The sequence below is a fragment of the Cereibacter ovatus genome, from assembly GCF_900207575.1.
GTDB classification, from domain to species: domain Bacteria; phylum Pseudomonadota; class Alphaproteobacteria; order Rhodobacterales; family Rhodobacteraceae; genus Cereibacter_A; species Cereibacter_A ovatus.
This window is the reverse complement of sequence record NZ_OAOQ01000012.1, coordinates 1-55,746: the sequence shown is the minus strand read 5'-3', so window position 1 is coordinate 55,746 and position 55,746 is coordinate 1. Positions and strand designations below refer to the sequence as shown.

Genomic DNA, 55,746 nt, shown 5'->3' with positions numbered 1-55,746 from the left:
CAGGGGCCGCGACCCACGAGGTCACGATGCGGAACACGGGCGCCGATGGCGCGATGGTATTCGAACCCGCCTTCGTGGCCGCCCAGCCGGGCGACACCATCACCTTCGTCGCCACCGACAAGGGTCACAACGCCGAGACGATCAAGGGGATGCATCCCGAAGCGGCCGAGCCGTTCAAGGGCAAGATGGGCAAGGATATCTCGGTCACGCTGACCGAAGAGGGGCTTTATGGCGTGAAATGTGCGCCGCATTTCTCGATGGGGATGGTGGCGCTGATCCAGGTTGGCCAGCCGGTCAACCGCGCCGAGATCGAAGCCGCGCCGATGAAGGGTCAAGCGAAACAGCGATTCGCTCCGCTGTTGGCGCAGGTCGCCGACTAAGGCGACCACGGGGCGCGCGGCGTGGGGGCGTCGCGCGTCCTGTCTGTTCTGCGGTCGGCCACCCTGAACGGGCTTTTCCGAGGGCCCGGCTTCGGCCATGATCCAGCGCAAGGCATCCGAGTTGCCCTGACAAGGAGAGGCCCGATGACCCATCCCCCGATCCTCGGCACGCTTGAGGCGGCACTTTATGCTGACGACCTTGACGCGGCCCGGCAGTTCTATGGCGACCTGATCGGCCTGCCGCTGATCGCCGAGGCCGCCGGCCGGCACATCTTCTTTCGGGTGGGCGAGGGGGTGCTGTTGATCTTCAACCCCGCCGCAACCGAAAAGCCGCCCGGCAATGCCGCGCTGCCGGTGCCACCGCATGGCGCCCGCGGGCCGGGGCACTACTGCCTTTCGGTGCCGCCCGAGGCGCTGGACCTGTGGCGCCACCGTCTGGAACAGGCCGGCGTCGCCATCGAGGCGGATTTCCATTGGCCGAACGGGGCGCGCTCGATCTATGTTCGCGACCCGGCCGGCAATTCGATCGAACTTGCGGACCCCGCGATCTGGGTCTGATCCGTCACGGCGCCGAAGGACGCGGGTTCGCCCTCGGCGGGCCATGAATTTCACGAAGCGCGAATGACCGGCCTAACGCGTGCGGCGCAGATAGACGTAATAGGCGCCCTCGCCGCCGTGTTTCAGATGCGCCACCGCCACCTGAAGCACCGCAGAGCCGAGAGGCGGCAGCCGAAGCCAGTGCGGCACCTGATGGCGCAGCACGCCCTGCCGCTGCGGGATCGGGCCGTGATCCTCGGGTCGTCGGCTGCCCTTGCCGGTGATGACCAGCACCAGCCGCAAGCCATCGGCATGGGCGTTCAGGATGAAGCGGATCAGTTCGGGATGCGCCTCGGTCAGGGTCATGCCGTGCAGGTCGATCCGGGCTTCGGGCGCCAGCTTGCCGCGTGACATCCGGGCGAAGTTCCTGGCATCCATCCGAACCGGCTGCGCGGCCAGATGGTCGCGCAAGGACGGCACCAGATCATGCACGGGCGCGTGGCGGACCTTTTCGCCCACCGAGAAATGCGGGAAAGCAGGGGCCGCGGGGATCGGGGGCAGGGCCGGTTCATCCTTCGGCAGATGGGTCCGAACCCGCTTCGGGTGCATCGGCTGTGCCGTGCGGGCGACGGCCTGCCACAACTCCTCTTCATCAGGGCGCAGGGTGCGGCGGCGGGCCATCGGATCAGTTCTCGGGCAGCATCGCGAAGGCGCGCTCGATGGGCAAAAGCACCATCATCCGGCCGCCGTCCTTCACGTCGCCCGCCAGATCGCCGGCGCGGCTTCCGGTGCCGTAATAGATGTCGGCGCGTTGCATCCCCTTGATCGCGCCGCCGGTATCCTGCGCCACGAACAGCCGGCGCAGCGGCAGGCGGCCGTCCTTCTCGACCCAGACCGGCGCACCCAGCGGGGTATAGACCGGATCAACCGCCACCGTCCGCAGCGGCGTGATCGACCGGCCCATGGCGCCGATCGGCCCCTTGTCGGCGGCCAGCGTCGGGATCTTGCGGAAGAACACATAGGACGGGTTCAGGCCCAGCATGGCCTGACCCTGACCGGGATTGCGGCGCACCCAGTCGCGGATCGACTGGGCCGAGGCGTCCTCAAGCCGCATCAGACCGCGCTTGACCAGTTCCCGGCCGACGCTGACGTAAGGGTGACCGTTCTTGGCGGCATAACCCACACGGATCACCTTGCCATCAGGCATCCTGATCCGGCCAGAGCCTTGAACCTGAAGGAAGAACACCTCGACCGGGTCATCAAGCCACGCAATTTCCAGCCCGCGGCCGTCCAGAAGCCCGGCGTCGATCTCGGCCCGGGTGCGCCAGATGGTGCCATCTTGCAATTCGGGCGGCCGGGCGTAGATCGGCCACCGAAACCGGCCGGTGCGCACGGGCGAGCCTTCCAGTTCCGGCTCGTAATAGCCGGTGAACAAGGCGGGCGGATCGCCAATCTGAACCGGCTTGAAGAACAGTTCGAAAAATTCCCTCGCGGCGGCGGGGTCGGGGCTCGCCTCGGCGGCGAAGCGGCACAGGGGCGCCCATTCCGGACCCTCCAGCCGGTCACAGGTCTGGCGGAACACCGCCAGCGCCTCGGCGTGGTCGTCGTCGGTCCAGCCGTCCAGCGACTCGAAATCCAGCACCTGCGCGGACACGCCAGCGCCGGCCGCGGTCACGGCCGACACCACAAGCGCGCAAAGCAGGGCACGCATCACTCTCCGGTGGCGACGAGTTGCCAGTTCGGGTCGTCCACGCCCATCCGGCGCTCGAACGTCCAGATGTCGCGCTGGCGCTTGACCTCGGTCGGGCTGCCTTCGATCACCTGACCTTCGCGGTTGCGCACAACCGAGGTCAGCTCGCCCACGAAGCGGACGGCGATCTGCGCCAGACGGCTGTCGCGGTCATAGCTGGCTTCGTGGATCTCGATCTCGCGCAGACCGATGAAATTCGCCTCGACCGAAAGGCCCTCGGCCTCACGGGCCTGCACGGCTTCTTCGAAGCTTTCAAACACTTCGGCGGCAAGGAACGGGCGGATCTGGTCCAGATCGCCTTTTTCGAACGCCATCACGATCATTTCATAGGCGCCTCGGGCACCCTGAAGGAACTCTGAGACCGAAAATCCCGGCTCGGCCATCTTCATCGCAGCCAATGACTTGGCCGACGGGCTTCCTTCGGTGACATGATCGATGATGTCACGGTCGGGGCCGCCTTCGATGACCTCGAACTCGCGCCGCGGACGGGGGCGCGGATCTTCAAGGGGCACGGGCGGCTTCTCGAAACCTTCGCGCGTGCCAAGCACGCTTTTCAGCTTGATGATCAGGAAGACGGCGATCCCGGCCAGCACCAGCAGTTGGATCAGGGACGAACTCATTTTTAACCTCGGTCGGGGGGCGTCGGGGAAGTCCCGCGGCATCTCGGGGTTGGTATCGGTGACAGTTCTTCCCTATGTAGGGGAGGGGCGGGTCGAAGTCTACCTGCTGGCCCGAACTTTGCCCTTCAATGCTTTGCCTTGGGGTCGCGGCAGGCCCATGAACCCCCGCGGGCGCGCCATCCGTTCAAGTGAACGCGAGCGAACGAAAATTCACAAACGCAAGCGGGTGATCCGGACACCACCGTGCCCACAGGATGGATGGTGACTGTCCAACACCCAGGCTGGGCGGCCGGGGCCCCGCACTCACTCCAGCCGCGCCATCGCCCAGCGGGCCGCATCCGCCACGGCAGGGTCCGGATCCTCCCTCAATGCCGCGGCAACCGGGCGCAAACCTGCCTCGCCCGAGTTGCCAATCGCATAGAGAACATTCCGCACGAACCGATCCCGCCCGATCCGCTTGATCGGGCTTCCGGCGAACTGCACGCGGAATGCTGCATCATCCAGCCCGGCCAATGCCGCAAGCGGCGGCGCCCCCACCCGCACAGCATAGCCGATCTCGCGTGCATCGACCGCAAACTTGTTCCACGGACAAGCTGCAAGACAATCGTCGCAGCCATAAATCCGATTGCCCAGCAGCCCACGCAACGCCTCGTCAACCGGCCCGCGATGCTCGATTGTCAGATAAGAGATGCAGCGGCGCGCATCCAACTGGAACGGCGCAGGAAAGGCCCCCGTCGGACAGGCATCCAGACAGGCCCGGCACGACCCGCACCGCTCGCGCCCGGCCCGGTCCCTTGGCAGATCCAGCGTGGTGAAAAGCGCCCCCAGAAAGAACCAGTTGCCCAACTCCCGGCTCAACAGGTTGGTGTGCTTGCCCTGCCAGCCAAGCCCTGCCGCCTGCGCAAGCGGCTTCTCCATCACCGGTGCGGTATCCACGAACACCTTGATCTCACACCCCGCCTCGGCCACCAACCAGCGCCCCAGCCGCTTCAGCCGCCGCTTCACCAGATCGTGATAGTCCTTGCCCTGAGCATAAACGCTGATCGCGCCCCGATCGCGCTGCGTCAGAACCGCCCGCGGATCGGCCTCTGGCGTGTAAACCTCTGCCAACATGACCACCGACCGCGCGTCCGGCCAAAGCGCCGCAGCACTTCCACGCCACGCTTCGCGGTCCTCCATCCAGAGCATCTGGCCATGCCGGCCGGCGTCCAGAAAGGCGCGCAATCGCCCCGCCGCCTCCGGCACAGCATCGGGGGCACAAATCCCCACGCCCGAGAATCCCTCCTCCAGCGCACGCGCCACAAGCCGCTGCTTCAGACCCTCCGGCCCTTTCATTCTGGCTCAAATATCCCACGGGGGGCACGGGGGGCGTGAAGCCCCCCGCCCCGGCTGGCGTCAGAAATCAAGATCGGCGTAATGCGCCGGCTGCGGAAATCCCGGCACCTGATCGGCCAGAAGCGGCCGGAACGCGGGCCGCGACTTGATCTTCGCATACCAGTCCTTCACCACCGCATGCCGGTTCCAGTCCACATCCGAAATGTAGTCAAGGCAGGACAGATGCGCCGCCGCCGTGAAATCTGCCAGCGTCATCACATCGCCCGCCAGCCACCGGCGCTGGTCCAGGAGCCAGGCCATGTAGTCGAGGTGATACTTGATCCGGTTCGACCCGAACTTCACGTTCTTCGAATCCGGATAGCCTTGCCCCATCAGCTTCTTGTTCACCCGCTCATACAGCAGCTTCGAGGTCACCTCGTCGTGGAACTTGTCGTCGAACCAGGCGCACAGCCGACGCACCTCATAGCGCGTATCCGCATCGCGCGGCATCAACGGCGGCTGCGGCACGGTTTCTTCCAGATGCTCGCAGATCGCCTGGCTTTCCGACAGAACGCGACCTTCCAGCCGCAACACCGGAACCTTTCCAGCCGGATTCCGGCGCAGAAAATCAGGCGAGGGGTCCCAATAGCGTTCCTCGACCAGTTCCACCTCGATCTTCTTCTCGGCAAGCGTCAGGCGGACCTTGCGGCAGAAGGGGGACAGCGGAACGTGATAAAGCCGGTTCATCGCAAAGGTCATCTTTCAGGGCCTGAAGCCTCCCCTCAATGCCGCGAAGGGCGGCCGGATGCAATCCCGCTGTGCCCGCCTATTCAAAGCACGCCGCGCGCCCATCCGCACGGATGGTATTCGCCCCATCCAGAATCGCGGCTGATCGTCGGCGCACCACCGGCCCCGGATTCGAGGCCGATCGCACCTTGGGGTCGGGCAGCACCGCCGCCAGCCGCGCGGCTTGCAGGGCGGTCAGTTTCGACGGCTCCACCCCGAAGTAATGGTCGGCCGCGGCGTGGATGCCGAACACGCCCTCGTCGAATTCCGCAATGTTCAGATAGACTTCCAGGATGCGACGTTTGGTCCAGACCAGTTCGACCATGGGCGTGATCACCGCTTCCAGCGCCTTTCGCGGCCAGCTTCGCCCTTGCCACAGATAGACATTCTTCACCACCTGCTGCGAAATTGTCGAGGCACCCCGGCCGCCACCGGCATCGATCGCAGAGCGGATCGCCTTCATGTCAAAGCCCCAGTGCAGGCAGAAATTCGCATCCTCGGCCGCCACGACCGAGCGCGCCATGACCGGGGCGATCTCGTCCCAGTCGGCCCAGTCGTGCTGAACGCTACCCAGCCGGACACTTTCGCGCAGCATGTAGGGGGTGGTGGGCGGGTTCACCAGACCGAAGAAAAGCACCAGAAGCACCAGAACCACCGCCAGCCAGCCCAGCCCGGTCAGCAGCCAGCGTCGCAGCAGGTGCAGAACGGGCAGGCGCGGGATCGGTTCCGGTTCCGGCGGCGGGGCGGGATCGGCCTTGCGGCGGGGGGACTTTCGCGCGGTCATGGCATCCGCCTAACCACGATCCGCCGGCGCGGGTCAAGCGCCGGCGGGCGGCGCCTCATTCGGCCGGGACCGCCTGCGCCTCGTCCGACAGCGGGAAGGGCAGGTGGACCAGCATCTCCTTCGGGCAGACCTGAAGGAAATTGGCCCGTTCGGTTTCCCAGTCCGCCAGGATGCGGGCAGCGTGACGGCTGCCGGTTTCCTTGGCGTGACGCTCGATCAGGTCTTTCAGCTGCGCTTCCCAGTGCGGGTGGCTGACCGCGCAGGTCACCAGCGTCTCAAGGTTGATGAAATCCTCGACCACGCCTTTCGGGTCGTAAAGATAGGCCATGCCACCCGTCATGCCGGCGCCGAAGTTCGCGCCGATCCGGCCAAGGATCACCGCAACGCCGCCGGTCATGTATTCGCAGCCGTTGGACCCGCAGCCTTCAACCACCACTTTCGCGCCCGAGTTGCGCACAGCGAACCGTTCGCCCGCACGGCCAGCGGCGAACAGGTAGCCGTCGGTCGCGCCGTAAAGCACGGTGTTGCCGATGATGGTGTTGTCGGCCGCGACCAGCGGGCTTTCCATCTGCGGACGCACCACGATGGTGCCGCCCGACAGGCCCTTGCCGACATAGTCGTTGGCATCGCCCGAGACCTCGATCTTCAGGCCGCGGGTGGCAAAGGCCCCCAGCGACTGCCCGCAGGATCCGGTCAGCTTCACCGTCAGGTGGTCGGGTTGCAGGTTGTTCCGCATCCCATACTTGCGCACGATATGCGACGAGGCCCGCGTGCCGATGGTGCGGTGGGTGTTCCGCACGGCATAGGACAGCTGCATCTTTTCGCCATCCTCGAAGAACCGGGCGCCGTCCTTGACGATTTCCGCATCCAGCGTGTCCGGCACCGCATTGCGCGGCTTCGAACGGTCGTAGGTGATGCGGTTCGCCCCGTCCACCGTGATCAGAAGCGGGTTCAGGTCCAGATCATCCAGATGCGCGGCGCCACGGCTGACCTGCACCAGCAGGTCGGCCCGGCCGATGATCTCATCCATCGACCGCGCCCCGATCGAGGCGAGGATCTCGCGCACCTCCTGCGCATAGAAGGTGATCAGGTTCACCACCTTGTCGGCCGAGCCGCTGAACTTGTCGCGCAGCGCCTTGTCCTGCGTGCAGACGCCCACCGGGCAGGTGTTCGACTGGCACTGACGCACCATGATGCAGCCCATCGCGATCAGCGCGGCGGTGCCGATGCCGTATTCCTCGGCGCCCATCATCGCGGCCATGACGATGTCGCGGCCCGTCCGCAGGCCGCCATCGGTGCGCAGCGTCACCCGCTCGCGCAGGTTGTTCATGGCCAGCACCTGATGCGCCTCGGTCAGGCCCATTTCCCACGGCAGACCTGCGTATTTGATCGAGGTGCCGGGGCTGGCCCCGGTGCCGCCGTTGTGCCCCGAGATCAGGATCACGTCGGCCTTGGCCTTGGCCACGCCCGCCGCGATCGTGCCCACGCCCGACGCCGCCACCAGTTTCACCGTGACCTTGGCGCGCGGGTTGATCTGCTTCAGGTCGTAGATCAGCTGCGCAAGGTCTTCGATCGAGTAGATGTCATGGTGCGGCGGCGGCGAGATCAGCGTCACGCCCGGCGTCGAGTGCCGCAGACGCGCGATCAGTTCGGTGACCTTCATGCCCGGAAGCTGGCCGCCCTCGCCCGGCTTGGCGCCTTGGGCCACCTTGATTTCCAGCTCTTCGCAGGCGTTCAGATATTCGGCGGTGACGCCGAAGCGCCCCGAAGCCACCTGCTTGATCTTGGCCGAGGGGTTGTCGCCGTTCGGTTCCGGCACGAAATGCGCCGGATCTTCACCGCCCTCGCCCGAATCCGACTTGGCGCCGATCCGGTTCATCGCGATGTTCAGCGTCTTGTGCGCCTCGGGCGACAGCGCGCCCAGCGACATGCCCGGCGTCACGAACCGCTTGCGGATCGAGGTGATGGATTCCACCTCTTCGATCGGCACGGGGCGGCCCAGCGTCTTGATGTCCAGAAGGTCGCGGATGTGGATCGGCGGGTTCGCCCGCATCGCGGCCGAGAACTGCTTCCAGATGTCATAGCTGGCCCGGTTGCAGGCCTGTTGCAGCATATGCATGGTCGAGGCTTCCCAGGCGTGCTTTTCGCCCGAGCGCCGCGCCTTGTAGAAGCCGCCGATGGGCAGCACGTCGGACCCGCCACGCCAGCCCTTGGCGTGGATCTGTTCCAGCTTGTGCTGGATGCCCGAGGTGCCGATGCCCGAGATCCGGCTTTGCATGCCGGGGAAATACTCGGCCACCATGGCGCGGGACAGGCCCACCGCCTCGAAGTTCAGACCGCCGCGATAGGACGAGATCACCGAGATCCCCATCTTCGACATGATCTTCAGCAGGCCCGCGTTGATCGCGTCGCGATAGCGGCGCATCGCTTCCAGCAGGCTGCCCTCCATCAGGCCGCGCTCGATCCGGTCGGCGATGGTGTCCTGCGCCAGATAGGCGTTGACCGTCGTCGCGCCCGAGCCGATCAGCACCGCGAAATAATGCGGGTCGATGCATTCGGCCGACCGCACGTTGACCGAGGTGAAGGTGCGCAGCCCCTTGCGCGTCAGCCAGGAATGGACGGCCGAGGTGGCCAGGATCATCGGCATCAGCACGCGGTCCGGCCCCTGGTTCTGGTCGGTCAGCACCAGATGCGCGGCCCCCGAACGGACGGCATCCTCGGCTTCGGCGCGGATGCGCTCCAGCCCCAGACGCAGCGCGTCAGGGTGCTGGCCGGCCGGGAAGGTGCAGTCAATGGTGGCCACGTCGGCGCCGAACTGCTGAAGCATCGTCTCGAATTCCGAATTCGCGACGAAGGGGCTTTCCAGAACGAGGATCTCGGTCTGGCTGGAATGTTCCTCCAGCACGTTCTTCAGGTTGCCGAACCGGGTCTTGAGGCTCATCACCCGGCTTTCGCGCAAGGAGTCGATCGGCGGGTTCGTGACCTGGCTGAAGTTCTGCCGGAAGAAGTGGCTGAGCGGCCGATAGACCGAGGACAGCACCGCGGGCGGCGTGTCGTCGCCCATCGAGGCGATCATTTCCTTGCCGTCCTCGGCCATCGGCACCAGAACCTGTTCGATTTCCTCGATCGTGAAGCCCGCCGCGATCTGGCGCAGGCGCAGTTCCTTGGCGTCGTAAAGGCGCTGTTCCGGCACGTCCTTCAGCAGCGCGTTCAGATCGACGACTTTTTCGATCCAGTCACCGAACGGCTGCGAGGCCGCCAGCGTGTCCTTCAGTTCCGCGTCGCGGTAAAGCTTGCCCTCGGCCATGTCGACGGCGATCAGCTGCCCCGGCCCAAGCGCGCCCTTTTCGCGCACGCTCATTTCATCCACCGGCACCATGCCCGCTTCCGAGCCCGCGATCAGCAGCCCGTCGCCGGTCACGACATAACGCATCGGACGCAGGCCGTTGCGGTCCAGCCCGCCGCAGACCCAGCGGCCGTCGGTCATGGCCAGCGCGGCCGGGCCGTCCCACGGCTCCATCACGGCGTTGCAATAGGCATACATGTCCGCCCAGGCCTTCGGCATGTCGGTCGTGGTCTTGGACCAGGCTTCCGGCACCATCATGGTCTTGACCATGGGCGCCGACCGGCCCGAGCGCACCATCACTTCGAACACCGCATCGAGCGCGCCCGAGTCGGACGAGCCCTGCGGTATGATCGGCTTGATATCCTCGGCCGCGCCGCCAAAGGCGGCGGAAGCCATGCGGATCTCGTGGCTTTTCATCCAGTTGACGTTGCCCTTCAGCGTGTTGATCTCGCCGTTGTGGGCAAGCATGCGGAAGGGCTGGGCCAGCCACCACTGCGGGAAGGTGTTGGTGGAATAACGCTGGTGATAAATCGCGAAGGCGCTTTCGAACCGCTCGTCCATCAGGTCGGGGTAGAAGGTCGCGACCTGCTCGGCCAGCATCATGCCCTTGTAGATGATCGACCGGCACGACAGCGAGCAGAGGTAAAGCCCCTGGATCGACGAGGCCGCGGCCGCCTTCTCGATCCGGCGGCGGATGACATACAGTTCACGCTCGAACTGTTCCTCGTCGATGTCCTTTTCGCAGCGGATCAGGATCTGTTCGATCTCGGGGCGGGTGGCGTTGGCCTTCTCGCCCAGAACCGAGGTGTCCACCGGAACATGACGCCAGCCATAGATATAATGGCCCATCCGCAGCACTTCGGTTTCCAGGATCGTACGGCAGCGTTCCTGCGCCGACAGGTCGTTGCGGGGCAGGAACACCTGACCCACGGCCACCAGCTTGTTCATGTCGGGCTCGTGCCCGGTGCGGCGGATCTGGTCATAGAAGAAGCGGACCGGGATCTGGACGTGGATGCCCGCGCCGTCGCCGGTCTTGCCGTCGGCATCCACCGCGCCGCGGTGCCACACCGCCTTCAGTGCCGAGATGCCGTTTTCCACCACCTTGCGCGACGGCTTGCCGGAAATCGAGACCACAAGGCCCACGCCGCAGGACGAATGCTCGTCCTCGTCGCGGTAAAGCCCGTTCTCGGCCAGCCAGGCCCGTTTGGCTTCTTCGGCTTTCACCCAGGCTTCATCATAGGTCGTCATGGCTTACTCCTCTGGGCTGGCGGGAAGCGGCGCAGCGGCGTTGGCTTCCGTCATCTGGTGGGCCGGACCGGCTTCGGACGTCCGGTCTGGATCGGTGTGGGGGGCGGCAAGGCCCGGTCTGCGATCAGCGCACATGGCTTGCCCTTTCAAGCCGATGGATCGCGGGGGCCTGCGACAGGATCGCGTCACAGTCAAATATCGGCTCGGTCGCAAGAAAGCCGGGTTCGCCGGGAAACACGAAGCTGACCGGGCTGCCATCGATGGCAAGTTCGTTGCCGTCGCCGGCGTCCCAGCGGCTGGGGCCGGCGAAGAACAGCCGCCAGTCGGGGTGGATGTATTCATTGCCATGCGCCCGGCGCAGCACCGTGCCGCTGGCATCGCGTTCGGTGAATTCGAACCGGGTCTGTTTCAGGGCGATGCCGTCGATGGTGACGGTCTGCCCGGTCAGCCGGTCAAAGCCGGTGACGCGCGTGCGCTCGCCATTGTCGCGGGACAGGGCGAAATCGAAACTGTCCGCGCCGCCCAGCAGATCCGAGAACGAGGCCGGGTCGGCCGGGTTCGGCTCCAGCATCTGTTTTACCGGCGGGAACATCTCGTAGCTTTCGATCCACTGCGCCTCGGCGTCGATCTTCGACGAGAAGAACAGGCCCTCCTGATCGAAATCAGACCGCCACTGTTCGCCCGGGCGGTCCTGTTCGCAGCGGTAGTGGTGCGACACCCGGCAGCCGCGCGATTGCACCGTCAGAAAGGCCGAACAGCCTTCGGGCGGGGCGAAGGTCTGCGCGAAACCGGGCGCGGTCAGCGCCAGACCTCCCGCAAGGATCGTCACCATGAGCTTCATGCCCTGCATCTCGTCGCCCGCCGCGTGGACTGTTTGTGCCATCCGTCTGCCCGTCGCGGGCAGACGAAGATCCGTGGGCTGGCTTACTCGGCCGCTGCGACGGCCGGTTGCGCCAGATAGTCGAGGATCGCCTCGGCGGCCTCGCGGCCATCGCGGATTGCCCAGACCACAAGGCTTGCGCCGCGCACGATGTCTCCCGCGGCATAGACGCCGGGCAGGCTGGTCGCATGGCTGCGGAAATCGGCCTTGATCGTGCCCCAGCGGGTCACTGTCAGATCCGGCACGCCCCACAGCGTCGGCAGATCCTCGGGTTCGAACCCCAGCGCCATGATCGCCAGTTCCGCCGGCTCGACATAGTCGGCGCCCTCGATCACTTCGGGCATCTGGCGGCCGGACGAGTCGGGCTCGCGCAGGCGCATCTTCTGCACAATCACGCCTTCGACCGCATCGCCGCCGGTAAAGCCGCGCGGCGCGGACAGCCAGACGAATTCAACGCCTTCTTCCTCGGCATTGGCCACCTCGCGCTGCGAGCCGGGCATGTTCGCCCGGTCGCGGCGGTAAAGGCACTTCACGCTTTGCGCGCCCTGCCGGATCGCCGTGCGCACACAGTCCATCGCCGTGTCGCCGCCGCCGATGACGACGACGCGCTTGCCGTTGGCATCCAGCCCTTCGTCATCGACATCATCGCCAAAGCCGCGCCGGTTCGAGGCGGTCAGATAGTCCAGCGCCTGCACCACGCCCTTGGCGCCCACGCCGGGGGCTGCAAGGTCGCGCTGCTTGTAGACGCCGGTCGCGATCAGCACCGCATCATGCTGGCCGCGGATCGCATCGAAAGAGATGTCCACGCCGACATTGCAGTTCATCACGAACTGCACGCCGGCCTGTTCCAGCTGTTCGACCCGGCGCAGGACCACGTCCTTTTCCAGCTTGAAGCCGGGGATGCCATAGGTCAGCAGGCCGCCCGCGCGATCGTAGCGGTCATAGACCGTGACCTGAAGTCCGGCCCGGCGCAGCATGTCGGCGGCGGCAAGACCGCCCGGCCCGGCGCCGATGATGCCCACCGATTCCGACCGCTCGACCGCAGGGCGGCCCGGCACGACCCAGCCGTTTTCCCATGCGGTGTCGGTGATGTATTTTTCCACCGCGCCGATGGTTACGGTGCCATGGCCCGATTGTTCGATCACGCAGTTGCCTTCGCACAGCCGGTCCTGCGGGCAGATGCGGCCGCAGATTTCGGGGAAGGTGTTGGTCGCCTGACTGATCTCGTAGGCTTCCTGAAGCCGGCCGGTTGCGGTCAGCCGCAGCCAGTCGGGGATGTTGTTGTGCAGCGGGCAGTGGCTTTGGCAGAACGGCACGCCGCACTGGCTGCACCGGCTGGCTTGCTCGGCGGCCTTCGAGGCGGCAAATTCGCGGTAGATCTCGTGGAAATCCTGCGCGCGAAGGGGCGCTGGGCGCTTCTCGGGGGTCTCTCTTGCCGTTTTCACGAACTGGAGCATCGGTTCTTTTGCCATGCGGAGCCCTCCCATCGAGCCGTCTGCGGGTCGGCACCTCTTACAGCAGGGGGGGGCGTGATAAAAGTCAGCAAAGCTGACCTAGTTGGGTGTTTATTTGCCGAACCGGGGCGCGGGTCCGGAAATTTTGTCACATAATGGTCAGCAGTGCTGACTTATCATGTCAAAATCCCAGCGCCAGCGCCACCATCGCGGCCACGCCCACGATGATTCGCCACCAGCCGAACAGCGCATAGCCGTGCCGGCTGACATAGCCGAGCAGCCATTTCACCACGAGAACCGCCGACAGGAAGGCCATGGCGAAGCCAATGGCGATCTCGGTCATGGCGCCGGTGTCCAGCACGTCGCGGTTCTTCCACAGGTCATAGGTGAAGGCCGCGCCCATCGTTGGCATCGACAGAAAGAACGAGAATTCGGCCGCCGCGCGCTTGCTGGCGCCCAGCATCAGCCCGCCGACGATGGTCGCCCCCGACCTGGAGACGCCGGGCACCATGGCAAGGCACTGGAACAGGCCGATCTTCAGCGCCACGCCCAGCGGCAGATCCATCGGGTCTTCATACCGCGGGTTTGGCGCAAGGCGGTCGACGAACAGCAGCACGATGCCGCCAAGGATCAGCATGGCCGCGATCAGCATTGGCGTCTCGAACAGCACCGCCTTGATGATCCCATGCGCGGCAACCCCCACCACGACCGCGGGAAGAAAGGCCACCAGCACCGCCATCAGAAACCGGAACGCGGCCGGATCGCGCGGCGCCGCGCGCACCAGCCCCACGAGTTTCGCGGAATAGACCGTCAGCACCGCCAGCACCGCACCAAGCTGGATCACCACCTCGAAGGTGCGGCCGGCGCTTTCAAAGCCAAGGAAATGCCCGGCCAGCAGCAGATGGCCGGTGGACGAGACCGGAATGAACTCGGTCAAGCCTTCGATCAGGCCCAGAAACAGGGCGACCACCAACGTCGGATCTGTCATGGTCGCGTCCGTTCCCTTGTCTTATGTCTTGCGCAGGTTCTTTGCCGAGGCCTTGATGGCGGAATACTGCCCCGAGGGGCGGAAACTCCAGAGGTATTCGGGCAGGACGGCCTCGATCGCGGTGGGCTGAATGCCCAGATCGGCCAGCCCCTTCGCCCCCGGCGTCACCACATTGTCGCGCGCAAGGTTCTTCACCTGATCCCGCGTCAGCGTGCCATTCGCCAAAAGGCCCAGCGTCAGCGTCTGCCCCAGATCCAGCGCGGTGGCCATCAGCTTTGCCACCCCGAGGGGCACATCCACGATCGTCTTGCGCCGCTCGATCACGCGCAGCAGCATCTGCATCAGCGCGCGGAAGCTTTCGACGTCCGGGCCGCCAAGCTCATATATGCCGGGCGCGGCGCGGCCGGTCACCCCCGCCACCGCCGCCTGCGCCACGTCATCGACAAAAACCGGCTGGAACTTCGTGTCGCCGCCCACCACCGGCAGGACCGGGCTAAGGCGGACCATGGCGGCAAAGCGGTTGAAGAACTGATCCTCGGGGCCGAAGATCACCGACGGCCGCAGGATCACTGCATGGGGGAAGGCGGCCAGCACCGCGGCCTCGCCTTCGCCCTTGGTGCGGGAATAGGCGCTGTCGGATGTTTCATCCGCGCCGATGGCCGACAGGTGAACCAGCGCGCCCACGCCTTCCTGTGCGGCGATGCGGGCGATGCGGCCGGCGCCTTCGGACTGGATGCTGGCAAAACGGTTCTTGCCGCTTTCGGCCAGGATGCCCACGCAGTTCACCACCGCGTCCGCCCCGTGCAGCGCCGCCCGAACCGAGTTGTCATCGCGAATGTTGCAGAACACCGGCTCGACCTGACCGACGACGCCATAGGGCTTCACGAACAGCGCCTCGTTCGGGCGGCGGACGGCCACGCGCACGCGCCAGCCTTCCTTTGCCATGCGCCTCGCGATGTAGCGACCGACGAAGCCCGAACCGCCAAAGATCGTTACCAGCTTGCTCATCTTCCGTCCCATCCCGGCCAACAAAGATCGCCTTTTCACATAGCTTTCAGGGGCCGGCACAACAAGTCGCAATGAAGCCTGCAAGTTTTTCGTGACAGGCTGTTGACACTGCCGAATCCCCTCTGTAAATCCCCCCTCACGACACCGGCCCAGGTGGCGGAATTGGTAGACGCGCACGGTTCAGGTCCGTGTGCCGCAAGGCGTGGAGGTTCGAGTCCTCTCCTGGGCACCATCGATCCTTCGTGCCAATTCGAAGGATCAGACAGTGACAATCCATCTGTATCGGAACGACCTGCCGGACGGGCTTGACCTTGGCCCGGTCGTTGCCATCGACACCGAGACGATGGGGCTTGATCCCCGCCGCGACCGCCTGTGCCTTGTCCAGCTTTCGTCCGGCAACGGGGATGCGCATCTGGTGCAGATCGCGCAGGGCCAGACCGCCGCGCCGAATCTGGAACGTCTGCTGACCGATCCCGGAGTTCTGAAGCTGTTCCATTTCGGCCGCTTCGATATTGCGGCGCTGAAACAGGCGTTGGGCGTGCGGACGGAACCCGTCTGGTGCACCAAGATCGCCTCACGGATGGTGCGGACCTTCACCGACCGCCACGGGCTGAAATATCTGCTTCTGGAACTGGTGGGCGTCGATGTGTCCAAGCAGCAGCAGACCTCTGACTGGGGCGCGGCCGAGTTGACCGAGGCGCAGAAGGATTACGCCGCATCCGACGTGCTGCATCTGCACCGGCTGAAGGCCGAGCTTGAGACCCGCCTGATTCGCGAGGGCCGGATGGATCTTGCGCAGCGGTGCTTCGATTTCCTGCCGACGCGGGCCGAACTTGACCTGATGGGCTGGGACGAACCCAATGACATCTTCCACCACTGATTTCCTGACCACCGCCCGCCGCGTCATCGCAACCGAGACGCAGGCGCTGGCCATGCTGGGCGACAGCCTGGATGACAGTTTCGCCGCCGCCGTCACCACGATCCTGAACGCCCGCGGCCGGGTCATCGTCTCGGGCATGGGCAAGTCTGGCCATGTCGGGCGCAAGATCACCGCGACGCTTGCCAGCACCGGCACGCCCGCGCAATTCGTTCACCCGGCCGAGGCCAGCCACGGCGATCTGGGCATGGTCACGCGCGAAGATGTGGCGCTGGTGCTGTCCAATTCGGGCGAGACGCCGGAACTGGCCGACATCATCGCCCATACCCGCCGCTTTGACATTCCGCTGATCGGGGTGGCCAGCCGCCCCGGATCGACGCTGCTGCGCCAGTCGGACGTGGCCCTTGTGCTGCCCGCCGCGCCCGAGGCTTGCGGCAACGGCATCGTGCCGACCTCGTCCACGACGATGACGCTGGCGCTGGGCGATGCGCTGGCCATCGCGCTGATGGAACATCGCCAGTTCACCCCGGACCAGTTCCGGGTGTTCCATCCGGGCGGCAAGCTGGGCGCAAGGCTGAAGACGGTTGCCGATCTGATGCACGCCAACCTGCCGCTGGTCCGGACCGGAACCGCGATGGGCGAGGCGCTGATCACCATGAGCCGGCAGGGATTCGGCGTTCTGGGCGTGATGGCTGCCGACGGCCATCTGGTGGGCATCATCACCGACGGCGACCTGCGGCGCCACCTTGACGGGCTCTTGTCGCTGACGGTGGATCAGGTGATGACGCCCAACCCGCGCACCATCGGACCCGAGGCCCTGGCCGAAAAGGCCGTGGCCGAGATGAACGCACGAAAGATCACCTCGTTGTTCGTGATCCGTGACGGGGTGCCGGTCGGGCTGATCCATATCCACGACTGCCTGCGCGCCGGGGTGGCCTAGGCCATGGCCGCGCGGCACGACAACCTTCACTCGCGCCTTGTGGCCTGGCTGAAGGTGATCCTGCCGCTGGCGGCGCTGGTGGTGCTGTCGACGCTGTTTCTGGTGTCGCGCACCATCGATCCGTCGGATGCGATCCCGCTGGCCGGCGTCGATGTCGAGGACCGGGCACGAGAGCCGCGGATGACCGCGCCCACATGGGCCGGTCTGACCGACGATGGCGCCGCGCTGACCGTGACCGCGGCCGAGGCCCGCCCCGGACAGGGCGGGGACAGCGCGCCCAGTGCCACGGGCCTGCGCGCCCGGCTTGAGACGCCCGATGGCAGCGCGGCCGATCTGGTGGCGGCGACCGGGCGGCTGGACGATGCGGCGCGCCTGCTGCATCTGGGCGGCGGCGTGGTCATCGACACCACCAGCGGCTATCATATCACCTCGGACGCGATGACGGCCTCGCTGGATCAGACCGACGTGAAAAGCGACACCGCGCTTGCCGCGACCGGCCCGCTGGGCCAGATTGAGGCCGGCTCGATGCGCCTGACCGAAAGCCCCGACAAGCCCGGAACCTATCTGCTGGGCTTTGGCGGCAACGTGAAGCTGATTTACGATCCGAAGCAATGATGGACCCGATGTCGAACCGCGTGACAAGGACATGTCTGGCCGTGGCGGCCGCGATCTGGCTGCCGTTGGCGGCGTCGGCGCAGGGCACCGATGTGGCCTTTGCCGGCCTGAAAGGCGACAGTTCCGCCCCGGTCGAGATCGAAAGCGACAAGCTTGAGGTCAATCAGGCCGAAGGATTCGCGATCTTCACCGGCAATGTCCGGGTGAAGCAGGGGCCGATGCGGATGGCCGCGCCGCAGATGCGGGTGGATCAGGTGGCCGGAGGCACCGGGATCGAACGGATCCACGCCACCGGCGGCGTGACCCTTGCAAACGGGGCCGAGGCCGCCGAATCGCGCGAGGCGACCTATACCGTCAGCACCGGCGAAATCGTGATGACCACCGACGTCCTGCTGACGCAGGGGGCAAACACCATCGCCGGCCAGCGGCTCGTGTTCGACATCGACAGCGGCACCGGCCGGATGGAGGGCCGGGTTCAGACCGTCTACAAGCCAGGCTCGGGTCAATGAACGTGACCCCCGATTTCGTCGTTACCCGCGGCGGTGCGGGCCTTCAGGTCGTGGGCCTGCGCAAAAGCTATCGCCGCCGGCCGGTGATCCGCGACGTGACCATGCATCTTGACCGCGGCGAGGTGGTGGCGCTTCTGGGCCCCAACGGCTCGGGCAAGACCACCTGTTTTTATGCCATCGCCGGGCTTGTGTCGCCCGAAGGCGGTCAGGTGTTGATCGAGGGCCGCGACGTGACCGCGCTGCCGATGTATCGCCGGGCGCGGCTGGGCATCGGCTATCTGCCGCAAGAGGTGTCGATCTTCCGCGGCCTCTCGGTCGAGGACAACATTCTGGCCGTGCTGGAAATCACCCAAAGCGATCCCCATACCCGGCGCGAGCGTCTGGAGGAACTGCTGGGCGAATTCTCGATCGCCCACCTGCGCCGGGCGCCTGCGCTGGCCCTTTCGGGCGGCGAGCGGCGCCGGGTCGAGATTGCGCGCTGTCTTGCCGCAGACCCGCGCTATCTTTTGCTGGATGAGCCGTTTGCCGGTGTCGATCCGATCGCGGTGGCCGAAATCCGCCACTTGGTCCACGACCTGAAAAGCCGCGGAATCGGCGTTCTGATCACCGATCACAATGTGCGGGAAACGCTGGAAATCGTGGACAGGGCCTACATCCTGCACGATGGCACCGTGCTGATGAGCGGCACGACCGAGGAAGTCATTCGCGACGAGATGGTGCGCCGGGTCTATCTGGGTCAGAACTTCCGCATCTCGTGACCGGGCATCCCTAGGCGGGAGGTGCGAGCTTGCTGTTGACAACCGCAATTCAAAAGCAGCCAAATGCTCTGGATGCGTGCAGAACCCGCCCTCGTTTTCGACCCTCAAAGGCCCAGCGAACCCGCCCGGCCCGGTGAAGGTCAGACGTTTGTGCGCATTCGCAATAACCGTCGGCGGGCACCCCGGGATGGGGCGGGCTGGCCATGCCGAGCGCATAGGAGGAATCATGCGATACCAGATCAGCGGGAAACAGATCGACATCGGTGAGGCGCTTCAGACCCACGTCAAGTCCGAGCTTGGCGAGGTGATCGAGAAGTATGCCCAGCGCCCGACCGAAGCCACGATCGTCTTTTCGCGCGTTGCGCATGAACATGTCTGCGAAGCGACCATTCATCTTTCGACCGGCCTGACGGCGCAGGCGACCGGCCGCGCGACCGAAATCTACGCCGCCTTCGAAAGCTGCCGCGAGAAGATGGACAAGCAGCTTCGTCGCTACAAGCGGCGGCTGCGCGACCACCACCGCGACCGCACGGCGCCGGTTGAATTCGGCCCGGGTTCCTCCTATATCCTCGCCGCATCCGAGGAGGTCGAGGATGGAGAGGCCGACACCCTTCAGCCGATGGTGATCGCCGAGATGGAGGCCAAGGTGCCCTCTATCACCGTGGGCGAAGCTGTCATGCAGTTGGAACTGGCGGGCCAGAACATGCTTGTCTTCCGCAATGAAGGTCATGGCGGGGTGAACGTCGTATACCGTCGGGATGACGGAAATATCGGCTGGATCGACCCGCGCAACAGCAAATAGCGCACGCCTTGGGGCGCAGGACAAGCGACCGCACATGGAACTATCCAAACTGCTGATGCCGGGCGCCGTCCGGGTTCTGAGTCAGGTGACAAGCAAGAAGCGCCTGCTTCAGGAACTGGGTGAGCTTGCGTCCGCGGCTTACGGCCTGAACGTCTCTGTGGCCATTGATGGCTTGCAGGAGCGCGAAAGCCTTGGCCCCACCGGGGTCGGCCACGGCATTGCCCTGCCCCATGCGCGGCTGGAAGACCTCGACCGGATTGTCGGGGTCTTCCTGCGCCTTGAAAAACCGCTGGATTATGACAGCGTCGACCGCCAGCCGGTCGATCTGGTCTTTGCCCTGTTCGCGCCGAAGGATTCCGGGGTGGACCATCTGAAGGCGCTGGCGCTGGTGTCACGCACCATGCGCGATGCGCAGGTCTGCACCAAGCTGCGCGCGAACAGCGATCCGGCCAAGCTGCATGCGATCCTGACCGAAGCGCGGGCGCCGCAGGCGGCCTGACCGGCGGCGTGGCGGACTAGGCGCGCCGCCACGGCCCGAAGCCAAAGGCTTCGTAATCGCGGGGATAGGCGTCCTGTGCCGCCTGTTCCAGCTCGGCGTCCCACAGATCGGCCAAGGGATGCGGACCTGTGTCCGCAGGCATCGCCGGCGGGATCAGTCCGGCATCGCGGGCAAGGAAGGCCAGCCCCTCGGCCATTCTTTCCTCGCGGATCACCAGATCGGGCAGGCGAAGCTGCGCCATCCCCTGAAGCACCGCCAGTTGCGAGGCCAGATGCGGGCCGACGCGCACCGCCGTCTGCCCTGCCAGAACCGGCTTCAGGAATTGCAGAAAGCCCAGAAAGGCCGCGCGGAAGGCACGGGGGTCTGTCGTCTCGGGCGGTGGCAGGTCAAGACGGGCGATCCGTTTCAGCGCCAGCCGCAGGTCGGGCAGGCCGCCGGTCAGCAGATGGTCGCGAAACACCGCATGGGCACGGGCCAGCGGGTGGCGCAGGACGGTAAAGCTGCGGTGACCGGGATGCGCGCGAAGCCATTGGCGCAAGTCCTTGCGGGTGAAATCGGCCTGAACCGGGCCCAGAGCGGCCAGCCAGTCGCGCACCGCCTGTTCCGGCCCGCCACGCACCGGCATGTACAGCAGGCCCCGCGCCGCGATGAACCCCGGCACGCCGGCGCCGCGGCGCGGCTCGAAACTGGGGCTGTGCGACAGGTCGAAGCGATCCAGCCGCGCCAGCGCCGCCGCCATCGTTTCGGGGTTGGCCACGCGCGCGGCGATCTCTCCGGGGTTTTGCTTCTTCAGGGTCTGGTCGGGCGCCTCTAGCCGGGCCTCGACGCCAAGAAAGGCGGCAAGGCCGTTCAGCACCCCCAGATCCGGCAGATCGTCGTAATCGAGGGCAAAGGCGGTCTGGCCGCTGACCTGAAGCGCGTGCCGGATACGGGTCTGGAACTGTTGCACCTCGTCCAGATGCGCCTGAAACCCGGCCGGATCGAAATGGGCCGTGGCCTCGCGCCGGCGCCGGGGGTCGGTCAGCTTCCATTGCCCGGTCTCGCGCGCGATCTGAAGCGAGACATAGCTTTCCAGCGGGTTGCGCGTCAGCACGATCTTGGCGCAGCGCCGATCCGCCAGCAGCGGGTCCAGCACGCGGGGGTCGTGGTCGTGGAAATAGCGAAAGCCGCACAGACCCGGTGTCTCAGCCCGGACATGGGCCAGAAAGGCCAGCGGATCGGCATCGCGCCGCGCCATGTCAAAGCCCAGAAACTCGGCCCGGTCACGGGTGCCGATGAACCACGGGTTGAACAGCTCGCCGTGGCAGCACACGCCCGCCAAAGCGTTCAGGTTCGATTCCAGATAGTTGGACCCGGTGCGCATCCCCGCCAGCATCACGAAACTGTCGAAGGCGGTCATTTCGTCCCCGCAGGCCGGGCGCGGCGGGGTGGCGCAAGCGGTTCGTCTTCCAGTGGAAAGTCGCCCATCAGCACCGGCTGCATCCCCTGATTGCGCAATTGTTGCAGGAAGCGGCCAAAGCCGGTCAGATCCACCAGCCTTGGCGCCTCGGCCGGGCGGCGCAGCGCGCGGGGGGTGATCTCGTCGATGATGGTCTGCATCGGCTCCATCGGGTCGGCCACGAAATCGGCCATGGTCCAGACCCGCACCCGCGCCTTGGCCCAGCCCGCGCGCAGGACGGAAAGATACCAGGTTTCCAGCTTCTGAAGCCGGGCGGCCTCGCGCCGGATGGTCGTGAAATCGCCGCCCGAGCGGTAAAGCGGCACCGCCCACGCCCCCGACACCACCGAGACCTGTGCATGAGGGTCGGCCGCGATGAACGGCAGGATGTCCTGCACATCGGCCGGGCCGAACTGGAAGCACTGACGCTCGCCCCGGGTGTTCCAGATCAGGTTGGTCAGGAAACTGCGCGGATTGTAGTCGCGCAGTGCCGCGGAATCCGACAGCGCGCCGTCATAGACCGTCTCGCCGCCGGCGAATTGGGCCCGGTCGGGGGCGAACAGATGGCCGTGGACGCGGGTGCCGACCAGCTTGCCCAGCCACGGCTCGAAATTCTCGAACAGGTCGGAAAAGCCGGCAAAGACCGAATAGGGCGCGGCGGTGCGGCCATGGTCCCAGTCGTCGCGGGGAAAGCGGCTTTGCATGTAAAGGCCCGCCCGCCCGCGGGTTCGCCGCTCTGTCGCCTTCGAGAACAGCCGGTCGATCCGGGCCGGGTTCGGCTCGGCCGGGGATTTCTCGGCCAGCTTGTCCGACAGGAAGCTGCGATACAGCCGGCCCGCCTGCGGCCAGATCTTGCGCGCCACGAAACAGTCGGACCGGCGCAGCAGTTGCAGGTGATCGTCGTAAAACAGGTGCGGCTTGCCCTGAAAATCGAACTTCGACAGCGTCAGCGAGCGGCTTTCGACATGATGCGAATGCAGCCGCACCAGCGTCTGGAAATAGCTTTCATCCGGGATCCAGACGCTGCGGAAATAGCGGTCGAACTCGGCGCGGCGGGGGTCTTCAAGGATCGCCTGCAAGGTCTGGCGCGTCAGGCACCACCACTGGCTGCCCAGATGCGGCACCAGACCGTCGGGGATGCGGCGGCTGTAGCCCAGCCGGCGCTGAAGCCGGACGCTGGCATCAAACAGTTTGCGGTTGCGCCGCCAGGAGAACGGAAAGCGCAAGGTAAACCGTTCGATGTCCAGCCCGCCCACCGTCCAGCCGACATCCTCGGTTGTGACCGATTCGATGAAATCGGTCCGGGGCCGGTCGGCCAGATAGCGCACCAGTTCCGGCACCGGCCGCAGCGGCAGGCAGGACCCGGAGGCCAGATAGACATGGTTGACCTGCGGAAAGTCGCGCAGCATCACCTCGGCCGCCGACAGCGTGGCCGCGACAAGGCCCCACGATCCCCACTGGCAGCGGTGCCGGTCGGAAAAGCGGATGCCGGGCACGCCAGCCACAAGGCGCTGCATCCGGGCGAAACCGTGGCGGTGGACGCGGGCATCGACATGGATCACCACCGGGCAACCGCGCTCGGCCCAGTGCCGCGCCACCTGCGCGGCCCGGTCAAAGGCCGTATGGCACAACATGATGAAGCCGACGCCCACGCCGCCCCCTTCAGGCCCAGTTGCCCTTGGACATCAGCCCGAGAATCTCAAGCTGACGCCAGTTCAGGTATTTCTCGCTCCACTTGCACCACAGGTCGGGCTCGCGGCTCAGACCTTCGTGATAGGCCCGATATTCGCGGCTGTTGCCATAGTGCTGGCGTCGCAACATCTCTTCGTCAGCCTTAACGGCAAAACTGTCGAGAAATTTCGCGTGCAGCAGCACGCCACAGGCTTTTTCCCCGCCCCATTCGTCGAAAACATTGTTCAGCCCGCGCGGCAGCAGCATGTGGGTCGAACTGAGATAGGCATAATCGCGATGCCAGCGCACCAGCGGGATCTTGTTCAGCGCCGGCGCCCGTTTCGGATCGTCGGGGAAGAACAGCCGTGCGCGGGGGCCGCCCTGAATCCACAGGTTTCCGTCCTCGGCATTGCGGCGGATCATGTAGTTGCCGCTGTCGAACCATTGCGCGATCTCGAACGGGTCTTGCCCTTCGCGATAGGTCTGCGCGCCAAGGGGGCCCTTGGGATACATGTCCAGCAGCATCGCGGAAAACGACCGGATCGCGCAGACATCCAGCCAGTCGGTCAGCGCCCGTATCGGCCGGGTATCGCAGAACGGATAGATGAAGAATTCATCGACATCGACGGTCAGGCACCAGTGCCCGTGACAGTGCAGGCGTTGCAGCCGGGTGATCCAGTCCATCCCGAAGCGGGCACGCCGATAGCTGGCGTTCGTGGACCACAGCGACACATCGTCTTGGGCGGCCAGATACTCGCGCGAGCCGTCGTCCGAACCGTTGTCCACGATCAGAAAGTGATCGATGCCCATCTGACGGTAGTATTGCAGGAAATAGGGCAGGCGGACCCGTTCGTTGCGCAGCGTAACCAAGGCCAGGATGGCATCGCGCCCGATCCGCGCAGTGCGATCGCAAACGGCGCGCAACTCGCGCTGTTTGCGCCAGGCACGAACATGGCAACGCTTCCTGCGCAGCCGGAGACGGTATGATCCTAGCAGACCCAATCCAGAAACCCGCGATTGCGGCAAAAAGCGAGAGTGACGCGATTCGGTTTAGGCTGCGGCGCTGTAGAAAGGATTAACGTTGATTGCACCACGGCCTGACCCGTTTTCGGGGCGTCGGTCAGAGTAAGCGCGCGGGATCACAAAGTAAACACATGCACCCGGATCAGGCCCACCCCCCGCGCGACATCAGTCCCATCGCTTCGAGATGCCGCCAGCCGCGGTAGCGGGTCGACCGTTCGCACCACAGCTCGGGGTCTGCGATCAGCGCGTCGTAGTAATCGTCATAGCGGCTGCTGTTGGCGAAATGCTCGCGCCGGGTCTTTTCCTCGTGCGATCGGGCGACCACGCCGGGCAGGAACTTGGTGTGCAAAAGAACGCCCGAGGTGACATCCTCGCCGGCCTCGCCATAGACCCGGTTCAGCCGCGGCGGCAGGATGCCATGGGTCGAGTTGACATAGGCAAAGCGGCGGTCCCAGCGCACCAGCGGGATCTTGTTCAGCGTGGGCGCCTTGCGCGGCTCGTCCGCGAAGAACCGCCGCGCCCGAACGCCGCCCTGTATCCACAGATTGCCCATCCGCGGCTGGGTCTGCACGCCGTAGTTGCCGGCGTCGAACCATTCCAGCACCCGCAGCGGGTCGTCGCCCGGCGCCACCTGCGCCGCGCCCAGCCGCCCCTTGGGATACATGTCCAGCATCAGCGCCCCGAACGAGGCCCGCCCCTGCCGATCCAGCCAGTCGGTCAGCGCGGCCAGATCGCGGGTTTCCCAATGGGGATAGATGAAGATTTCATCGGCATCGAGCGTCAGGCACCAATGGCCATGCCCGTGCCGCGCCAGAAGCCACGTCAGCCAGTCCATCCCGAACCGCGAACGGCGATAGCTGCCCCCCGTGACCCAAAGCGAGACATCCGGCTGCGCGGCCAGAAGCTCGCGTGTGCCGTCGGTGCTGGCATTGTCCACGATCAGAAAGTGGCGCACCCCCAGCCGGCGCATGTGCGACAGGAAGAACGGCAGGCGGTCGGCCTCGTTGCGGACGGTCGCTGCGCCAAGGATCGCGCCGGGTTCGATTGCGGCGGTGCGGTCGGTGATGGCGCAAAGCTCGGACCGTTTGCGCAGGGCGCGCAGCAGAAGCAGACGGCGGCGCCACCGAAGTCGCGCCGCGATCACCAGCCGCCGGACCGAGGGCGGCACCCCGCGCGCGGCACCCGCAGGTTCCGCATGGGGAACCTCGGGCCACAGCCAGCGGGGCAGCCGGGGGGTCACGGCTTATTGCGCCGCCTTCTCCAGCGCCACCATGTCATGCAGATAGGCCGAGAATTCGTCCCGCAGGTCGGGGCGCGCAAGGCCGAAGGCCACCGTCGCCTGAAGGAAGCCCGCCTTCGATCCGCAGTCATACCGCTGTCCGCGGAAGCGGAAGCCATAGACGCTTTCCGGCCCGCCGATTTCCTCGGCGATGGCGTCGGTCAACTGGATCTCGCCGCCCACGCCCTCTTTCTTGCGGTTGAGGTTGTTCAGCACCCGCGGCGACAGGATATAGCGGCCGATCACGGCAAGGTTCGACGGCGGGTTGACCTTCGGCTTTTCCACCATGCCGTTGACCTTGACGATCGAGCCCATGTCCTCGGCCACCGACAGCACGCCATAGGACGAGGCCTTTTCGGGCGGCACTTCCATCGCGGCCACCATGTTGCCGCCGGTTTCCTGATAGGCTTCGACCATCTGCTGAAGGCAGGGTTTTTCGGCAGCGATCACGTCATCGGGCAGCATGACGGCGAAGGGCTCGTCGCCGATCAGGCGCCGGGCGCACCAGACCGCATGGCCAAGGCCCAGCGGGCGGTTCTGGCGCACATAGGCGATGGCGCCGCTTTCCATGTTGGTGGTTTCCAACACCTCAAGCAGATGTTCCTTGCCCGGTTTTTTCAGCGCGGCCTCAAGCTCGGGCGCGTTGTCGAAATAGTCTTCCAGCGCGCTTTTCCCGCGCGATGTGACAAAGATGAACTCGGTGATGCCGGCCGCGCGGGCCTCGTCGATCGCATACTGGATCAGGGGGCGGTCGACCAGCGTCATGATCTCTTTCGGGATCGACTTGGTCGCCGGCAGAAAGCGCGTCCCCAACCCGGCAACGGGGAACACGGCTTTGGTAACCTTCGTTGTTGTCATAGCTCTCACTCTGGCCTCGCCTGCCCTGATCCGCAGGCGCCGTGGAAATTACACGGAGATTGAACTGACTGCACGTTAAAGCGGCAATGTGTCGGCAATTAGGTGCCTATGGGATTTGTTCCCGGGATGAGAGGATATTTTTTCCTGTCGCCGCGCGCCATGCCGGCCAAGGACAGGCCCGCCGGGGCGCAGACGCCAATGAACCAAGGGCTTGCACGGCCAGACCGCACGCGTGGCGCGGCCCGCTGACAAGCCTGACCTTCCGGCGCAGAGTCGGGAAACTTTCCGGCCGCGGGTCCGCCTGCCTGCGGGCCGCCGCTCTGCGGCTGGGCCGGGTGGTTGCTCAGGCCGTCTGCATCGCGGCCAGCATGGATTCGATTCGTGCCACATCCTCGGGGTTGTTCAACTCCCAGAACTGGCGGCCGCGGGCCTCGACCTCGACGCAAAGGACGGGGCGGCCGTTTTCAAGGAAGCGCAACTGTTCCAGCCCTTCCAGATCCTCAAGCGGGCCGGTGGGCCAGACCGGATAGGCCGCCAGCGCGTCGGGTCGGTAGGCATAGACGCCGACGTGGTGAAAGACCGGCGTGGGATCGTCATCGCCATAGGGCTGGCCGGTGTAGGGGATCACTTCCTTGGAAAAGTAAAGCGCGTGGCGCGAGCGGCCGAACACCGCCGTCGTGCCGCCCACCCGGCCGGCGCGGCGGTCGGCCAGAAAGCCGTTCAGCGCCCGGCCGTCGCAGCGCAGCACCGGGGTTGCCACCTCGGCCGCGGGATCGGCGCGCAGGCCCGCCACCAGATCCTCGACGAACCACGGCGGGGTCAGCGGCGCATCGCCCTGAAGGTTCACCACGATATCGAAGCCGGGAAGCTGTGCGGCCACCTCGGCGCAGCGTTCGGTGCCGTTGCGGCAGGCGGACGAGGTCATCACCACCTCGGCGCCAAAGGCTTCGGCGGCGGCGCGGATGCGGTCGTCATCGGTCGCCACCACCACCCGGTCGGCGCCGCGCACCGCCATTGCCGCTTCCCAGCTGCGCTGGATCAGGGTCTTTTCGGTGCCGTCCGGATCGCGCAACGCGACAAGCGGCTTGCCCGGATACCGGGTCGAGGCATAGCGGGCGGGGATCGCGATCAGCACCGACATCGGATCAGCCCTTCAGCGTCACGCCGGGGGCGTAGGCGATGAAGAACGGGTTGTCCCAGCCTTCCTTGCCATAGGCCAGCGGGGTGTGATCGTCGAACCGCACCACATGCCCGCCTGCGCCGCGCAACACCGCATCGCCGGCTGCGGTGTCCCATTCCATCGTGCGGCCAAGGCGGGGGTAAAGGTCGGCCTCGCCGGTCGCCACAAGGCAGAACTTCAGGCTTGATCCGGCGCTGGTCATGTCCTTGACGGCATATTTCGCGATGTAATCGTCGGTCGCCTGATCGCGGTGGGATTTCGATGCCACCACCATCAGCGCGCCATTGTCGGGGTGCGAGACCCCGATCCGGCGCAGGTTGCCGGGTTTCTGCTTGTCCAGCGCGCCGGTTTCCTCGACCGAGCTGCCATCGGGCTGGGTATAGAACAGCCGGCCCTTGGCCGGGGCATAGACCACGCCGCGCACCGGCACGCCGTCTTCGACATAGGCGATGTTCACGGTGAAATCGCCGCGACGCTGGACGAATTCCTTGGTGCCGTCCAGCGGATCGACGATCAGGAAGGTCCGGGCCGTCAGCGCATGCGAGGCCGCCTGTTCCTCGGTGATCAGCGCGATGTCGGGGAAAGCCGCGCGCAGCCCGGCCGAGATCAGCGCGTCCGCGGCCTCGTCGGCTTCGGTCACGGGGCTGGTGTCGGACTTGGCCTTCACCTCGAAATCGGGGCCGTTGTAGATCTCCATGATCCGGTCGCCCGCTTCAAGCGCAAGACGACGGAGGAGGGGGACAAGCTCGTCATGGTCCATGAAAGGCTCCGTTCGGATGGATTGATCGGCGGCTCAAGCGCCTTTATCCTTGCTCGGCAGGGAAACGGCAAGGTTTCCATGGCAGAATCGCCCCAAGCCCGCCCCCGCAAGGACACCACGGACATGTTTCGGCCGCAGACCCGGAAAACCACGGCCCGCAGCGCCTTTGCGTTGCTGGAACTGATCTTTCACGCCTCGGTCCGGTCGATCCGCAAAAGCCATGGCAATGCCATTCTTGGCCTGCTGATCAACCTTGCGCAGACGGTGGTGATGATCGCGGTGTTCTATGCCCTGTTCGAGGTGCTGAACCTGCGCCGGATCGCCATCCGCGGCAATTACCTGCTGTTCATGATGTCGGGCGTGTTCATGTACATGACCCATGTCAAGGCGATGGGGGCGGTGATCGGTGCCGACGGGCCGACCTCGGCGATGATGAAGCACGCGCCGATGAACACCATCGTCGCGATCGCCTCGGCGGCGCTGGGGGCGCTGTATATTCAGGTTCTGACGCTGTTCGTGGTGCTTTACGGCTATCATGCCGTGGTTGAGCCGATCACCGTGGACCAGCCGGTGGGCGCGGCGGGGATGTTCCTGTTGTCCTGGATCTCGGGCGTGGCGATCGGCATGGTGTTCCGGGCGGCGAAACCCTGGGCGCCGGATGCGGTGGGCATCCTGTCGGCGATCTACATGCGCGGCAACATGATCGCGTCGGGCAAGATGTTCGTGGCCAACATGCTGCCGGGCTACATGTTGTGGCTGTTCAACTGGAACCCGCTGTTTCACACCATCGACCAGACCCGCGGCTTCGTGTTCCTGAACTACAATCCGCACTACAGTTCGGTGACGTATCCGCTGATTGTGACCGCTGCCTGCCTGATGATCGGCCTGATGGGCGAGTTCTACACCCGGCTTCACGCCTCGGCGAGCTGGGCCGCCGGGCGCTAGGTCAATCGGCGCTTGCATCGGACAGGGTTTGCGCCTATAGCCACGTCCATAGCGGCGCCTCGGCCTCCAACCCCGACGGTTCCACCGATGATCGCAACGGGCCGCTTGGCCCGTTTTTTCGTTTTTGGGGAACCCCATGTCCGACCTCGTCGCAAAGACCGCCATCGACCAAAGGCTGGCAGAGATTGTCGGCCCCGTGATCGAAAGCATGGGTTTCGAACTCGTCCGCCTGCGGCTGATGAGCGGCAAGACCCGCACGCTTCAGATCATGGCTGACCGGCCCGAAGGGGGCATCGTCGTCGATGAATGTGCCGCGATCTCGACCGCCGTTTCCGCCGTTCTCGACGTGGAAGACCCGATCGAGGACAATTACACGCTGGAAGTCTCGTCCCCCGGCATCGACCGGCCGCTGACCCGGCTTAAGGATTTCGATACCTGGTCGGGCTATGAAGCCCGGATCGAGACGTCGGAACTGATCGACGGCCGCCGCCGCTTCAAGGGCGAGCTGGCCGGAACCGAAGGCGACGAGGTTCTGATCACCATCGACGACGGCAAGGACGGGCTTTTGACCATCGGGCTGAAGTTCGAATGGCTGTCCGACGCCAAGCTGATCCTGACGGATGATCTGATCGCCGAAATGTTGCGCCAGAAGAAGGCCAGCGGCAATTTCGACGACAGCCAGTTCGACGAGATCCAGGAATCCGAAGGTGATGAGGGCGACGAGCCCGAAGCGCCCCAAACCCGCCACTGACCGTCAACCCGGAGCACGACCATGGCAATCACCTCTGCCAACCAGCTTGAACTGCTGCAAACCGCCGAGGCGGTCGCGCGGGAGAAGATGATCGATCCGGACCTGGTGATCCAGGCGATGGAGGAAAGCCTCGCGCGGGCGGCAAAGTCGCGCTACGGCTCGGATCTGGATATCCGGGTGAAGATCGACCGCAAGACCGGCCGCGCCACCTTCGCCCGCATCCGCACCGTGGTCGAGGACGACCTGATCGAGAATCACCACGCCCAGATCACGGTGAAGCAGGCGAAAAGCTACAAGGCCGATCCGCAGATCGGCGACGAGATCATCGACGAGGTGCCCCCGGTGGACCTTGGCCGGATCGCCGCGCAATCGGCCAAGCAGGTGATCCTGCAAAAGGTGCGCGAGGCCGAGCGTGACCGCCAGTATGACGAGTTCAAGGACCGCAAGGGCAGCATCATCAACGGTGTCGTCAAGCGCGAGGAATACGGCAACCTGATCGTGGACATCGGTCGCGGCGAAGGCATCCTGCGCCGGAACGAGAAGATCGGCCGCGAAAGCTATCGCCCGAACGACCGCATCCGCGCCTATATCAAGGACGTCCGCCGCGAGGCCCGTGGCCCGCAGGTGTTCCTGTCGCGCACCGACCCGCAGTTCATGGCCGAACTGTTCAAGATGGAAGTGCCGGAAATCTATGACGGCATCATCGAGATCAAGGCCGTGGCCCGCGATCCGGGCAGCCGCGCGAAGATCGCCGTGATTTCCTATGACAACTCGATCGATCCGGTGGGCGCTTGCGTCGGGATGCGCGGCAGCCGCGTGCAGGCCGTGGTGAACGAGCTTCAGGGCGAAAAGATCGACATCATTCCGTGGAATCAGGATCAGGCGACGTTCCTTGTGAACGCGCTGCAACCGGCCGAGGTGTCCAAGGTCGTGATCGACGAGGAAGCCGGCAAGATCGAAGTCGTGGTGCCGGACGAGCAGCTGTCGCTGGCGATCGGTCGCCGCGGCCAGAACGTGCGTCTGGCCAGCCAGCTGACCGGCCTTGATATCGATATCATGACCGAGGCCGACGAATCGGCTCGCCGTCAGGCCGAATTCGCCGAGCGGACAAATCTCTTCATGGAGACCCTTGATATCGACGAGATGATGGCCCAGCTTCTGGTTTCCGAAGGGTTCACCAACCTGGAGGAAGTGGCCTACGTCGATACCGAAGAGCTTCTGTCGATCGACGGCTTCGACGAGGGGACGGCGGCCGAGCTTCAGGCCCGCGCCCGCGATCATCTGGAAGAAGCCAACCGCAAGGCGCTGGAAGCGGCTCGTGCGCTGGGCATGGAAGATTCGCTGGCGAATTTCGACGGGCTGACGCCGCAGATGCTTGAGGCGCTGGCCAAGGACGGCATCAAGACGCTGGAAGATTTCGCGACCTGCGCCGACTGGGAACTGGCTGGCGGCTGGACCACGGTCAACGGCCAGCGGGTGAAAGACGAAGGCGTGCTTGAGAAGTTTGACGTCAGCCTGGAAGAGGCGCAGCATCTGGTGATGACCGCGCGCGTCATGCTGGGCTGGGTCGATCCGACCGAACTCGCATCGGCCGACGAAGACGAATCGGAGGGCGAGGCCTGAGCCTCGCAGATCCGATGACCCGTGGGGGCCGGGACGATATGCGGGACGAGCCGGAACGGCGCTGTCTTGCCACGGGCGAAAGCCAGCCGAAAGCCGGTCTGATCCGGTTCGGCCTTGGCCCGGACGCACAGGTGGTGCCCGATGTGCTCGGGCGGCTGCCGGGGCGGGGCATGTATGTCTCGGCCGACCGCAAGGCGATCGAGAAGGCTGCGGCAAAGGGCCTTTTTGCCCGCGCCGCACGCCAGCCGGTGAAGGTGCCGGACGGGCTGGTTGATCTGGTCGAGGCGCAACTCGCCCGACGGGTGATCGATCTGATCTCTCTTGCCCGCAAGGCGGGTGAAGCGGTGGCCGGATACGAGAAGGTGAAGGACTGGCTGTCCAAGGATGAGGCGAAAGTTCTCATCCAGGCCAGCGACGGGTCGGAACGCGGCAAATCGAAGCTGCACCCCCCGGAAGGCAAGAGATCGTTCATAGGTTGTCTGACTGCCCGGGAATTGGGTTTGGCTTTCGGCCGTGAACATGCGATACACGGCGCGCTCGCGGCTGGTGGACTCACGACGCGCGTTGTAGAGGAAGCGGCCAGACTGGCCGGGCTTCGCGGGCAGATCGGCGGCAGGGCCGCCGGAAGGGATACGAAAGACGCATGAGCGATACAGACGGCAAGAAACCCCTCGGCCTGGGTGGCGGCTCGCGTTCGGGCCAGGTGAAGCAAAGCTTCAGCCACGGCCGCACCAAGAGCGTCCTGGTCGAAACGAAACGCAAGCGCGTGGTCGTGCCGAAGCCGGGTGCCGCGGGGTCTTCGACGACCACCGGCTCGGCGTCGCATCTGGGTGACCCCGCCAAGCGGCCCGCTGGTATCTCGGACGCCGAGATGGAGCGCCGTCTTGCGGCGCTTCGCGCGGCCAAGCTGCGCGAGGTCGAAGATGCCAAGCGCCGCGAGGAAGAAGAACGTCAGCGCGAGGAAGAGCGCCAGCGTCGCCGCGAAGAGCTTGAAGCGAAAGAGCGCGAAGAGCGCGAGCGCGTCGAGGCGCTGCGCCTGAAGGCGGAAGAGGAAGAGCGGGTCCGCAAGGAAGCCGCAGAGGTCGCCCGCCGCGCCGAAGAGGCCAAGCGTGCGCCGGCCGCGCCCGCCGCCTCGGCCCCGTCGCAGCCCGAAGCGACCGAGTCGCGCGCCTCTGCGCCGACCTCGGCCAAGCCGGGTCTGCCGCCGTCGCGCAAGGAACGCGAACGCGAGGTCGAGCGTGACCGCGCGACGAAAAAAGATGATTCGCGCCGTTCGGGCAAGCTGACGCTGAACGAGGCCCTGTCGGGCGAAGGCGGGCGCACGCGCTCGCTTGCGGCGATGAAGCGCAAGCAGGAAAAGGCGCGGCAGAAGGCGATGGGCTTCGGCTCGAAGCCCGAAAAGCAGGTGCGCGACGTGCAGCTTCCTGAAACCATCGTGGTGCAGGAACTTGCGAACCGCATGGCGGAACGCGCAGCCGACGTGGTCAAGGCCCTGATGAAGATGGGCATGATGGTCACGATGAACCAGTCCATCGATGCCGACACCGCCGAACTGGTGATCGAGGAATTCGGCCACCGTGCTGTCCGGGTGTCGGATGCCGACGTTGAACATGTGATCGATACGGTCGAGGACAAGGCAGAGGATCTTCTGCCGCGCCCGCCGATCGTTACGATCATGGGGCACGTCGACCACGGCAAGACCTCGCTTCTGGACGCGATTCGCAAGACCAGCGTGGTTTCGGGTGAGGCGGGCGGCATCACGCAGCACATCGGCGCCTATCAGGTCAAGACCGACAGTGGCGCGGTTCTGACCTTCCTCGATACGCCCGGTCACGCGGCCTTCACCTCGATGCGGGCCCGTGGCGCGCAGGTGACGGATATCGTGGTGCTGGTGGTGGCGGCCGACGATGCGGTGATGCCGCAGACGGTCGAGGCGATCAAGCACGCCCGCGCTGCGAAGGTGCCGATGATCGTCGCGATCAACAAGATCGACAAGCACGAGGCGGATCCCAACAAGGTGCGCACCGATCTGCTTCAGCACGAAGTGATCGTCGAGAAGATGTCGGGCGATGTGCTTGATGTCGAAGTCTCGGCCAAGACCGGGCTGGGTCTGGATGAACTGCTTGAAAACATTGCGCTTCAGGCTGAACTTCTGGATCTGCGCGCCAACCCGAAACGGGCGGCGCAGGGTGCGGTGATCGAGGCGAAGCTGGATGTCGGCCGTGGCCCGGTGGCGACGGTTCTGGTGCAGCACGGCACGCTGAAGCGCGGCGACATCTTCGTTGTCGGGCAGCAGTGGGGCAAGGTGCGGGCGCTGATCAACGACAAGGGCGAGCGTGTGGACGAGGCCGGCCCCTCGGTTCCGGTCGAAGTGCTGGGCCTGAGCGGCACCCCGGAAGCCGGCGACGTGCTGAACGTGGTCGAGACCGAAGCACAGGCCCGCGAGATTGCCGACTACCGCGAGAAAGCGGCGCGCGACAAGCGTGCGGCGGCGGGCGCGGCGACGACGCTGGAACAGCTGATGGCGAAGGCCAAGGCCGATCTGGACGTGTCGGAACTGCCGGTGGTCATCAAGGCCGACGTGCAGGGCTCGGCCGAAGCGATCGTGCAGGCGCTGGAAAAGGTCGGCAACGACGAGGTTCGCGTTCGCGTGCTGCACTATGGGGTCGGTGCGATCACCGAATCCGACATCGGTCTGGCCGAGGCCTCGCAGGCTGCCGTCATCGGCTTCAACGTCCGGGCGAACGCCTCGGCGCGGCAGTCGGCGAGCCAGAAGGGCGTCGAGATCCGCTATTACAGCGTGATCTACGATCTTGTGGACGATGTGAAAAAGGCCGCTTCGGGGCTGCTGAAGGCCGAAGTGCGCGAGCATTTCATCGGCTACGCCGCGATCAAGGAGGTCTTCAAGATCACCGGCGTCGGCATGGTCGCGGGTTGCCTTGTCACCGAAGGTGTGGCGCGTCGGTCGGCCGGCGTGCGTCTGCTGCGCGACAACGTGGTGATCCACGAGGGAACGCTGAAGACGCTGAAGCGGTTCAAGGACGAGGTCAAGGAAGTGCAGTCCGGTCAGGAATGCGGCATGGCCTTTGAACGTTATGAAGACGTCCGCCCCGGCGACGTCATCGAAATCTTCGAACGCGAGGAGGTCCAGCGCAAGCTGGCCTGACCTTGCCCTCAGACAAAAGAAAGGCCGGGCGAAAGCCCGGCCTTTTCCTTTTTGGTTGCCTGATGTTGGATCAGGCGACGCGTTTCGATGGAATCGGGTAGCCGATGAAGTTCTTTTCATCGACACGCACAACCACCTTGCCATCTGCAAGCTGGCCGACAACAAGGCCCTGAACCGAAACGCAACTTCCGATTGTAATCGTTCCGAGCATCTGCTTTCCCCCAAAGAAGCAAGTTTCCCCGGTTTCAGATTAGTCTTAACTCGATACGGAAACACTCACGATCTTGGTCGTAGAGCCTAAATGAGGTGCGGCATATGAACGAATGATACCCGTTTGCCACAGTGTGGGGCTAAAGCCAGTCGCGCAGAACGGGAATCAGCGGCAGGTCGGCGGGGGGCATCGGGTAATCGCGCAGCGCCTGCGGGCGGACCCAGGCAAGGCGCTGCCCCTCGCGCGGCTGGGCGATCCCCTCCCACCGCCGACAGGCGAACAGCGGCATCAGCAGGTGAAAATCATCATAGCTGTGGCTGGCGAAGGTCAGCGGGGCAAGGCAGCTTGCCTTGGTGTCGATCCCCAGTTCCTCTTTCAACTCGCGGATCAGCGCGGCTTCGGGCGTTTCGCCGGCTTCGACCTTGCCGCCCGGAAACTCCCACAACCCGGCCAGAGACTTGCCTTCCGGGCGCTGCGCCAGCAGCACCCGGCCGTCGCCGTCGATCAGGGCGACGGCGGAAACCAGAACGACCCTCACGAGCGGTAGTCGGCGTTGATGTCGATGTAGCGATGCGTCAGATCGCAGGTCCAGACCGTGCGCGTGCCCGCGCCAAGCCCCAGATCGACAGCGATCACCAGTTCCGACCGCTTCATGTAGGCGGCGCCGTCCTCTTCGCGATAGTCGGGGCTGCGCCAGCCGTTCGCCGCCACAAGGATGTCACCGAACCGGATCGACAGCCGGTCGCGATCGGCCGCTGCGCCGGACTTGCCCACCGCCATGACGATGCGGCCCCAGTTCGGATCTTCCCCGGCGATGGCGGTCTTGACCAGCGGCGAATTGGCGATGGCCATGGCAACCTTGTGGGCATCCTCGACGGTGGCGGCGCCGGTCACGCGGACCTCGACGAACTTCGTCGCGCCTTCGCCGTCGCGCACAACCTGCTGTGCCAGATCCAGCATCACCCGGGCCAGTGCCGCCTCGAACTCGCGCCCGGGTTTTGTGCGGCCGTTCAGTTCCGCGGCCGGGCTGGTCCCCGTCGCCGCCAGCAACAGCGCGTCCGAGGTTGACGTGTCGCTGTCCACGGTGATCGCGTTGAACGTGGCCTCGACCTGCCGCGACAGCATCTTTTGCAAGAGCGGCTGGGCGATCTTTGCGTCGGTGAAGATATAGACCAGCATCGTTGCCATGTCGGGCGCGATCATCCCCGATCCCTTGGCGATCCCGGCGATGCGGATCTCGCCGCCGTCGCCTTGCACCACGGCGGACGCCCCCTTGGGGAAGGTGTCGGTGGTCATCATGGCGCGGGCGGCCATTTCGATGGCGTCTTCGGCAAGGCCGGCCACAAGGTCGGGGATCTTCGCGGTGATGCGGTCATGGGGCAGCGGCTCGCCGATCACCCCGGTCGAGGATGAGAACACCCGGTCGCTTGGCAGCCCCAGCGCCTCGGCCACGCCGCCGGTGACGGCGGTCACGGCCTCAACCCCGACCGCGCCGGTAAAGGCATTGGAATTGCCAGAGTTCACGATGATCGCGGCGCCGGCCTCGGACGGTTTGCCGATCTTCGCCTGACAGTCGAGAACGCAGGCCGCCCGGGTGGACGAGCGCGTGAACACCCCCGCCATCGTTGTGCCGGGCGCAAGGCGGATCAGCATCACATCCTTGCGGTTCCGGTAGCGCACGCCGGCCTCGGCCGCGGCAAATTCCACCCCGCCGATCACCGGCAGGGCGGGGAAGGCTTCGGGCGCCAGCGGCGAGACCATCTTGGCCGGTGTCACCGCGGCCTCGGGCGCGGCCTTCGCTTGTGCCTTCAGCTTGGCCACCTTTTTCTTCAGCGCCTTTGCCTCGGCTTTCCAGTCGGTCTTGCCCATGCCCGTGCCCCCGGTTGCTGCTCAGTTGAGCAGTTCTTCCTTCCGAAGCACGGCCGGGTCAATCCCCTCGCCGGGGCGTGTGACCGTCGCCTTGGCCGTCACGGCCTCGATATGGGAGTTGACGGCCTCTTGTTCGATCTGCGAGGCCAACTCGTCGCGCATCTCGTCAAGGGTGGGGGCGTCGGCGATCCGGGTCTCGTTCAGCTTCACCAGATGCCAGCCGAACTGGGTCTGAAGCGGGCCGGCAACCTCGCCGGGCTTCATCGCCACAACCGCATCCTCGAACGGCTTAACCATCATGCCCAGACCGAACCACCCCAAAGAGCCGCCATTGGCCGCCGCCCCGTCCGAGGAATGTTCCTGCGCCAGTTGCGCGAAATCGGCGCCGCCGTCGATCTCGGCCTTCAGCCCTTTCGCCTTTTCCTCGGTTTCCACAAGGATATGCGAGGCGTTGTATTCGGTCTGCGGCGCCGCGTCGGCAAAGCGGGCGTCATAGGCGGCCTGAAGCGCCTCGTCGGTCACCGCCGCTTCGACCACCTTGCGCAGCGCGACCGCCGACAGGAAGCCGCGGCGTTCGTTCTCCAGCGACAGCAGGTCGCGCTTGGTGACAGAGCCTTCGATGGCCTGCGACAAAGCGGCCTGCTGCACCAGCTGTTCCAGAATGCCCTTGAACAGCGCGTCGTCGGGCAGGCCCTGATACTGTTCCGGCAGACCGGCGCGCAGGGCGATCATGTGGCCCAGCGTGATATTCTGGCCGTTCACCGTGGCCACGACCGTATCGGCGGTGGGATCTGCCGCCCGGACCGGCGCGGCCAGCGCCACGGCGCAGATCGCCGCAAGGGATGCGCCGCGCCAGAACTTTGCAATCTTCGCCATTCTCACCTTCTCCTGAACGGGCGCGCGGTCGCGCGACGTTGACTTGACACCGGCATCCCCTTACATCGCTCAGGTCGCGTGAGCCGGGGCCGGGCTTTCCGTCCTTCTAGGGGATGGCGGGGATGCGGGGCAAGGCTCGTGCGTCACACGATCATGTCAAGATCACTTGGCTTGTCAGGAACGACCAGGCGGAGAAAACATGCTGGGTCTCGGAACTCTCGCGCGCAAAGTCTTCGGAACGCCCAACGACCGCAAGGTAAAGTCCGTCAGGCCGCTTGTTGCGCGCATCAACGCGCTTGAAGAAGAATTTCAGGCCCTGACCGATCAGGGCATCAAGGACAAGACCGCCGAGTTCCAGCGCCGGGTGCAGGACGGCGGCGAAAGCCTTGACGATCTGCTGCCCGAAGCCTTTGCCAACTGCCGCGAAGCCGCGCGCCGCGCGCTTGGCCTGCGCGCCTTCGATGTGCAGCTGAAAGGCGGGATCTTCCTGCATCAGGGCAACATCGCCGAAATGAAGACTGGCGAGGGCAAGACCCTTGTCGCCACCTTTCCGGCCTATCTGAATGCGCTGGCGGGCAAGGGGGTTCATGTCGTCACCGTGAACGACTATCTGGCCAAGCGCGACGCGGAATGGATGGGCAAGGTCTATGGCGCGCTGGGGCTGACCACCGGCGTGGTCTATCCCTATCAGCCGGAAGAGGAAAAGAAGGCCGCCTACAAGGCCGACATCACCTATTCGACGAATAACGAACTTGGTTTCGACTATTTGCGCGACAACATGAAATCCTCGAAAGAGGAGATGAAGCAGCGCGACCATTTCTTTGCCATCGTGGACGAGGTTGACTCGATCCTCATCGACGAGGCGCGGACGCCTCTGATCATCTCGGGGCCCAGTCAGGACCGCAGCGACCTTTACCAGACGGTTGACAAGCTGATCCCGGAACTGACCGAAGACCACTTCAAGCTGGACGAAAAGTCGCGCAACGTCACCTTTACCGAAGACGGCAACGAATTCATCGAGCGCCGCCTGCAAGAGGTGGGCCTGCTGCCCGAGGGCCAGTCGCTTTACGATCCCGAAAGCACGACCATCGTTCACCATGTGAACCAGGGCCTTCGCGCGCACCGGCTGTTCACCCGCGACCAGCAGTATATCGTCCGCGATGACGAGATCATGCTGATCGACGAATTCACCGGGCGGATGATGCGCGGCCGGCGCCTGTCCGATGGTCTGCATCAGGCGATCGAGGCGAAAGAGGGTGTCACGATCCAGCCCGAAAACGTGACCCTCGCCTCGGTCACGTTCCAGAACTATTTCCGGCTTTACGAAAAGCTGGCCGGTATGACCGGCACCGCGGCCACCGAGGCCGAGGAATTCATGCAGATCTACGGTCTTGGCGTGGTCGAGGTGCCGACGAACCGCCCCGTCGCCCGGATCGACGAACACGATGCCGTCTATCGCACCGCGCGAGAAAAGCACGAAGGCATCGTGGCCGCGATCAAGGAAGCCCACGACCGCGGCCAGCCGATCCTTGTCGGCACCACCTCGATCGACAAATCCGAGACGCTTTCGGAACTTCTGAAGGCGGTGGGTATTCCGCACAATGTCCTGAACGCGCGGCAGCACGAACAGGAAGCGCAGATCGTGGCCGATGCCGGCAAGCTGGGCGCGGTGACCATCGCCACCAACATGGCCGGCCGCGGCACCGATATCCAGTTGGGCGGCAACGTCGAGATGAAGGTGATGCAGGCGCTGGCCGCCGACCCGACCGCGCATCCCGACGAGATCCGCGCCCGGATCGAGGCCGAACACGCCGAGGAAAAGCGTCAGGTGATCGAGGCCGGCGGCCTGTTCGTGCTTGGCACCGAACGCCACGAATCCCGCCGGATCGACAACCAGTTGCGCGGCCGCTCGGGCCGTCAGGGCGACCCGGGACGCTCGTCGTTCTTCCTCAGCCTTGAAGACGACCTGATGCGGATCTTCGGCTCTGACCGGCTGGACAAGGTGTTGTCGACCCTTGGCATGAAGGAAGGCGAGGCGATCATCCACCCGTGGGTGAACAAGTCGCTGGAAAAGGCGCAGGCCAAGGTCGAAGGCCGCAACTTTGACATCCGCAAGCAGTTGCTGAAGTTCGACGATGTGATGAACGACCAGCGCAAGGCGATCTTCAGTCAGCGGCTTGAGATCATGGAAGCCGAAGACCTGTCCGAGATCGCGCAGGACATGCGCTATCAGGTGATCGACGATCTGATCGATCAGTTCATGCCGCCGCGCAGCTATGCCGACCAGTGGGATATCGTGGGCATGTCGGCCGCGGTGCTGGACAAGCTTGGTCTGGACGCGCCGCTGGCGAAATGGGCGCAAGAAGAAGGCGTCGATCAGGACATCATTCGCGACCGGCTGTGTGAATCCTCGGATGCGATGATGGTCGAAAAGACCCGTGCCTTCGGCCCCGAGACCATGCGCTCGATCGAGAAGCAGCTTCTGCTTCAGACCATCGACGCCAAGTGGCGCGAGCATCTGTTGCGGCTGGAACATCTGCGCTCGGTCGTGGGCTTCCGCGGCTATGCTCAGCGCGATCCGCTGTCGGAATACAAGACCGAAGCCTTCGCCTTGTTCGAATCGCTGCTGAATTCGCTACGGCAGGATGTGACGCAGAAGCTGGTGCAGGTCCGCCCGCTGACCGAGGACGAGCAGCAGGCGATGATGCGGCAGTTCCTTGACCAGCAGCGCGACGCGCCCGCTGCCGTGCCCCAGCCCACGTCCCAGCCGCAGGTGGCGGCGGCTGCGCCCGTTCTTGCTGCCGCCGGTTTCGACGAATCAGAGCCGGCAAGCTGGGGCAACCCCTCGCGGAACGATCCCTGTCCCTGCGGTTCGGGCGAGAAGTTCAAGCACTGCCACGGCCGGCTTGAGTGACAAAAACAAGGCCTGACGAGAGATCGTCAGGCCTTTTGCTTTGCTGGCGGTGGTCCTTGATCCTTTCCCGCAACGATGACGGGGTGCGCAGTTCCCCGTGATCGCCGCGCCGGAACCGCAATCGGCTCGATCCGGGCGGGATCGTTTGATCGCCCCGGACCGTTATGATCCGCCCCTTGCGCTGCAAGGGGGGCAGCCGCCCGCACCCGTCAGCGCCGCTTCACAGCCGGGGTGCGCGCACAGCCCGGACGGATGCCAACTGGGGGGGGCGATAGCGTCTTGTGGTGCGCGTGCTGCGCCGCCCTGGGAAGGGCGGCCCGGGGGGCCTGTCAAGGCTGTGCCGCGCGGGGGGCTGGTCTACACGCTTGCTCTGGATGCGGGCGGCGACCGCCGCGCGGGGGCGCGCAGGTGGTCCCATGGCGATCAGTTGCCACGCGCGATTGGACGCGCGATGTGCCGGGGCGATCGATCTGCCGGGCGACGGTTCGGCACCATGCCGATACGGAAAAGGCCCGCTTCGTTGTCGAAGCGGGCCTTTCGTCATGTCACGCCATCCTAGATGGATGTGGCCGGATCAGGCCTTCTTCTTGTCGCCCTTGACGCTGGCCCAGACCCGCTTGTTGGTCAGGTACAGCAGCACCGACAGCACGGTCAGGAACACGACGGCGGTAAAGCCGGCCTGCTTGCGCGCCATCATCTTCGGCTCGGCCGCCCACATCATGAAGGCAGCGACGTCCTCGGCCATCTGGGGAACGGTGGCCACGGTGCCGTCGGCATATTCCACCAGTTCATCCATCAGCGGAGGCGGCATCGCGATCCAGCTTCCGGCGATCTTCGACTTGCCCGAGGCGTCCTTGCAGCTGTCAGGGATACCGCCGTTCGGGAAGGCCTCGTTGTAGTAGAAACCGTCCGGTTCGTTGCCTTCGGCGCAGGCCGGCACCTCATCCGGGAAGCCGGTCAGGATCGAGTACATGTACTCGGCCCCGCCCATCCCGTTGAACAGCTGGCTGAGGCCGGTGCCCATCGGGCCGTGGAAGCCGGCACGCGCCTTCGCCATCAGGCTCAGGTCGGGGGCGTTCTCAAGCTGCGAGACCGGGAAGTGGTCGGTCGGCTTGCCTTCACGATCCTCGCCGGTTTCTTCGTCCACCACGGTGAACTGGGTCGCATAGGCGCGCACCTGATCCGGCGGCAGCTCGGGGCCACCCTTGTCCGACAGCGAGCGGATCGGGACATATTTCATCCCGTGGCAGGCTGAACAGACCTCGGTGTAGACCTGAAGGCCACGCTGAAGCTGATGCTGATCGAAGGTGCCGAACGGACCCTCGAACGAGAAGTCGACGTCATGGACGTGGGCGCCGCCGGCCGCCAGGGCCGCCCCGCCCGAAAGGGCAAGGGCGGTGGCCGCGGAGAGGGTGAATGTGCGGATCATCTGGATGTCCTTTCCCTTACTCGGCCACGACCGTTTTCGTGCCGCCGGAGGTAGGCGAGTAGTGGGCGTTGAAGTCTTCCTCAATGGTCGCCGGGGCAGGCAGCGGCTTCTCGATCGCGCCAAGCACGGGCAGGATGACGAGGAAGTAAGCGAACCAGTAGGTCGAGGCGATCAGCGAGATCCAGTCATACGGGAACTCGGTCTGCTGCGCGCCCACCCAGGTCAGGATCAGGAAGTCGGCCACGAGCAGCCAGAAGTAGATCTGGAACTTCGGGCGGTAGCGGCCCGACCGCACCGGCGAGGTGTCCAGCCACGGCGCCAGCGCCATGACCGCGATCGCGCCGAACATTGCCAGCACGCCGAAGAACTTGGCGTCGACGATGCCGAAGGTCACGAACTGAACGATCTGCACCACCCAGACGTCGGCGGTGAAGGCACGCAGGATCGCGTAGAACGGCAGGAAGTACCATTCCGGAACGATGTGCGCAGGCGTCGAAAGCGGGTTCGCCTCGATGTAGTTGTCGGGGTGGCCGAGGTAGTTCGGCATGAAGCCGACGATGGCGAAGAACACCAGCATCACGACGGCCAGCGCGAACAGGTCCTTCATCACGAAGTAGGGCCAGAACGGCAGCGAGTCCTTCTGCGCTTCGGCTTTCGACGTGCGGCGGACTTCGACGCCGGTCGGGTTGTTGTTCCCGGTCGAGTGGAAGGCCCAGATGTGCAGCGCAACAAGCGCGGCGATCACGAAGGGCAGCAGATAGTGCAGCGAGAAGAAGCGGTTGAGCGTGGCGTTGTCCACCGCCGGGCCGCCGAGCAGCCAGGTCTGGATGGTCTGGCCGATGCCCGGGATCGCGCCGAACAGGCCGGTGATCACGGTGGCGCCCCAGAACGACATCTGACCCCACGGCAGCACATAGCCCATGAAGGCTGTGGCCATCATCGCAAGGTAGATCAGCATCCCGATGATCCAGGTGATCTCGCGCGGGGCCTTGTAGCTGCCGTAGTAGAGGCCGCGGAAGATGTGCAGGTAGACCGCGATGAAGAACAGCGAGGCGCCGTTGGCATGCAGGTAGCGCAGCATGTGGCCGCCGTTCACGTTGCGCATGATGTGCTCAAGCGAGGCGAAGGCCAGGTCGACATGCGGGGTGTAGTGCATCGCCAGAACGATGCCGGTGACGATCTGCAGGACAAGGCAGAAAATCAGCACGATGCCCCAGATCCACATCCAGTTCAGGTTCTTGGGCGTGGGGATCATGATGGTGTCGTAAAGCAGCCCGACGATGGGCAGCCGGCGGTGGAGCCACTGCTCGGCGCCTGTCCTGGGCTCGTAATGGTCGTGGGGGATTCCGGACATGCTGCTGTTCCTTACCCGAGCTGGAGAGTGGTTTCGTCGATGAACTTGGCGACGGGGATCGGCAGGTTCTCAGGGGCGGGGCCTTTGCGGATCCGGCCGGCACTGTCGTAGTGCGAGCCGTGGCAGGGGCAGAACCAGCCGCCGAAGTCGCCCGACACGCCACCGATCGGCACGCAGCCGAGGTGGGTGCAGACGCCCCACATCACCAGCCACTCACCCGCCTCGTCGAGGGTGCGGTTCGCGTCGGATGCGTCGGCGGTCGCGTCGATGTTGGCGTTGCGGGCATTGGTGTCCACCAGTTCGCCCAGCTGGACCGAGCGGCCAAGCGCGATGTCGGCTTCGGTCCGGCGACGGATGAAGATCGGTTTGCCGAGGAACTTCACCGTAAGTTGCACGCCCGGTTCGACCGAGCTGACGTCCACGAAGATCGAGGAGAGCGCCTGCACATCGGCCGAGGGGTTCATCTGATTGACCAGGGGCCAGACGGCGGCCCCGGTGGCCACCGCCCCGGCACCTGCCGTGGCGTAATACAGGAAATCCCTCCGGGTGCCTGCGTGGTCTTCTGCGTTGGACACGAGAACTTCTCCCTTCCTCGGGCCGCATGCAGGCCCACAAGATGATGGGGCCGCGCCCAAGCGCAGCCTTGCCTCGCGGTTTCTAGTCGCAGATGGCCCTTTCGTCCAGCGGACAAACGCGCGCACTGGGCCGCGAAAGTTGAGTATTTCGAGGGCTTCCAGACTGCTTTCGGCCGGGTTCGTGCTTGTCAGACGGGCACTGTGGCGACCATGGCGGGGCGGGCGGAAAACGTCCTCTCCCATGCCGCGAGTGCGGGCCTGCCGGCGCGCCAGTCGCGCGACTCGTGCCGGAAATCCAGGTAGGGCAGCGCGCAGCCGATCGCGATCTGGCCAATGTCGAGCGGGCCGGAGAGGTGGCTGATCCAGCGCGACTCGACCGCATCCAGCGCGCGGGCGATCTTGGCCCACTGACCTTCGACCCACGGAACAGAGCGTAGATTCTCGGGCCGGGTGCGCGTCTCGTAGACCATCAGCACCGCGGCTTCCAGAATCCCGTCGGCCGTCGCCTCAAGCGTCAGGGCATCCCACAGCCGTGGCTCCTCGGGGTAAAGCCCGGCCCCCGTCAGCGAATCGAGATAGCGGCAGATCACCCGGCTGTCGTAAAGCGCAGGCCCGTCGGGGCGTTCCAGCACCGGGATCTTGCCCAGCGGCAGGCTGCCCGGATCGACCGGAGTGCCGCCGACCGCAAGTCGGTCCACCCGATCCGCCAGCCCGGTTTCATGCAGCACGACCATGACCTTGCGGACGAAGGGCGAGGTGGACGAGATGTAAAGGCGCATGGGCCGGATCTCCTGACGGATGGCGGCGACGGGCGGTTGCCGTGCCGGGCGGGCGGTCAGGGTAGGGCGCCGCGGTGGCGCTGGCAACGGCCGCGCCACGGAATGGAAAAGGCCGCCTCGGGCGATCCCGGGCGGCCTTGTCTGTCCCACGAGCGGGCGCGCTTAGCCCTGACGGGCCTTGTAGCGCTTCTGCGTCTTGTTGATCACATAGACGCGGCCCTTGCGGCGCACGACCTGACAGTCGCGGTGGCGCAGCTTGAGCGAGCGGAGCGAGTTCGCAACCTTCATCTCTCTTCTCCCTTTCGCGGCGCGCGTGCGCCTTGAAAAAACGATGCCCCCGAAGCCGGGGGCGGTGAAATGGTGGGCGGTACTGGGATCGAACCAGTGACCACTACGATGTCAACGTAGTGCTCTACCGCTGAGCTAACCGCCCACTGTGACAGGGTTCCGACCGCCGCCGACCCGAAGGCCATGGCGCGGTTCGTTCCGCGTCGGTGGGGGCTCTATAAATAGAGTCGGCGGGCTGTTCAAGGGGTTTCGACACGCCGGAAAATGAAGCACAGTCGGGCGGGTGAAGGGAGACCCATGACATCGGACGCCTATACGCTGACCCGCCCGCAGCGGCGTGACACTTCGGTGATCTTCTCCTCGCCTCACAGCGGGCGGGATTATCCGTCGTCTCTGTTGGGGCGAACGATTCTTGATGAACGCATGATGCGGTCGTCGGAAGACGCCTTCGTGGACGAGCTTTTCGCCTCGGCCCCTGCTGCCGGGGCGCCCCTTCTGGCCGCGCGGGTGCCGCGGGCCTATGTCGACATGAACCGCGCCGCGGACGAGCTTGACCCCGCGCTGATCGAGGGCGTCTCTCGTGCGGCGCACAATCCGCGGATCAGTTCCGGGCTGGGGGTGATTCCCCGCGTCGTCGCCAACGGGCGGGCGATCTACCGGGGCAAGATGTCGCTGCACGAGGCCGAAGGCCGGATCGCGCGCTACTGGACCCCCTATCACCATGCGCTGCGCGACCTGATCGAGGAAAGCATGCGGCTGTTCGGGCAAGCGGTTCTGGTCGACTGCCATTCGATGCCGCATGAGGCGATCGAAACCCACGCCCGTCCGGGCCAGCCCACGCCCGAGGTGGTTCTGGGCGACCGATTCGGTGCCGCGGCGGGGCGGGCAGTGGTCGACCGGATCGAGACGGCCTTTGTCGATGCCGGTCTGCGGGTCGTGCGCAACGCCCCCTTCGCGGGCGCCTATATCGCGCAGGCTTATGGCCGCCCCCTGCGCAATCAGCATGTGGTGCAGATCGAGGTCGACCGCTCGCTTTACATGAACGAGGCCCGGATCGAGCGCAGCGCCGGCTTTGCCGCCTTTGCGGCGCTGATGTCCGGCGTGGTGGCCGAAATCGCCGGCATCGGGCGCCGGGCCTTGCCGCTTGCGGCCGAGTGATCAGCGCAACGACCGGCCCTTGATGATCGCATCCCGCCCGAACCGGGCGCGGATCGCATCGGTCGCACGTTCCGCCGCCATCCGCCGCGCCGCCCCCGGGTCCAGCAGATCCTGTGTCAGATCGGCCGCCCCCGCCGGCGCCAGATCCGCCAGGCCCACACCGATCAGCCGGAACGGCCCCCGCGCGCCTGCGGCGTCGAACAGCGCACGGGCCTCGCGGTAAAGCCGGTCGGCCGATTGTGTCGGCTCGGCCAGCGCATGACGGCGGGTGATCTGCGCGAAATCCGCCCGTTTCAGCTTCAACGTCACCGTTCGCCCGGCAAGGCCCCTGGCCTTCGATCGGTCCGACACCTGTTCGGCCAGCCGCCACAGATGGCCGTCAAGAATATCGGGATCGGCGGTATCGTCATGGAATGTCGTCTCTTTCGAGATCGACTTCACCGTGTGATCGCGCTGGACGGGCCGGGCATCCTCGCCGCGGGCCAGATGCCACAGCCGCTCGCCGGTCTGGCCAAAGCGGGCCACCAGATCCTGCCGGTCCCAGCGCAACAGATCGGCAATGGTGCGGATGCCGGCCCGTTCCAGCGCGCCTTGGGTTGCGGAGCCGACGCCCCAGATGATGCGAGCCGGCTTGTCGCGCAGGAAATCCGCCGTCTCGGCCCGCCCGATCACCGAAAACCCCCGCGGCTTGTCGAGATCCGAGGCGATCTTGGCCAGAAACTTGTTGTGCGACAACCCGACCGAGCCGCTGATCCCCAGTTCTGTCTCCATCCGGCGCAGCAGCCGCGCCAGCATCACCGCGGGCGGGGCGCCATGCAGGCGCGCGGTGCCCGACAGGTCCAGAAACGCCTCGTCCAGCGACAGCGGCTCGATCGCGGGGGTCATCGCCTCCATCATCGCGCGCACCTGCCGCGAGACGGCGGCATAAACTTCCATCCGCGGCCTCACCACCACGGCCTCGGGGCACAGTTTCAGCGCCTGAAACATCGGCATCGCCGAACGCACGCCAAAGATGCGCGCGATATAGCAGCAGGTCGATACCACGCCCCGCGTGCCGCCGCCGACGATCACCGGCCGGTCGCGGATCGAGGGATCGTCGCGTTTCTCGACGCTGGCGTAAAAGGCGTCGCAATCCATATGCGCGATGGACAGCGCGAACAGGTCCGGGTGGGCCGCCACGCGCGGCGAACGGCAGACAGGGCAGCGGTGGCCGCCGTCGAACATGGCAAGGCAGTCTTTGCACAGCGCGGGCATGGCGCGATCATAGCCGCTGCCGGGGCGGTCGGGTAGCCGTCAGGCATTTCTTCAGGATTTGCCGCCATTCTTGCGCCGCGCCGGCCTTCGCGGCATCAAGGGCGGACAAGAGCAAGGGGAAAGACATGGAGCCTACGGATTTCATCGGCGGCAATGCCGTCCTGCTGGCGCTGGCGGCCTTTCTGATCCTGTGCATCTTTCTTGGCGTGCGGATCGTGCCGCAGTCCGAGAAACATGTGGTGGAACGGTTCGGCCGCCTGCGTGCGGTTCTGGGGCCGGGGATCAACTTCGTCGTGCCCTTCCTTGACGTGGTGGCGCACAGGATTTCGATCCTTGAACGGCAGCTGCCCAACGCGATGCAGGACGCGATCACCGCCGACAACGTGTTGGTAAAGGTGGAAACCAGCGTGTTCTACCGCATCACCGAACCGGAAAAGACCGTCTACCGGATTCGCGATGTCGATGCCGCCATTGCCACAACCGTCGCCGGCATCGTCCGAAGCGAGATCGGCAAGCTGGAACTGGATCAGGTGCAGTCGAACCGTGCCGATCTGATTGCCAAGGTGCGCGAGCAGGTCGCCGCGATGGTGGACGACTGGGGGATCGAGGTGACGCGGGCCGAGGTGCTGGATGTCAACCTTGACGATGCCACCCGTGCGGCGATGCTTCAGCAGTTGAACGCCGAGCGCGCCCGCCGGGCACTGGTGACCGAGGCCGAGGGCCGCAAGCGCGCGGTGGAACTGAACGCCGACGCCGAGCTTTACGCTGCCGAGCAAGAGGCGAAGGCCCGCCGCGTGCTGGCCGATGCCGAGGCCTATGCCACCGGCGTCATTTCCGGGGCGATCCGGGACAACGGGCTTGAAGCGGCGCAGTATCAGGTGGCGCTGAAACAGGTCGAGGCGCTGACCGCGGTCGGCAAGGGCGAGGGCAAGCAGGTGATTCTGGTTCCGGCGGCAGCGATGGACGCCTTTGGCGACGCCTTCCGCATGTTGAAGGGCAAGCCATGATCTGGACCGTCTGGTGGGTGTGGATCGTCGCGGGCCTGCTGATCGGCATGGCCGAACTGGTGCTGCCCGGCTTTCTGTTCCTCGGATTCGCGGTGGGCAGCGTGACCACCGGCGTGTTGCTCTGGCTGGGGATCAAGGCGGGGTTGCCGGCGCTTCTGGTGATCTTTGCGCTGGTGTCGCTGGGGGCGTGGGTCGCGATGCGGAAGGTCTTCGGGCTTCCGGGTGGCTCGGTGAAGATCTGGAACCGGGACATCAACGACAACTGACATGCCCGGGTCTGGCGGCATTCCGCCGCCCGGCCGTGGAGGGTGAGGAACCCGGCGGATCGGACTTCGTTCCCTTGGCAACAAGAGGAAGGAGGATCTGATGTCAGATTATCGACGCGACCCGGGGCCGACCCCGCCGCCCCGGACCCTTGCTGACCGGACCGTGGCGACCAAACGCGGATCAAATACGATGTGGTATGTCATTGGCGCCATTGCGGTCGTGGCGCTGGTGCTGTGGTTCGTCTTTGGCGGATCAGCGGTGGATGACGATGCCGCCATCCAGACGGCACCTTCGGCAACCGAAAGCACCGCACCCCCCGAGTCCGCCCCGACGGCTGCGCCCGACACCGTCACGCCCCCCGCCGTGATGGACCCCGCCCCCGGAACCGCAATCCCGGACACCGTGACAGATCCGAGGGCCGGAACCTCAACCCCGGACGCGACTGCGCCCGACGCTCTGCCGTCGCCGGCCGACTGACGCTTCAGCCGCGGGCCGCAAGCTCTGCCTGAATGGCAAGCGCCGCGGCCCGCGGATCGGCGGCCTGCCAGATCGGCCGGCCCACCACGATATGATCCGCGCCGCTTCCGATCGCCTGCGCGGGCGTGGCCACCCGCTTCTGGTCGCCATGCGCCGCGCCTGCGGGGCGGACGCCGGGTGTCACGATCAGCCGGCCCGCCGCCTGCGGCAGTGCCCGGATCGCGGCCGCCTCTTGCGGGCTGGCGATCACGCCGTCGGCGCCCGCCTCCAGCGCGCGGGCCGCACGCTCCAGCGTGATTTCGGCCACGTCTCCGGCCCGGATCAGGTTTGCATCCAGATCCGCCCGGTCAAGCGAGGTCAGAACTGTCACCGCAAGCACCTTCAGCCCGCTGCCGGCCCGCCCTTCGGCCGCGGCGCGCACCACCTGCGGATCGCCGTGAACGGTCAGAAAGTCGATCTCGAACCGCGAAAAGCCGCGCACCGCCGCCTCGATGGTGGCGCCGATGTCGAACAGCTTCATGTCCAGGAAAATTCGCTTGCCGTGCTCTTGCTTCAGCTCGTTCGCAAGGGCAAGGCCGCCGCCCGTCAGCATCCCCAGCCCGATCTTGTAGAACGAGACCGAGTCGCCCAGCCGCTGCGCAAGATCCAGCCCCTGCACGACATTGGGCACATCAAGTGCCACGATCAGGCGGTCGTCGGCCATGGGTTCCTCCTTTGCGCGATTGCGCGGGTGATGGGTCTCGGGCGCGCGCGCGAGGTGAGGGACAAGCCGTCCTCGTTTGCGCGGTCGGGCGGGTGATGAGGCGGGGCAGGGCCGCTGTCAAGCCGGGGATTCCGCGCGCGGCCCTTGGCTGCTATCAGGGGGTATGCTTGTCGCCTTCGATATCGGCGGATCGCGCATCCGCGCCGCTTGCGCCCCGGCCCCCGGCCGGCTGACGCCTTGCGGCGAAGCGCCGATGCCCGTGACGTTTCCAGACTTCGCCACCGCCGTGGCTGGCCTGCTGCCGAAAGCGGCAAGCGCGGTCGCGATCTCGATTGCCGGCGTGGTGGACCCGGCCGACGGCCGCCTTGTCGCGGCCAACCTGCCGGCGGTGAACGGGCGCGCGGTGGGCGCGGATCTGCGTCAGGTGCTGGGCCTGCCGGTCTGGATCGGCAACGACGCCGATTGTTTCACGCTGGCCGAGGCGCTGGAAGGCGTCGGCCGCGGCCATCGCAATGTCTTTGGCGTCATTCTGGGCAGTGGTGTCGGCGGCGGGTTGGTGATCGACGGCCGACTTGTCGCCGGTGCGGGCGGCTTTGCGGGCGAGTGGGGGCATGGGCCGGTGCTGGATCAGCGGCCCCTTGGGCGGGATGTGCCGCATTTCGCCTGCGGCTGCGGTCAGCGCGGCTGTATCGACACGGTCGGCGGCGCGCGGGGGATCGAACGGTTGCACCGGCATCTGTCCGGGCGCACGGCGACAAGCCTGCAGATCCTGGCCGGATGGCATGAGGGTGAGCCTGCGGCCCGTGAAACGGTCGAGGTCTGGCTTGACCTGCTTGCCGGGCCGTTGGCGATGGTGCTGAATGTGGTGGGCGCCTCGGTCGTGCCGGTGGGAGGGGGGCTCGCCAATGACCATGCGCTGGTCGCCGCGCTGGATCTGGCGGTGCGCCGGCGTGTGCTGCGGCCTGCGCCCGCGGCCTTGCTGCTGCCCGCCGCGCAGGCCAAGCCGGGACTGGCCAAGCCGGGATTGGCCGAGCCGGGATTGGCCGGGGCGGCGCTGGCGGGCTGGCAGGCGTTCGGCTGACACGCCACGACAGCGGGGCTTGAGCGACTCGGCATCCTTGAATTTCATCGCAGGCGCGACCACCTGAATGGCAAGACCCGGGAAGGGCCGTGCCGACAGTCGGGCGGGATCGCCGGGGGCTTTGTGAGAGGAGTGACCGATGAACCTGGAAAAGTTCACGGAGCGGTCGCGCGGGTTTCTTCAGGCCGCGCAGACCATCGCGATGCGGGAAAGCCACCAGCGGCTGGCGCCCGAACATCTGCTGAAAGCGGTGATGGATGACGATCAGGGGCTGGCCTCGAATCTGATCCGCCGCGCGGGGGGCGAGCCCTCGCGCGTGGCCGAAGCGGTCGAGCTGACCATCGCCAAGCTGCCGAAGGTCACGGGCGACGCCCAGCCCTTCATGGACCCCGGTCTGGTCCGCGTGCTGGACGAGGCCGAAAAGCTGGCGAAGAAGGCCGGCGACAGCTTTGTTCCGGTGGAGCGTATCCTGATGGCGCTGGCCATGGTCGCATCCAAGGCCAAGGACGCGCTGGATGCCGGTGCGGTCACGGCGCAGAAGTTGAACGCGGCGATCAACGACATCCGCAAGGGCCGGACCGCCGACACCGCCTCGGCCGAGGAAGGCTATGACGCGCTGAAGAAATACGCCCGCGATCTGACGCAGGCGGCGCGCGACGGCAAGATCGACCCGATCATCGGCCGCGATGACGAGATCCGCCGCTCGATGCAGATCCTGTCGCGGCGGACCAAGAACAACCCGGTGCTGATCGGTGAGCCCGGCGTCGGCAAGACCGCGATTGCGGAAGGCTTGGCGCTGCGCATCGTGAACGGCGACGTGCCGGAAAGCCTGAAGAACAAGCGGCTGCTGTCGCTCGACATGGGCGCGCTGATCGCGGGTGCCAAGTATCGCGGCGAGTTCGAGGAACGCCTGAAGGCGGTGCTGAACGAGGTGACCTCGGCCGCGGGCGAGATCATCCTGTTCATCGACGAGATGCACACGCTGGTCGGCGCGGGCAAATCCGAAGGCGCCATGGATGCCGCGAACCTGATCAAGCCGGCGCTGGCGCGGGGTGAACTGCATTGCGTGGGCGCCACGACGCTGGACGAATACCGCAAGCATGTCGAGAAGGATGCGGCGCTGGCGCGGAGGTTCCAGCCGCTGATGGTCAGCGAGCCGACGGTCGAGGACACGATCTCGATTCTGCGCGGCATCAAGGAAAAGTATGAACTCCACCACGGGGTGAAGATCGCGGATGCCGCGCTGGTGGCGGCGGCGACGCTGTCGCATCGCTACATCACCGACCGCTTCCTGCCCGACAAGGCCATCGACCTTGTGGACGAGGCCGCCAGCCGCCTGCGGATGGAGGTTGATTCGAAACCCGAGGAACTGGACGCGCTGGATCGCCAGATCCTTCAGGCGCAGATCGAATCCGAGGCGCTTCGGCGCGAGGATGACGCGGCCTCGAAGGATCGGCTGGCCAAGCTGGAAAAGGACTTGGCCGAGATGACCCAGCGCGCGGCCGAAATGACCGCGAAATGGCAGGCCGAGCGCGACAAGCTGGAAGTGGCGCGCGACCTGAAGGAACAACTCGACCGTGCCCGGGCGGAACTGGATCAGGTCAAGCGCGAGGGGAACCTTGCCCGCGCGGGGGAACTTTCCTACGGCGTCATCCCCCAGCTTGAAAAGAAGCTGGAAGAGTCCGAGTCCCGCGAAGGCGACATGCTGGTATCGGAAGCGGTCCGCCCCGAGCAGATCGCCGAGGTGGTGGAACGCTGGACCGGCATCCCGACTTCAAAGATGCTGGAGGGCGAGCGCGAGAAACTGCTGAAGATGGAAGAGGAACTTGGCCGCCGGGTGATCGGCCAGCGCCCGGCACTGACGGCGGTCGCCAATGCCGTGCGCCGGGCGCGGGCCGGGCTGAACGACGAGCGGCGTCCGCTGGGCAGCTTCCTGTTCCTTGGGCCGACCGGCGTCGGCAAGACCGAACTGACCAAGGCGGTGGCCGAATATCTCTTTGACGACGATCAGGCGATGGTGCGCATCGACATGTCGGAATTCATGGAGAAACACTCGGTTGCCCGCCTGATCGGGGCGCCTCCGGGCTATGTCGGCTATGACGAGGGCGGCGTGCTGACCGAGGCCGTGCGGCGCCGGCCCTATCAGGTCGTGCTGTTCGACGAGGTGGAAAAGGCCCACCCCGAGGTGTTCAACGTGCTGCTTCAGGTTCTCGATGACGGCGTGCTGACCGATGGTCAGGGCCGGACGGTCGATTTCAAGCAGACGCTGATCATTCTGACATCGAACCTTGGCGCCTATGCCCTCAGCCAGTTGCCGGAAGGCGCGGACCCGGCCCCGGCGCGGGCGGCGGTGATGGAAGCGGTGCGCGGTCACTTCCGCCCCGAGTTCCTGAACCGTCTGGACGAGATGGTGATCTTCGACCGCCTGTCGCGCGACGACATGGGTCATATCGTCGAGATCCAGCTTCGTCTGCTGGGCAAACGCCTTGCGACGCGCAAGGTCACGCTGGAACTGGACGCGGCGGCGAAGCAATGGCTGGCCGACGAGGGCTATGACCCGGTCTATGGCGCCCGCCCGCTGAAGCGGGTGATCCAGCGCCATCTGCAAGATCCGCTGGCCGAGATGATCCTGGCCGGCGACGTGATGGATGGTTCGACCGTGACGGTCGGCGCAGGCGTGGATGGGTTGATCATCGGCGACCGCATCTCGTCTTCGCGGCGCGAGAGGCCACAGGACGCGGTGGTGCACTAAGCCATGGGGCCCGCCCTTCCGGGGGCGGGCCTCTTGGTGCCCGGCTGTCCCGGGATCGTGATCGCCAGAGGCTTTGACTTGCGCCGCCCAAGGTGCACCTTTGCCGAAAGCCGGGGGATCGCATGAAACGCAAGCTTGGATGGTCGGATGTCACGCCCAGGGCCGACTGGCTGAACCGACGCCAGATCATCGCCGCGGCAGGGGCCATCGGTCTGGTCGGGCCGGTGTCTGCGGCGGGCTTCTCGACCGACGAGAAGCCGAACACGTTCGAGGAAATCTCGAACTACAACAACTTTTACGAATTTGGCACTGACAAGGCCGATCCCGCGCGTCATGCCCGCGGTCTGACCATCGATCCGTGGTCGGTCGAGATCGGCGGCCTTGTGGACCGGCCCGGCAGCTATCCGCTGGACGACATCCTGAAGGGCGTCGCGCTGGAAGAACGGATCTACCGCCTGCGCTGCGTCGAAGCCTGGTCGATGGTGGTGCCTTGGATCGGGTTCGAGTTGCGGACCCTGCTGGATCGCGTGGGCGTTCAGCCCGCAGCCCGATTCGTGGCCTTCGAGACCCTGATGCGCCCCGACGAGATGCCGGGCCAGCGGCAGGCGATCCTTGACTGGCCCTACCGCGAGGGGCTGCGGCTGGACGAGGCGCTGCACCCGCTGACGATTCTGGCCACCGGGCTTTATGACGACCCGCTGCCGAAGCAGAACGGCGCGCCGCTGCGTCTGGTCGTGCCATGGAAATATGGCTTCAAATCGATCAAAAGCATCGTGAAGATCCGTCTTGTCGATCAGATGCCGCAGACCAGCTGGAACATGGCCAATCCGCGCGAGTATGGCTTTTACAGCAATGTGAACCCGGCGGTGGATCATCCCCGCTGGAGTCAGGCCAGCGAACGGCGGATCGGTTCGGGGTTCTTCGCGCCGCGGATCGATACGCTGCCCTTCAACGGCTATGCCGATCAGGTCGCCTCGCTTTATGCCGGGCAGGATCTGGCGGTGGACTTCTGAATGATCGCGCAGCGCATCAACGGGGCGCTTCGGCCGGTGCCGACCGGGGCGCTGTATGCTCTGGGGTTGGTGCCGCTGGCTATCCTTGTGGCGCAGGCCGTGACCGGCGGGCTGGGGATCGATCCGGTGAAGGTGATCGAGCACCGACTGGGTGAGGTTGCGTTGCAGTTTCTGGTCGCGGGCCTTGCGATCACGCCGCTGCGGCGTTGGACGGGGGTGAATCTGATCCGGTTCCGGCGCGCGGTCGGCTTGCTGGCCTTCCTTTACGCCTGCCTGCATCTGGCGGTCTGGGTGACGCTGGATCTGCAATTCCGCTGGGCCGAGATCGGCGCCGACATCGCCAAGCGCCCCTATATCACGCTGGGCATGGCGGCCCTTGTCGCGATGAGTCCCTTGGCGCTGACCTCGAACACCCTTGCGATTCGCAGCCTTGGGGCGGCGGCGTGGGGCCGGCTGCACCGCCTGACCTACCTTGTGGCGCTGCTTGCAGCCCTGCATTTCCTGCTTCTGGTGAAGGCCTGGCCGGTCGAGCCGATGGTCTATCTGGGTTTGGTGCTGGCCCTGCTGGCCGTTCGGGCCATCGGAAGTCCCGCGCGGGCATCCCGGTAGATGGATCTACATTTTGTGTTTTATGTGTCGTGGTGGCTATATGTAGGAATTTTTGAACCGAGTGGAAAAAAATCGGGCCGCAGGTGCGTTTTCCTCTTGCGGGTTTTTTGTGTGTTCCCTAGATAGCGGCTCACCGAAGCGGAACGGCGACGGTTTTTGGGGTTGGGTTGCGGCGGTGCTGCGGTTTGGCTCTGGGATTTGGAGATGGATTGAGGCGGGATCGCTGGGAGACTGGCGAGCTTGTTTCTTTTTGTCTTCATTGCTCTTTGACATTGATGATGATGAAGGGATATGCGGGCGGTTTGGTCGTTTTCGACGGCGGACCTGATGCATATCGGCTC

The 55,746-nt window shown here is 65.5% G+C and carries 53 protein-coding genes and 2 tRNA genes (1 of these 55 only partly in view); 24 read left to right on the top strand and 31 right to left on the bottom strand.

The window, feature by feature from the left end; all coding sequences use genetic code 11:
* On the top strand, nucleotides 1–380 hold the 3' portion of the coding sequence (locus tag CRO07_RS12660) for a pseudoazurin (protein WP_097031055.1). The gene continues 55 nt to the left of window position 1, outside the view; the window shows 380 of its 435 coding nt (coding positions 56–435); the start codon falls outside the window, past its left edge; it ends in the stop codon at nucleotides 378–380.
* 144 nt (nucleotides 381–524) lie between these two features.
* Complete coding sequence (locus CRO07_RS12655) at nucleotides 525–938, top strand: VOC family protein (protein ID WP_097031054.1); 414 nt, start codon at nucleotides 525–527, stop codon at nucleotides 936–938.
* 72 nt (nucleotides 939–1,010) lie between these two features.
* Here CRO07_RS12655 and CRO07_RS12650 read toward each other — a convergent pair whose 3' ends face one another.
* The 11 genes from CRO07_RS12650 to CRO07_RS12600 all read right to left on the bottom strand — a co-directional run bounded on the left by CRO07_RS12650 (nucleotide 1,011) and on the right by CRO07_RS12600 (nucleotide 15,095).
* Nucleotides 1,011–1,598 (bottom strand): Smr/MutS family protein, encoded by a 588-nt coding sequence (locus CRO07_RS12650; RefSeq protein WP_097031053.1) that lies wholly within the window; start codon nucleotides 1,596–1,598, stop codon nucleotides 1,011–1,013.
* Nucleotides 1,599–1,602: 4 nt separating this feature from the next.
* Nucleotides 1,603–2,628, bottom strand: coding sequence for a murein transglycosylase A (gene mltA, locus CRO07_RS12645; RefSeq protein WP_097031052.1), 1,026 nt, complete (start codon nucleotides 2,626–2,628; stop codon nucleotides 1,603–1,605).
* Nucleotides 2,628–3,287: a Tim44/TimA family putative adaptor protein gene (locus tag CRO07_RS12640; protein ID WP_097031051.1), complete on the bottom strand. Its 660-nt coding sequence runs from the start codon at nucleotides 3,285–3,287 to the stop codon at nucleotides 2,628–2,630. The genes mltA and CRO07_RS12640 overlap by 1 nt, the downstream gene beginning before the upstream one ends.
* A 303-nt stretch (nucleotides 3,288–3,590) precedes the next feature.
* Nucleotides 3,591–4,622, bottom strand: coding sequence for a tRNA epoxyqueuosine(34) reductase QueG (gene queG / locus CRO07_RS12635; RefSeq protein WP_097031050.1), 1,032 nt, complete (start codon nucleotides 4,620–4,622; stop codon nucleotides 3,591–3,593).
* Nucleotides 4,623–4,682: 60 nt separating this feature from the next.
* Nucleotides 4,683–5,348 carry an FtsZ-binding protein FzlA gene (gene fzlA, locus CRO07_RS12630; RefSeq protein ID WP_097031049.1) on the bottom strand — a complete coding sequence of 222 codons (666 nt, stop codon included), beginning with the start codon at nucleotides 5,346–5,348 and terminating at the stop codon, nucleotides 4,683–4,685.
* Nucleotides 5,349–5,427: 79 nt separating this feature from the next.
* Nucleotides 5,428–6,171, bottom strand: a complete 744-nt coding sequence (gene mtgA / locus CRO07_RS12625) for a monofunctional biosynthetic peptidoglycan transglycosylase (protein WP_097031048.1) — start codon at nucleotides 6,169–6,171, stop codon at nucleotides 5,428–5,430.
* Between the two features lie 55 nt (nucleotides 6,172–6,226).
* Entirely contained in the window at nucleotides 6,227–10,765 is a 4,539-nt protein-coding gene (gltB, locus tag CRO07_RS12620; RefSeq protein ID WP_097031047.1) for a glutamate synthase large subunit, read from the bottom strand.
* 124 nt (nucleotides 10,766–10,889) lie between these two features.
* Nucleotides 10,890–11,648 carry a hypothetical protein gene (locus CRO07_RS12615; protein WP_235840999.1) on the bottom strand — a complete coding sequence of 253 codons (759 nt, stop codon included), beginning with the start codon at nucleotides 11,646–11,648 and terminating at the stop codon, nucleotides 10,890–10,892.
* 41 nt (nucleotides 11,649–11,689) lie between these two features.
* Nucleotides 11,690–13,117, bottom strand: a complete 1,428-nt coding sequence (locus tag CRO07_RS12610) for an NAD(P)-dependent oxidoreductase (RefSeq protein WP_097031045.1) — start codon at nucleotides 13,115–13,117, stop codon at nucleotides 11,690–11,692.
* A 163-nt stretch (nucleotides 13,118–13,280) separates the two neighbouring features.
* Nucleotides 13,281–14,087 (bottom strand): undecaprenyl-diphosphate phosphatase, encoded by an 807-nt coding sequence (locus CRO07_RS12605; protein WP_097031044.1) that lies wholly within the window; start codon nucleotides 14,085–14,087, stop codon nucleotides 13,281–13,283.
* A 21-nt stretch (nucleotides 14,088–14,108) separates the two neighbouring features.
* Entirely contained in the window at nucleotides 14,109–15,095 is a 987-nt protein-coding gene (locus CRO07_RS12600; RefSeq protein ID WP_097031043.1) for a complex I NDUFA9 subunit family protein, read from the bottom strand.
* A gap of 147 nt (nucleotides 15,096–15,242) precedes the next feature.
* On the opposite strand from CRO07_RS12600, the gene CRO07_RS12595 reads away from it, so the two are divergent.
* From CRO07_RS12595 to CRO07_RS12560, 8 genes are all read left to right on the top strand, one after another.
* A tRNA-Leu gene (locus tag CRO07_RS12595) sits at nucleotides 15,243–15,327 on the top strand.
* Nucleotides 15,328–15,360: 33 nt separating this feature from the next.
* On the top strand, nucleotides 15,361–15,975 hold the full coding sequence (locus CRO07_RS12590) for a ribonuclease D (protein ID WP_097031042.1): 615 nt from the start codon (nucleotides 15,361–15,363) through the stop codon (nucleotides 15,973–15,975).
* Nucleotides 15,956–16,912: a KpsF/GutQ family sugar-phosphate isomerase gene (locus CRO07_RS12585; RefSeq protein WP_097031041.1), complete on the top strand. Its 957-nt coding sequence runs from the start codon at nucleotides 15,956–15,958 to the stop codon at nucleotides 16,910–16,912. The genes CRO07_RS12590 and CRO07_RS12585 overlap by 20 nt, the downstream gene beginning before the upstream one ends.
* Before the next feature lie 3 nt (nucleotides 16,913–16,915).
* On the top strand, nucleotides 16,916–17,527 hold the full coding sequence (lptC, locus tag CRO07_RS12580; protein WP_097031040.1) for an LPS export ABC transporter periplasmic protein LptC: 612 nt from the start codon (nucleotides 16,916–16,918) through the stop codon (nucleotides 17,525–17,527).
* On the top strand, nucleotides 17,524–18,036 hold the full coding sequence (gene lptA / locus CRO07_RS12575) for a lipopolysaccharide transport periplasmic protein LptA (protein ID WP_407919632.1): 513 nt from the start codon (nucleotides 17,524–17,526) through the stop codon (nucleotides 18,034–18,036). The genes lptC and lptA overlap by 4 nt, the downstream gene beginning before the upstream one ends.
* On the top strand, nucleotides 18,033–18,794 hold the full coding sequence (gene lptB / locus CRO07_RS12570; RefSeq protein WP_097031038.1) for an LPS export ABC transporter ATP-binding protein: 762 nt from the start codon (nucleotides 18,033–18,035) through the stop codon (nucleotides 18,792–18,794). The genes lptA and lptB overlap by 4 nt, the downstream gene beginning before the upstream one ends.
* Before the next feature lie 226 nt (nucleotides 18,795–19,020).
* Nucleotides 19,021–19,596 (top strand): ribosome hibernation-promoting factor, HPF/YfiA family, encoded by a 576-nt coding sequence (gene hpf, locus CRO07_RS12565; protein WP_097031037.1) that lies wholly within the window; start codon nucleotides 19,021–19,023, stop codon nucleotides 19,594–19,596.
* A 34-nt stretch (nucleotides 19,597–19,630) separates the two neighbouring features.
* The gene (locus CRO07_RS12560) at nucleotides 19,631–20,095 is read left to right on the top strand and encodes a PTS sugar transporter subunit IIA (protein ID WP_097031036.1); all 465 of its coding nucleotides are present in this window, start codon (nucleotides 19,631–19,633) and stop codon (nucleotides 20,093–20,095) included.
* Nucleotides 20,096–20,111: 16 nt separating this feature from the next.
* Here CRO07_RS12560 and CRO07_RS12555 read toward each other — a convergent pair whose 3' ends face one another.
* From CRO07_RS12555 to cysQ, 7 genes are all read right to left on the bottom strand, one after another.
* Complete coding sequence (locus CRO07_RS12555; protein WP_097031035.1) at nucleotides 20,112–21,494, bottom strand: nodulation protein NodH; 1,383 nt, start codon at nucleotides 21,492–21,494, stop codon at nucleotides 20,112–20,114.
* Nucleotides 21,491–23,185: a DUF5927 domain-containing protein gene (locus tag CRO07_RS12550; RefSeq protein ID WP_097031034.1), complete on the bottom strand. Its 1,695-nt coding sequence runs from the start codon at nucleotides 23,183–23,185 to the stop codon at nucleotides 21,491–21,493. The genes CRO07_RS12555 and CRO07_RS12550 overlap by 4 nt, the downstream gene beginning before the upstream one ends.
* 10 nt (nucleotides 23,186–23,195) lie before the next feature.
* A complete protein-coding gene (locus tag CRO07_RS12545; RefSeq protein ID WP_097031033.1) occupies nucleotides 23,196–24,206 on the bottom strand; it encodes a glycosyltransferase family 2 protein in 1,011 nt (336 codons plus the stop codon).
* Nucleotides 24,207–24,369: 163 nt separating this feature from the next.
* Entirely contained in the window at nucleotides 24,370–25,395 is a 1,026-nt protein-coding gene (locus CRO07_RS12540; protein WP_097031103.1) for a glycosyltransferase family 2 protein, read from the bottom strand.
* 75 nt (nucleotides 25,396–25,470) lie between these two features.
* Entirely contained in the window at nucleotides 25,471–26,364 is an 894-nt protein-coding gene (locus CRO07_RS12535; RefSeq protein WP_097031032.1) for a UTP--glucose-1-phosphate uridylyltransferase, read from the bottom strand.
* A gap of 343 nt (nucleotides 26,365–26,707) precedes the next feature.
* On the bottom strand, nucleotides 26,708–27,505 hold the full coding sequence (locus CRO07_RS12530; RefSeq protein ID WP_097031031.1) for a 3-deoxy-manno-octulosonate cytidylyltransferase: 798 nt from the start codon (nucleotides 27,503–27,505) through the stop codon (nucleotides 26,708–26,710).
* A gap of 4 nt (nucleotides 27,506–27,509) precedes the next feature.
* The gene (gene cysQ, locus CRO07_RS12525) at nucleotides 27,510–28,304 is read right to left on the bottom strand and encodes a 3'(2'),5'-bisphosphate nucleotidase CysQ (RefSeq protein WP_097031030.1); all 795 of its coding nucleotides are present in this window, start codon (nucleotides 28,302–28,304) and stop codon (nucleotides 27,510–27,512) included.
* A 123-nt stretch (nucleotides 28,305–28,427) separates the two neighbouring features.
* Here cysQ and CRO07_RS12520 point away from each other — a divergent pair, with 123 nt between their 5' ends.
* The 5 genes from CRO07_RS12520 (at nucleotide 28,428) to infB (ending at nucleotide 34,789) form a co-directional block, all read left to right on the top strand.
* The gene (locus CRO07_RS12520) at nucleotides 28,428–29,249 is read left to right on the top strand and encodes an ABC transporter permease (protein ID WP_097031102.1); all 822 of its coding nucleotides are present in this window, start codon (nucleotides 28,428–28,430) and stop codon (nucleotides 29,247–29,249) included.
* A 136-nt stretch (nucleotides 29,250–29,385) separates the two neighbouring features.
* Entirely contained in the window at nucleotides 29,386–30,000 is a 615-nt protein-coding gene (gene rimP, locus CRO07_RS12515; RefSeq protein WP_097031029.1) for a ribosome maturation factor RimP, read from the top strand.
* Between the two features lie 21 nt (nucleotides 30,001–30,021).
* On the top strand, nucleotides 30,022–31,623 hold the full coding sequence (gene nusA, locus CRO07_RS12510) for a transcription termination factor NusA (RefSeq protein WP_097031028.1): 1,602 nt from the start codon (nucleotides 30,022–30,024) through the stop codon (nucleotides 31,621–31,623).
* A 14-nt stretch (nucleotides 31,624–31,637) separates the two neighbouring features.
* Nucleotides 31,638–32,270, top strand: coding sequence for an RNA-binding protein (locus CRO07_RS12505; RefSeq protein ID WP_097031027.1), 633 nt, complete (start codon nucleotides 31,638–31,640; stop codon nucleotides 32,268–32,270).
* Nucleotides 32,267–34,789 carry a translation initiation factor IF-2 gene (gene infB / locus CRO07_RS12500; protein ID WP_097031026.1) on the top strand — a complete coding sequence of 841 codons (2,523 nt, stop codon included), beginning with the start codon at nucleotides 32,267–32,269 and terminating at the stop codon, nucleotides 34,787–34,789. Before CRO07_RS12505 ends, infB begins: the two co-directional genes overlap by 4 nt.
* A 70-nt stretch (nucleotides 34,790–34,859) precedes the next feature.
* On the opposite strand, the gene CRO07_RS12495 is transcribed toward infB, so the two are convergent.
* From CRO07_RS12495 to CRO07_RS12480, 4 genes are all read right to left on the bottom strand, one after another.
* On the bottom strand, nucleotides 34,860–35,000 hold the full coding sequence (locus CRO07_RS12495; RefSeq protein WP_097031025.1) for a hypothetical protein: 141 nt from the start codon (nucleotides 34,998–35,000) through the stop codon (nucleotides 34,860–34,862).
* 139 nt (nucleotides 35,001–35,139) lie between these two features.
* Complete coding sequence (locus CRO07_RS12490) at nucleotides 35,140–35,538, bottom strand: (deoxy)nucleoside triphosphate pyrophosphohydrolase (protein WP_097031024.1); 399 nt, start codon at nucleotides 35,536–35,538, stop codon at nucleotides 35,140–35,142.
* Complete coding sequence (gene argJ / locus CRO07_RS12485) at nucleotides 35,535–36,869, bottom strand: bifunctional glutamate N-acetyltransferase/amino-acid acetyltransferase ArgJ (protein WP_097031023.1); 1,335 nt, start codon at nucleotides 36,867–36,869, stop codon at nucleotides 35,535–35,537. The genes CRO07_RS12490 and argJ overlap by 4 nt, the downstream gene beginning before the upstream one ends.
* Nucleotides 36,870–36,890: 21 nt before the next feature.
* On the bottom strand, nucleotides 36,891–37,745 hold the full coding sequence (locus tag CRO07_RS12480) for a peptidylprolyl isomerase (protein WP_097031022.1): 855 nt from the start codon (nucleotides 37,743–37,745) through the stop codon (nucleotides 36,891–36,893).
* A gap of 199 nt (nucleotides 37,746–37,944) precedes the next feature.
* On the opposite strand from CRO07_RS12480, the gene secA reads away from it, so the two are divergent.
* The gene (gene secA / locus CRO07_RS12475; protein ID WP_097031021.1) at nucleotides 37,945–40,659 is read left to right on the top strand and encodes a preprotein translocase subunit SecA; all 2,715 of its coding nucleotides are present in this window, start codon (nucleotides 37,945–37,947) and stop codon (nucleotides 40,657–40,659) included.
* A gap of 574 nt (nucleotides 40,660–41,233) precedes the next feature.
* Here secA and petC read toward each other — a convergent pair.
* The 6 genes from petC to CRO07_RS12445 form a co-directional block, all read right to left on the bottom strand.
* On the bottom strand, nucleotides 41,234–42,088 hold the full coding sequence (petC, locus tag CRO07_RS12470) for a cytochrome c1 (protein WP_097031020.1): 855 nt from the start codon (nucleotides 42,086–42,088) through the stop codon (nucleotides 41,234–41,236).
* A 16-nt stretch (nucleotides 42,089–42,104) separates the two neighbouring features.
* Nucleotides 42,105–43,442 carry a cytochrome b gene (gene petB / locus CRO07_RS12465; protein ID WP_097031019.1) on the bottom strand — a complete coding sequence of 446 codons (1,338 nt, stop codon included), beginning with the start codon at nucleotides 43,440–43,442 and terminating at the stop codon, nucleotides 42,105–42,107.
* Between the two features lie 11 nt (nucleotides 43,443–43,453).
* Nucleotides 43,454–44,017, bottom strand: a complete 564-nt coding sequence (gene petA / locus CRO07_RS12460) for a ubiquinol-cytochrome c reductase iron-sulfur subunit (RefSeq protein WP_097031018.1) — start codon at nucleotides 44,015–44,017, stop codon at nucleotides 43,454–43,456.
* A 188-nt stretch (nucleotides 44,018–44,205) separates the two neighbouring features.
* Entirely contained in the window at nucleotides 44,206–44,796 is a 591-nt protein-coding gene (locus CRO07_RS12455) for a glutathione S-transferase (RefSeq protein WP_097031017.1), read from the bottom strand.
* Between the two features lie 162 nt (nucleotides 44,797–44,958).
* Nucleotides 44,959–45,084 (bottom strand): type B 50S ribosomal protein L36, encoded by a 126-nt coding sequence (gene ykgO, locus CRO07_RS12450; RefSeq protein ID WP_002722020.1) that lies wholly within the window; start codon nucleotides 45,082–45,084, stop codon nucleotides 44,959–44,961.
* A 70-nt stretch (nucleotides 45,085–45,154) separates the two neighbouring features.
* Nucleotides 45,155–45,229: transfer RNA gene (locus tag CRO07_RS12445), tRNA-Val, on the bottom strand.
* Between the two features lie 152 nt (nucleotides 45,230–45,381).
* Here CRO07_RS12445 and CRO07_RS12440 point away from each other — a divergent pair.
* On the top strand, nucleotides 45,382–46,242 hold the full coding sequence (locus tag CRO07_RS12440; protein ID WP_097031016.1) for an N-formylglutamate amidohydrolase: 861 nt from the start codon (nucleotides 45,382–45,384) through the stop codon (nucleotides 46,240–46,242).
* On the opposite strand, the gene CRO07_RS12435 is transcribed toward CRO07_RS12440, so the two are convergent.
* Nucleotides 46,243–47,496 (bottom strand): DNA polymerase IV, encoded by a 1,254-nt coding sequence (locus CRO07_RS12435; protein WP_097031015.1) that lies wholly within the window; start codon nucleotides 47,494–47,496, stop codon nucleotides 46,243–46,245.
* Between the two features lie 125 nt (nucleotides 47,497–47,621).
* Here CRO07_RS12435 and CRO07_RS12430 point away from each other — a divergent pair, with 125 nt between their 5' ends.
* From CRO07_RS12430 to CRO07_RS12420, 3 genes are all read left to right on the top strand, one after another.
* The gene (locus CRO07_RS12430; protein ID WP_097031014.1) at nucleotides 47,622–48,503 is read left to right on the top strand and encodes an SPFH domain-containing protein; all 882 of its coding nucleotides are present in this window, start codon (nucleotides 47,622–47,624) and stop codon (nucleotides 48,501–48,503) included.
* Nucleotides 48,500–48,769 (top strand): NfeD family protein, encoded by a 270-nt coding sequence (locus tag CRO07_RS12425; RefSeq protein WP_097031013.1) that lies wholly within the window; start codon nucleotides 48,500–48,502, stop codon nucleotides 48,767–48,769. Before CRO07_RS12430 ends, CRO07_RS12425 begins: the two co-directional genes overlap by 4 nt.
* A 100-nt stretch (nucleotides 48,770–48,869) precedes the next feature.
* On the top strand, nucleotides 48,870–49,247 hold the full coding sequence (locus CRO07_RS12420) for a flagellar basal body-associated FliL family protein (RefSeq protein ID WP_097031012.1): 378 nt from the start codon (nucleotides 48,870–48,872) through the stop codon (nucleotides 49,245–49,247).
* Between the two features lie 4 nt (nucleotides 49,248–49,251).
* On the opposite strand, the gene pyrF is transcribed toward CRO07_RS12420, so the two are convergent.
* Nucleotides 49,252–49,950 carry an orotidine-5'-phosphate decarboxylase gene (pyrF, locus tag CRO07_RS12415; protein ID WP_097031011.1) on the bottom strand — a complete coding sequence of 233 codons (699 nt, stop codon included), beginning with the start codon at nucleotides 49,948–49,950 and terminating at the stop codon, nucleotides 49,252–49,254.
* Between the two features lie 163 nt (nucleotides 49,951–50,113).
* Here pyrF and CRO07_RS12410 point away from each other — a divergent pair, with 163 nt between their 5' ends.
* The 4 genes from CRO07_RS12410 to msrQ all read left to right on the top strand — a co-directional run bounded on the left by CRO07_RS12410 (nucleotide 50,114) and on the right by msrQ (nucleotide 55,405).
* The gene (locus CRO07_RS12410) at nucleotides 50,114–51,031 is read left to right on the top strand and encodes an ROK family protein (RefSeq protein ID WP_097031010.1); all 918 of its coding nucleotides are present in this window, start codon (nucleotides 50,114–50,116) and stop codon (nucleotides 51,029–51,031) included.
* Nucleotides 51,032–51,170: 139 nt separating this feature from the next.
* Nucleotides 51,171–53,783, top strand: a complete 2,613-nt coding sequence (gene clpB / locus CRO07_RS12405) for an ATP-dependent chaperone ClpB (protein WP_097031009.1) — start codon at nucleotides 51,171–51,173, stop codon at nucleotides 53,781–53,783.
* Between the two features lie 122 nt (nucleotides 53,784–53,905).
* The gene (gene msrP, locus CRO07_RS12400; RefSeq protein WP_097031008.1) at nucleotides 53,906–54,796 is read left to right on the top strand and encodes a protein-methionine-sulfoxide reductase catalytic subunit MsrP; all 891 of its coding nucleotides are present in this window, start codon (nucleotides 53,906–53,908) and stop codon (nucleotides 54,794–54,796) included.
* Nucleotides 54,797–55,405 carry a protein-methionine-sulfoxide reductase heme-binding subunit MsrQ gene (gene msrQ / locus CRO07_RS12395; RefSeq protein ID WP_097031007.1) on the top strand — a complete coding sequence of 203 codons (609 nt, stop codon included), beginning with the start codon at nucleotides 54,797–54,799 and terminating at the stop codon, nucleotides 55,403–55,405.
* Between the two features lie 36 nt (nucleotides 55,406–55,441).
* On the opposite strand, the gene CRO07_RS18930 is transcribed toward msrQ, so the two are convergent.
* Nucleotides 55,442–55,746: hypothetical protein (locus CRO07_RS18930; protein ID WP_204840014.1), on the bottom strand; the 305-nt coding region annotated here is incomplete at its 5' end.

What these genes read in the sequence shown, in the direction of transcription:
- CRO07_RS12655 (WP_097031054.1), top strand. Translation starts at nt 525, where the DNA reads ATGACCCATCCCCCGATCCTCGGCACGCTTGAGGCGGCACTTTATGCT.
- CRO07_RS12650 (WP_097031053.1), bottom strand. Translation starts at nt 1,598, where the DNA reads ATGGCCCGCCGCCGCACCCTGCGCCCTGATGAAGAGGAGTTGTGGCAG.
- mltA (WP_097031052.1), bottom strand. Translation starts at nt 2,628, where the DNA reads ATGCGTGCCCTGCTTTGCGCGCTTGTGGTGTCGGCCGTGACCGCGGCC.
- CRO07_RS12640 (WP_097031051.1), bottom strand. Translation starts at nt 3,287, where the DNA reads ATGAGTTCGTCCCTGATCCAACTGCTGGTGCTGGCCGGGATCGCCGTC.
- queG (WP_097031050.1), bottom strand. Translation starts at nt 4,622, where the DNA reads ATGAAAGGGCCGGAGGGTCTGAAGCAGCGGCTTGTGGCGCGTGCGCTG.
- fzlA (WP_097031049.1), bottom strand. Translation starts at nt 5,348, where the DNA reads ATGAACCGGCTTTATCACGTTCCGCTGTCCCCCTTCTGCCGCAAGGTC.
- mtgA (WP_097031048.1), bottom strand. Translation starts at nt 6,171, where the DNA reads ATGACCGCGCGAAAGTCCCCCCGCCGCAAGGCCGATCCCGCCCCGCCG.
- gltB (WP_097031047.1), bottom strand. Translation starts at nt 10,765, where the DNA reads ATGACGACCTATGATGAAGCCTGGGTGAAAGCCGAAGAAGCCAAACGG.
- CRO07_RS12615 (WP_235840999.1), bottom strand. Translation starts at nt 11,648, where the DNA reads ATGGCACAAACAGTCCACGCGGCGGGCGACGAGATGCAGGGCATGAAG.
- CRO07_RS12610 (WP_097031045.1), bottom strand. Translation starts at nt 13,117, where the DNA reads ATGGCAAAAGAACCGATGCTCCAGTTCGTGAAAACGGCAAGAGAGACC.
- CRO07_RS12605 (WP_097031044.1), bottom strand. Translation starts at nt 14,087, where the DNA reads ATGACAGATCCGACGTTGGTGGTCGCCCTGTTTCTGGGCCTGATCGAA.
- CRO07_RS12600 (WP_097031043.1), bottom strand. Translation starts at nt 15,095, where the DNA reads ATGAGCAAGCTGGTAACGATCTTTGGCGGTTCGGGCTTCGTCGGTCGC.
- CRO07_RS12585 (WP_097031041.1), top strand. Translation starts at nt 15,956, where the DNA reads ATGACATCTTCCACCACTGATTTCCTGACCACCGCCCGCCGCGTCATC.
- lptC (WP_097031040.1), top strand. Translation starts at nt 16,916, where the DNA reads ATGGCCGCGCGGCACGACAACCTTCACTCGCGCCTTGTGGCCTGGCTG.
- lptA (WP_407919632.1), top strand. Translation starts at nt 17,524, where the DNA reads ATGATGGACCCGATGTCGAACCGCGTGACAAGGACATGTCTGGCCGTG.
- lptB (WP_097031038.1), top strand. Translation starts at nt 18,033, where the DNA reads ATGAACGTGACCCCCGATTTCGTCGTTACCCGCGGCGGTGCGGGCCTT.
- hpf (WP_097031037.1), top strand. Translation starts at nt 19,021, where the DNA reads ATGCGATACCAGATCAGCGGGAAACAGATCGACATCGGTGAGGCGCTT.
- CRO07_RS12560 (WP_097031036.1), top strand. Translation starts at nt 19,631, where the DNA reads ATGGAACTATCCAAACTGCTGATGCCGGGCGCCGTCCGGGTTCTGAGT.
- CRO07_RS12555 (WP_097031035.1), bottom strand. Translation starts at nt 21,494, where the DNA reads ATGACCGCCTTCGACAGTTTCGTGATGCTGGCGGGGATGCGCACCGGG.
- CRO07_RS12535 (WP_097031032.1), bottom strand. Translation starts at nt 26,364, where the DNA reads ATGACAACAACGAAGGTTACCAAAGCCGTGTTCCCCGTTGCCGGGTTG.
- CRO07_RS12530 (WP_097031031.1), bottom strand. Translation starts at nt 27,505, where the DNA reads ATGTCGGTGCTGATCGCGATCCCCGCCCGCTATGCCTCGACCCGGTAT.
- cysQ (WP_097031030.1), bottom strand. Translation starts at nt 28,304, where the DNA reads ATGGACCATGACGAGCTTGTCCCCCTCCTCCGTCGTCTTGCGCTTGAA.
- CRO07_RS12520 (WP_097031102.1), top strand. Translation starts at nt 28,428, where the DNA reads ATGTTTCGGCCGCAGACCCGGAAAACCACGGCCCGCAGCGCCTTTGCG.
- rimP (WP_097031029.1), top strand. Translation starts at nt 29,386, where the DNA reads ATGTCCGACCTCGTCGCAAAGACCGCCATCGACCAAAGGCTGGCAGAG.
- nusA (WP_097031028.1), top strand. Translation starts at nt 30,022, where the DNA reads ATGGCAATCACCTCTGCCAACCAGCTTGAACTGCTGCAAACCGCCGAG.
- CRO07_RS12505 (WP_097031027.1), top strand. Translation starts at nt 31,638, where the DNA reads ATGACCCGTGGGGGCCGGGACGATATGCGGGACGAGCCGGAACGGCGC.
- infB (WP_097031026.1), top strand. Translation starts at nt 32,267, where the DNA reads ATGAGCGATACAGACGGCAAGAAACCCCTCGGCCTGGGTGGCGGCTCG.
- CRO07_RS12495 (WP_097031025.1), bottom strand. Translation starts at nt 35,000, where the DNA reads ATGCTCGGAACGATTACAATCGGAAGTTGCGTTTCGGTTCAGGGCCTT.
- argJ (WP_097031023.1), bottom strand. Translation starts at nt 36,869, where the DNA reads ATGGGCAAGACCGACTGGAAAGCCGAGGCAAAGGCGCTGAAGAAAAAG.
- CRO07_RS12480 (WP_097031022.1), bottom strand. Translation starts at nt 37,745, where the DNA reads ATGGCGAAGATTGCAAAGTTCTGGCGCGGCGCATCCCTTGCGGCGATC.
- secA (WP_097031021.1), top strand. Translation starts at nt 37,945, where the DNA reads ATGCTGGGTCTCGGAACTCTCGCGCGCAAAGTCTTCGGAACGCCCAAC.
- petC (WP_097031020.1), bottom strand. Translation starts at nt 42,088, where the DNA reads ATGATCCGCACATTCACCCTCTCCGCGGCCACCGCCCTTGCCCTTTCG.
- petB (WP_097031019.1), bottom strand. Translation starts at nt 43,442, where the DNA reads ATGTCCGGAATCCCCCACGACCATTACGAGCCCAGGACAGGCGCCGAG.
- CRO07_RS12455 (WP_097031017.1), bottom strand. Translation starts at nt 44,796, where the DNA reads ATGCGCCTTTACATCTCGTCCACCTCGCCCTTCGTCCGCAAGGTCATG.
- ykgO (WP_002722020.1), bottom strand. Translation starts at nt 45,084, where the DNA reads ATGAAGGTTGCGAACTCGCTCCGCTCGCTCAAGCTGCGCCACCGCGAC.
- CRO07_RS12440 (WP_097031016.1), top strand. Translation starts at nt 45,382, where the DNA reads ATGACATCGGACGCCTATACGCTGACCCGCCCGCAGCGGCGTGACACT.
- CRO07_RS12435 (WP_097031015.1), bottom strand. Translation starts at nt 47,496, where the DNA reads ATGCCCGCGCTGTGCAAAGACTGCCTTGCCATGTTCGACGGCGGCCAC.
- CRO07_RS12430 (WP_097031014.1), top strand. Translation starts at nt 47,622, where the DNA reads ATGGAGCCTACGGATTTCATCGGCGGCAATGCCGTCCTGCTGGCGCTG.
- CRO07_RS12425 (WP_097031013.1), top strand. Translation starts at nt 48,500, where the DNA reads ATGATCTGGACCGTCTGGTGGGTGTGGATCGTCGCGGGCCTGCTGATC.
- CRO07_RS12420 (WP_097031012.1), top strand. Translation starts at nt 48,870, where the DNA reads ATGTCAGATTATCGACGCGACCCGGGGCCGACCCCGCCGCCCCGGACC.
- pyrF (WP_097031011.1), bottom strand. Translation starts at nt 49,950, where the DNA reads ATGGCCGACGACCGCCTGATCGTGGCACTTGATGTGCCCAATGTCGTG.
- CRO07_RS12410 (WP_097031010.1), top strand. Translation starts at nt 50,114, where the DNA reads ATGCTTGTCGCCTTCGATATCGGCGGATCGCGCATCCGCGCCGCTTGC.
- clpB (WP_097031009.1), top strand. Translation starts at nt 51,171, where the DNA reads ATGAACCTGGAAAAGTTCACGGAGCGGTCGCGCGGGTTTCTTCAGGCC.
- msrP (WP_097031008.1), top strand. Translation starts at nt 53,906, where the DNA reads ATGAAACGCAAGCTTGGATGGTCGGATGTCACGCCCAGGGCCGACTGG.
- msrQ (WP_097031007.1), top strand. Translation starts at nt 54,797, where the DNA reads ATGATCGCGCAGCGCATCAACGGGGCGCTTCGGCCGGTGCCGACCGGG.